We start from the raw sequence: 56,704 nt of genomic DNA, 5'->3' as shown, positions 1-56,704 counted from the left end.
CCCAGCCATAAAAAGCAAATCGCCGAACGCGGTGGTCAACGCGGCGAGGCGCTTGCCGCGCTGTTCCTGCAATTGAAACTCTACCGCATCCGCCATCGCCGCTACAAAACGCCGATGGGTGAGATCGACCTCATCGCTGAACGCAGCGGGACGATCGTCTTCGTCGAAGTCAAAACCCGTGCTCACCATGCGATCGAGGCTGAAGCGCTTGAAGCGGTAAACACATGGCGTATCGTCCGCGCCGCCGAGCATTGGCTTTCGCGCTACCCGGCAGAAGCCGAAAAGTCCTGCAGGTTCGATGTGATTTTCCTTGCACCCAGCCGCTGGCCGCGCCATCTCATCAACGCGTTCGATGCGGGGAGCCGACCTTAGGCTCGGCCGGAACCGCTAAGCAAAGGGACAAAAATGCTTAAAGTCGCCGTCCAGATGGACCACGTCTCCACCATCAATCCACGCGGCGATTCCACCTTCGCCATGATGCTCGAGGCTCAGGCCCGCGGCCACCAGATCCTGCATTATACGGCCGATACGCTATCCCTTCGCGGCCATACGGTGAGCGCTCTCGCCCAGCCGATCACCGTGACGGACGCCGAAAAAGGCCAGCATTTCAGCCTTGGCGAAGCAAAACGCATCGATCTCTCGACCCAGGATGTCTTGTTGATGCGGCAGGATCCGCCGTTCAACATGAACTACATCACCATCACCCATATCCTCGAGCGCCTCCACCCCAAGACGCTGGTGGTGAACCCACCTGCGGCCGTGCGCAACGCGCCGGAAAAAATCCTGGTGACGGATTTCCCCGAGCTGATGCCGCCGACGCTCGTCACGCGTGACCGCGCCGAAATCCACGCCTTCCGCAGAGAGCACGGCAATATCATCGTCAAGCCGCTTTACGGCAATGGCGGCGCCGGCGTCTTCTTCCTCCAGGAAGGCGACCATAACCTCGCGTCACTCATCGAACTGTTCGAGATCAACTATCCCGAACCTTTCATGATCCAGAAATATCTTCCCGATGTGCGCAAGGGCGACAAGCGCATCATCATCGTCGATGGCGAACCGGTGGCCGGCCTCAACCGCATCCCTGCCGATGGTGAAGCGCGCTCCAACATGCATGTCGGCGGCCGCCCGGAACTGTCTCCGCTCACCGAGCGCGAAAAGGAAATCTGCGCCGCCATCGCTCCCGCGCTCAGGGAGCGCGACTTGATTTTTGTCGGCATCGACGTCATCGGCGACTACCTCACCGAAATAAACGTCACCTCCCCTACTGGCATCCGCGAGATCAAGCGCTTTGGCGGCCCCGATATCGCGGTGATGATCTGGGATGCGATAGAGAAGCGTCGGGCTTAGCCGCCGCTTGGCGTCTCCCCGCAAATCCCGTAAGTGTCAGCTTTAGGGTTTGCGGGGCGATCAATGGATATTTCGGCTTTTCTCGTCGCCTTCGCGACGCTGTTCGCAACGGTCGGCGTTGCCGATATCGCCTTCATCTTTGCCGCACTGACGAAAGACAATACCCCGGCGCAGCGCCGGACTTTTGCGACACGTGGTGTCGTCGTCGCGCTGCTGATCCTTTTGTTCTTCGCCTTCCTCGGTAATCTGATCCTGGATGTCTTTGGCATCACCATCCCGGCCCTGCGTACGGCTGGCGGAGTGCTGCTACTTTTGATCGCGATCGACATGGTTTTTGCACGCCATTCAGGCGGCACCGGAACAACAGACGAGGAAGAAAGCGAAGCTCGCCAAGCCCACGATATTTCGGTGTTTCCACTCGCCATGCCATTATTGGCCGGCCCCGGTGCCATCAGTGCCGTTATTCTATTGACGACGGGAGCCGAATCCCAGACCGAGTTCTGGCTGGTGATCGCTGCCATTATTGTCATTCTCGCGCTTGCCTGGCTCACTCTACTTGTGGCTATTCCAATTCAGCGCCTTTTGGGGCTGACAGGTCTTTCCGTTGTTTCGCGCGTCGTTGGTATTCTACTGGCCGCCTTGGCGGTCCAGTTTGTCTTCGACGGCATCAAGGCTTCCGGGCTTCTGGGCGCCGCCGCTACTTGACGAACTGACAACGTCCTGTCGGCGCCAAGGCCGCAATCGCCCTAGGGTCGCAGCCGGTCGAGAGGAACATCAGCCAGTCATTTGTCGACCCATAGAAGACATTGCGATCAACCTCACCCTTGACCCCCGGCACGACGCCAGTCTGCGTATATTGCCAGAATGTCCAAGGACGATTGTCATAACGCTCGTGCGGTTCGGCGGCGGTGGAGCGGAGCCAGAAGGCGTTGGGGAAATACTCGCCGGCGAGAATATCGCGGTGGAAGTTCATGTCGGTATAGATGATCGGCAACTTGCCGGTGTGACGTTCCATTACGTCGAGCATCAGCTTGATCTTTTCCAGCGCGTCGGCCTTGCTCGGTTTTACTTTGCAGCTCGAGTGATTATTCCATTCAAGGTCGAGCACCGGCGGCAACGCTGAGGGATCGGCTGGAACGTTCTGCACGAACCATGACGCCTGCTCGGCTGCGGTCGAGCACCAGGTCATGAAATGGTAAGCGCCGCGCGGCATGCCGGCATTGCGGGCACGCTCCCAATTGGCCCGGAAATTGGGGTCGACGTAGTCCTTGCCTTCGGTCGCCTTCATGAAGACGAAGTGCGTGCCACCGGCGCGGGCACGGTCGAAATCGACATTCTCCTGGTAACGCGCGACGTCGATGCCCTGAACAGGCATGCCGCGCGCCCGATCAACGCCCGCATGCGGACGATTGTCGCCTGGAATGGCGCCGTAAAGCCCGCCGCCGCTGGCGCAAGCGGCCAATGCCGACACCGCCAAGCCCATGATGGCATTGCGCAGGAGCGCGCTCAGGGGGGCAGGCAGACGGAAGGCGCGGGCCATCAACACACTCGACATGCAAAGACTAATTGAGCCTTTGATTCAACATGGCGCGGTTAATGGAAGTTTAGGGTAAGTAATGTGGCAGTCCGCATGGTTAACAGACCATCTTTCGTTCCTTGTCCGTTCTTGACTTAAGGTAACCTTCTGTTAGCGTTGAGAGCAGTTTAAGGGGTTTTGGGCATGGGCATGCATGTCGGAACGGTCGCCTTCCAGGGAATCGAGGCTGTGCCCGTCGATGTGCAGGTTCACATCTCTCCCGGCCTTGCCCGCTTCATCGTGGTCGGCCTGCCCGACAAGGCCGTCAAGGAAGCCAGCGAACGCGTTCGCGCGGCGCTGCATGCATCGGGGCTCGGCCTGCCGCCCAAGCGCATCACCGTCAATCTCGCGCCCGCCGATCTTCCCAAGGAGGGAAGCCACTACGACCTGCCGATCGCGCTGGCGCTGATGGCGGCGATCGGCGCAATCCCGCAGGACGCGCTCGATCGCTATCTGGTGCTCGGCGAGCTGGGGCTCGATGGGCGGATCACACGGGTCGATGGCGTTCTGCCCGCGGCAATGGCGGCCAGCGCGCGCGACCTCGGCATCATCTGCCCGGCCGCCTCGGGCCCGGAAGCGGCCTGGGCCAGCGAGGACGTCGAGATCGTCGCGGCCGACAGTCTCCTCGCGCTCGTCAATCATTTGGTCGGGCGCCAGCTACAAGCGCGGCCCCGGCCTGACAAGAGCCTGAGCCATGGAGGAATGCTGCCTGACCTTGCGGACATTCGCGGGCAGGCGGTGGCGCGGCGGGCGCTGGAAGTTGCGGCAGCTGGCGGGCACAATCTTCTTATGGTGGGTCCGCCGGGCGCTGGAAAATCCATGCTGGCTCAGCGCCTGCCGTCCATCCTGCCGCCGCTAAGCCCACGGGAACTGCTCGATATCTCGATGATCCAATCGATTGCCGGCGAGCTGGCAGGCGGCGCCTTGTCGGACAGGCGCCCTTTCCGGGCGCCTCACCACTCGGCCTCGATGGCGGCGCTGGTTGGGGGCGGGCTCAAGGTACGGCCCGGGGAAGCGAGCCTTGCGCATAATGGCGTGCTGTTTCTCGACGAATTGCCTGAATTTGCGCCGGGTGCGCTCGACAGCCTGCGCCAGCCGCTTGAAAGCGGAGAAACGGTGATCGCCCGGGCCAATGCCCGCGTGACCTATCCGAGCCGCTTTCAGCTGATCGCTGCGATGAACCCCTGCAAGTGCGGCCTTGCGGGGACACCGGGACACACCTGCAAGCGCGGCGAAGCCTGCGCCAGCGATTATCAATCGCGCGTCTCGGGCCCGTTTCTCGATCGAATTGACATTCGCATCGATGTGCCTGCCGTTTCGGCGACGGACATGATCGGCACGACCAAGGCCGGAGAGGCCTCGGCCGATGTCGCCCAGCGCGTCGCTGCCGCCCGGCAACGGCAGCAGCGGCGCTATGAGGAGGCGGGTGCAGACGGTGTGCTGACCAATGCCGCGGCAAGTTCGACCCTGATCGAAAGGCTGGTCGAGCCGGACAGGGAAAGCCAGATGCTGCTGCTTCAGGCTGCCGAGCGCTATAATCTTTCGGCGCGCGCTTATCACCGTGTCCTCAAGGTCGCGCGGACCCTGGCCGACCTGGCAGGGGTCGAAAAGGTGGCGCGGCCCCATATTGCCGAAGCGCTGAGCTATCGCCTGAATTTTTCTGCAGCTTGAGGAGAAGGGTCTCGATGCGGCACCGCATATCGGCTGGCGTCTTGGCGCTCCGCGACGACCGGATCCTGCTTGTCCGCCACCTTCGTCCGGGGGTCCACGACTTCTGGGCCGGTCCTGGAGGCGGCGTCGAAGGATTCGAACAATTGCACGAAGCAGCAGAGCGCGAGGCGTTTGAAGAAACCGGGCTCCGCGTCAAGGCGCGATCCATGGCCTATATCGATGAACTCGTTGACCGGACCGGCCGGGCCGTCAAATTCTGGTTTCTGGCCGATTATGTGTCGGGGGAGATCGACATCACCCGCAATCCGGCCTTGGGCGAGAGCATCAAGGATGCAGGGTGGTTTTCAGAGGACTCGCTACCGGAAGGCTACGTCTTTCCCGAAATTCTGCGCGATGGATTTTGGCAAGAGCGGCAGAAGGGGTTTGTGGCTCCGATCAAGCTGCCGTTGCGGCATTCGATCTTTTAGCGCCGTGTTTCACGTGAATCCGGCTAGCCTTCCTCCTGCTGAAAGCGCCTGTCGCGGGTCCAACTGTCCCGCCATTCGCGCTCGAGCACCGATCGGCGCTTGCCATAACGTTGGTCGGTGATGACGAGATTGACGATGCGGTCGGTCCTGAAGGTGCGAAAATCTTCGCGCAGCAGACACCACGCAGCGATCGTCTGCTTGCCTTCATAAAAGACGAGGCCAACCGGCCAAAGAGTGCGCGAGGTGGAGCGGCCCTGCTCGTCCTGATAGTCGATTGTGACAGCCTTTTCCTGGCGCATGGCGAGGCGGATATCGCCCAAAACGGGAATGGGCTTGTGCGCGCCCCAGAAGACGGTGGGCCAGAGCGCGGTGTCGCTGATGCGGTCACGTAGATCCTCAGGCGAGGCAGTGGCGATTTTTGCCAGGGCATTGCGTGCGGCCGCACCGAGCCCATCGTCGGGCTGTGTCTCTACCCAGCGAGCCCCCAAAACCAAAGCCTCAAGCTCTTCAGGCGAAAACATCAACGGAGGCAGGAAGAAGCCGGGCTTGAGCATATAACCGATGCCGGCTTCGCCATCGATAGGGGCGCCCAGGCCGATCAGGGTCTGAATATCGCGATAAAGGGTGCGAACGGACACGCCCTGCTCTTCGGCCAGAGCGGCCGCCGTGATCGGCCTCCGATGGCGCCGCAAGGCGTCCATGATGGCGAAAAGGCGCTCGGTCTTGTCCACGGTGTCCCTCCCGAAACAAACGCGGAACGAGATGGCAGATTTTGGCGTGAAAATCCACTCGTCCGAGATAGGCAAGCTGTCGATAAAGTGAAAGGGCCGGCCCTCGGGCGGCCCCGTAGAATGTTCTGGCCAACCTGAATCGCTAGCGCGTCATGACTTGGATGCCATCTCCAAATCTCAGTATGGACCCCGGCCTGGGCCGGGGCGACAACGGATGATTGTGGGTAGGGCGCTGGAGTAAAGCCCCGAAACTTAAGCGATTTCGATGTCGCACCAATGGCTGTAGGGACGCTCGGGGGAATGGATGATGTTGGGAAAGTGCGGGTTGTGCAGGGCGTCGGCAAAACTCTGGTCTTCAAGGCAGAAGCCGGCGTGCTTTTTGTAGGTCTTGCCGGCTAAGCCGGGCACGGGAATATCGGTCCAGACGCCATTATAGACCTGAACGCCCGGACGATCGCTCCAGAGTTTCAGGGTCAGGTCCTTTGCCGGCGCAACGACAGTGGCGATCGGATCGGAGAATTTTCGGCCGGTATCGAGCGCCATGCCGATGTCGTAGTCGACGGGCGCGCCATTGGCATCGCGCATGGTGCGCGGCTGGCGCAGATCATAGATCGTCCCGCGCGATGGCAGGATAGCACCGGTGGGGGCGAGGTCGTCGCCCAGTTCGGTATATGCGCTCGAATTGACCTGGATTGTGTGGTCGAGCACGTCGTCGGTGGTGCCGAGATTGAAATATTGATGTTGCACCAGACTGATCGGCGTCAGGCGGTCGGTCGTGGCGCTGAGTTCGAGCCGCAATTTGTTGCCGCTCAGCGTGTAGGTCGCCGCGAAATTGACATTGCCGGGATAGCCCATGGCGCCGTCGGGCGAGAAGTGGGTGAAGCGCACCGCATTGTTGGCATTATCGACCTGGCCGGTCCAAACTTGGCGGCCAAGGCCCTCGGCGCCGCCATGGAGCTGCAGGTCGCCAGCATTAGCCGGCAACTTGTAGGTCGTTCCATTGAGCTCGAACGACGCTCCCTTGATGCGGTTGGCCACGCGGCCCGCGAGGGAGCCGAAATGCGGGCTGTGTTCGGGATAGGGCTCGAAAGTCTCAAAGCCGAGGACGACGCTGCGCTCGCCGCCGGCAACCGGCACGCGCCAATCGCGCACAGCGACGCCATAGCCAATGATGTCGACGGTAACGCCGGTATCGCTGACAAGACGGAACTGATCAACGCGCTTGCCCTGGTACTCGCCAAAGGTCGAAACTTCGATACCCATCAATAATCCCCGAGAACGTTATTGGCGCGGAGCTGTAGCCTTTTCGTCACCGGGCGGCAACGCCGCTCTTGACCTTTGCGCCTCTGCCGCAAAGGGTGGGCCAAGGCAAGGACAGGATTGTGGGGTTAGTGTGAACGAGCAGACGAGCCGGCGCCGCGCCACAGTTCATGATGTTGCCCGCGCCGCCGGCGTCTCGCTGGCAACCGTCGATCGGGTGCTGAACGGACGCCCCGGCGTCCGGGCGGCTACCGCCGAAAAGGTCGAGCAAGCCATTCAGTCTCTAGGCTTTTCGCGCGATCTCAATGCTTCGCTGATGGCGCGTTCGCGTGACCTCAAAGTGGTTTTCTTTATCCCCGACGGGTCGAACGAATTCATGGATAGCCTCGCCGAGGCGGTGGCGCGACGCCAGAGCCAGGCGCTCGCCGACCGCATGCATCTGGCAACACGCCGGATACGGGCACTCGATGCCGGAACTCTGGCGGCAGGCCTTGATGGGTTGGACCCCAAGGCGTGCGATTGTGCGGTGATCGTGACGAGCGAGGAGCCCGAAATCCTAGAGGCTGTCGATAATGCGACCCGGCGCGGCATCGCCGTCATGACGCTTGTGAGCGATCTTCCAGGATCGGCCCGCAAGCATTTCATCGGCATCGACAACGGGGCGGCCGGACGCACGGCGGCATCGCTTCTTGGCCGTTTCCTGCCGCAAGGCGGCAAGATCGCCGTTATTGCCGGTTCCCTGCATCTGCGGGACCACCTCGATCGCCTCGCCGGTTTTCGCGACGTGCTCGCGCAGGATTTTCCTGATCTCGACATCATCGGTCCCTTTGAGGGACATGACGCGCCCGCCGAGACACAAGCTTTGGTGGCTAAGCTTCTCGCTGAACATCGGGATCTTGGTGGTATCTATAACCTTGGTGCCGGTAATGCGGGGCTCGTGGCTGCGCTTGAGGAGGCACAGAGATGCCAGCCGCTGCGGGTGATCGCGCATGAATTGACTGCGCCCACTCGTGCAGGGCTCATGGCCGGCTCCATCGATGTGGTGCTCGACCAGAATCCGGATGGCGAAATTCGCGAGGCCATCGCTGCGGCGCGCGCCTTTGCCTTGGGGACGGGACGGTCTCTCGCGGCCGACCCCATTGAAATTGGCATTTTCCTGCGCGACAATCTCAGGTAAGAAGACCGCCATTCAAAAGAGGGCGGGCCCGAAAACGGGCGGGAGGACGATCCGGTGATTTGCAATCTCAAGTTTGAGGTACGTGCCTCATGACCTATCTCGGCATTGATATCGGCACGTCCGGGGTCAAGGCGCTGCTGATCGACGAGCATGGGCGCGCGCTCGGCGAAGCCTCGGCGCCAGCAGTCGAGCCCGTGCGTCCGCAGACCGGCTGGTCCGAACAGAACCCGACCGACTGGTGGACGGCAACGCTCGCTGCGATCGACAAGCTCAAGGCCTTGCATCCAAGCGAACTGGCTGCCGTACGCGGCATTGGGCTTTCGGGCCATATGCATGGCGCGACGCTGCTCGGCAAGAACGACGAAGTCCTCCGCCCCTGCATTTTGTGGAACGACGGCCGCTCGGCCGCCGAATGCCTTGAAATGGAAGCCGCGCTTCCGAACCTCCGTCAGCTTGCCGGCAATATCGCCATGCCGGGCTTTACCGCGCCGAAGATCGCATGGGTGCGCAAGCATGAGCCGGCCATCTACGACAAAATTGAAAAGGTCCTGCTGCCCAAGGCCTATGTCCGGCTGCTGCTGACGGGCGAACATGTCGAAGACATGTCTGATGCCGCCGGCACGCTCTGGCTCGATGTCGCCAAGCGCGATTGGTCCGACGAGCTTCTCGGGGTCACGGGTCTCACCCGCGATCACATGCCGCGCCTCGTGGAAGGGTCTGCCCCTTCGGCGCAATTGAAGCGCGAACTCGCGCATCGCTGGGGCATGGATGGCGCGGTGATCGTTGCTGGTGGCGCGGGCGACAATGCCGCGGCCGCCTGCGGCATCGGCGCCATTCGCCCCGGCGAGGGCTTTGTCTCGCTCGGCACCTCGGGCGTGCTTTTCGTCTCGAACGAAAAGTTCAGCCCCAATACCGAGGGCGCCGTTCACGCCTTCTGCCATGCCATCCCCGAGACCTGGCACCAGATGGGCGTCATCCTTTCGGCGACCGATTCGCTCAACTGGCTCTCGCGCATCACCGGCAAGAAACAGGCCGAGCTTTCGGGTGAAGCCGAAGCCCAGTTCAAAGGGCCGGGGGAAGCCATCTTCCTGCCCTATCTGTCGGGCGAACGCACGCCGCACAACAATGCCGGCACCCGCGGTTCCTTCACCGGGCTCAGCCAATCGACCGACACCGCCCAGATGGCCCAGGCCGTCATGGAAGGCGTCACCTTCGCCATGCGCGATTGCCAGCGCGTGCTGGCCGATGCCGGCACCTCGATCAATCGCCTCCTGGCCGTCGGCGGTGGCTCCAGGTCAGCGCTGTGGCTCAAAATGCTGGCGACCAATCTCGACATGGAAATCGCCCTCCCCGAGGACGGCGATTTCGGCGGTGCGCTGGGCGCGGCCCGGCTCGGCCTTTGCGCTGCCGAAGGCGCCAAGCCCGCCGACGTTATGGCTATGCCGCCGATCAAGACCACCATTGCGCCCGACAAGAATCTGTCGGCCGCCTATTCCGATCAATATGCGCGCTACCGCGCACTCTACCCCGCCATCGAGGAGGCACGTTCGTGAGTGATTTTTTCAAGGGCCTGAGCCAGGTCAAGTATGAAGGCCCGCAGAGCAAGAACGCTCTCGCCTATCGCCACTACAACAAGGACGAAATGATCGCCGGCAAGCGGATGGAAGACCATATCCGCCCGGCCATCGCCTACTGGCACACCTTTGCCCAGGAGGGCGGCGACCCGTTTGGCGGCCGGACCTTTGATCGTCCCTGGTTCGACAAGGGTCTTGAAGGCGCCAAGCTCAAGGCCGAAGTCGCCTTCGAATTTTTTAATCTCATCGACGTGCCTTTCTTTGCCTTCCACGATGTGGACGTCGCCCCTGAAGGCGCAACGCTCGAGGAATCCAACAAGAACCTCCGCGTCATCGGCGATATCATCGCTCAGAAGATGCAGGAATCAGGCAAAAAACTCCTCTGGGGCACGGCCAACCTCTTCTCGAACCGCCGCTATATGGCGGGTGCCGCGACCAATCCCGATCCTACGGTCTTTGCCTATGCAGCCGGCCAGGTGAAAACCGTGCTCGAGCTGACCCATGAACTGGGTGGCGAGAACTATGTGCTCTGGGGCGGCCGCGAGGGCTATGAAACCCTGCTCAACACCAAGATCGGGCAGGAACAGGACCAGATGGCCCGCTTTCTGACGCTGGTCATCGAGCACGCCGAAAAGATCGGCTTCAAGGGCCAGATCCTGATCGAACCAAAGCCTCAGGAACCATCGAAGCACCAGTACGACTACGACGTCGCGACGGTTTACGGCTTCCTGCAGAAGTATGGTCTTGAAAAGAAGGTGAAGTGCAATATCGAGGTCGGCCATGCCTTCCTCGCCGGTCACTCCTTCGAGCACGAGCTGGCTGTCGCCTCTTCGCTCGGCATGCTCGGCTCGGTCGACGCCAACCGCAACGACCTGCAGTCGGGCTGGGATACCGACCATTTCCCCAACGTTCCCGGCGAAATGGCGCTGGCCTTTTATTACATCTTGAAGCAAGGCGGCCTCGGAAAGGGCGGCTTCAATTTTGACGCCAAGGTGCGCCGCCAGTCGCTCGATCCGGCCGATCTGCTGCATGGTCACATCCTCGGCCTCGATACCCTCGCCCGCGGCCTCAAGGGCGCTGCCGCGCTCATCGAAGACGGTGAGTTCGACAAGATGCTCGACGATCGCTACGCCGGCTGGAAGTCCGGCCTCGGCGCGGACATCCTCGGCGGCAAGCTGAGCCTGGCTGATATCGCGGCCAAGGTAGAGGCCGAAAGCATCAACCCGCAGCCCAAGTCTGGCCGCCAGGAATATCTCGAAAACCTGGTCAATCGGTTCGTCTGACGCACCTGCTGAAGCCCTCCCCTCTCCCCTTGTGGGAGAGGGTGGATCGGCCGCTGGCCGAGACTGGTGAGGGTCCGCGATCTTGCCGATCGCGCAGCATGCGCGGAAAGAACCCTGCGCGCTTTGGTTCCGTTGATCGTCATTGCCGGGCTTGTCCCGGCAATCCACCTTACCGCGTACGCTGAAGCATGGATCACCGGGACAAGCCCGGTGATGACGGTGTGGAAGGTGCGGAGGTCGTCATAGACTCAAGAGGCTCACCCATGCCGCAAATCACCAATCCCATCCTCCCCGGATTCAACCCGGACCCCTCCATTCTCCGCGTCGGCGACGACTATTATATCGCGACCTCAACCTTCGAATGGTTCCCGGGCGTGCAGATCCATCACTCCAGGGATCTCGCAAATTGGGAGCTGGTTACCCGCCCGCTGAACCGGAAAACCCAGCTCGACATGCGCGGCGATCCAGATTCATGCGGCGTATGGGCGCCATGCCTGACGCATGACGGCGAAAAGTTCTGGCTGGTTTATACCGACGTCAAGCGCAAGGACGGTTCGTTCAAGGACGCGCACAATTACATCGTCTGGGCCGACACGATCGAAGGCCCCTGGTCCGACCCGATCTATACCAATTCTTCCGGCTTCGACCCGAGCCTCTTCCATGATGACGACGGGAAGAAGTGGTTCGTCAACATGACCTGGGACCACCGGGTCCGGCCGCTGCTGTTCTCGGGCATCGTCATCCAGGAATTCGATCCGGTCGCCGAAAAGCTCGTGGGCCCGATCACCAACATCTACAAGGGCACCGACCTCAAGCTCGTCGAAGGTCCGCATATCTATAAGCGCAACGGTTGGTATTATCTCCTCACCGCCGAAGGCGGCACGGCCTATGACCATGCCTGCACCTTTGCCCGCTCGCGCACGCTGATGGGCCAATACGAGACCCATCCCGATAAGCACATCCTGACCAGCAAAGATGCGCCACTCGCCGCCATCCAGCGCGCCGGTCATGGCGATATTGTCGATACGCCCGACGGCAAGACCTATCTCGTCCATCTCGGCGGCCGCCCGACCACCCAGGAACGCCGCTGCGTGCTTGGCCGCGAAACCTCGATCCAGGAAGCCTATTGGGGCGACGACGACTGGCTCTATGTGAAAAACGGCCCAGTGCCGTCCCTCCATGTCGAGGTCCCCGGCACGCGCGACGAGCAAAAATATTGGGCCGAGCAGCGCTACACCTTTGGAAACGGCCTCCACAAGGATTTCCAGTGGCTCCGCACGCCCGAAACCGAGCGAATCTTCTCGACGGAAAACGGCAAGCTGCGTCTCTTTGGCCGCGAATCCATCGGCTCCTGGTTCGAACAGGCGCTCGTTGCGCGCCGCCAGACGCATTTTTCCTATGATGCCGAGACCGTGGTCGATTTTCGCGCCACCGACGAGCGCACCATGGCGGGCCTCACGGCCTACTATTCGCGTTACAATTTCTTCTATCTCGCCGTCACCGCCCATGCCGATGGTCAGCGCGAACTGCTGCTCATGTCCTCGGAAATGAGCTGGCCCGATGGAAAGCTGCGCTTCCCCGCCGATCCGGTCCAAATCCCCAATGAAGGCAAGATCAAGCTTGCCCTAACGATCCGCGGCCGCGCCTTGCAGTTCTTCTACGCTGTTGAAGGCCAGGACCTGCAGCCCATCGGCCCGGTGCTCGACGCTTCGATCCTTTCAGACGAATGCGGTGGGCATCAGGCCCATGGCAGCTTTACCGGCGCCTTCGTCGGCGTCGCCGCTCACGATCTTAACGGCACCGCCAGCCCCGCCGACTTCGATTATTTCACCTATCGGCCCCAACACGATCCCTCCGACCGCTATGAGGTCGATAGCCTAATGGGCAAGGCCAACTAGCTCCTATGCTGGCATAAGATCCCCGTCTGATCACGATTTCCTGTGCGGGGGCGACAAGCTCCCGCCTGGGGCGTAGGCTCCCACAGGTTAGCGGTCGCAGGTTCTGCGTCTCGCGCCGGATATGCGCAACACGCCGTGTCTGCGGCCTCCCTGTCGAGGAGGATTTGCCATGGCCCATATACATCTGATTGCCGGCGCCGGCGACAAGCTGGATTTCCCGGTTATCAAAACCATCCACCTGAACGATCTTGCAACCGCACTCCGGCGCGGCGCCGAGGATTTCTGGGCCAAGCCCAGCCACTATCTCTTGCTGATGGTGATCTATCCGATCGTCGGCATCGTGCTGACCGTCTGGATGAACGGCTTCCACACCTGGCCCCTGCTCTATCCGCTGATCGGCGGCTTTGCCCTCATCGGCCCGATTGCCGCCTTGCCGCTCTACGAAATCTCGCGTCGCCGCGAACGGGGTGAGGAGCCATCCTGGCGGGATGCCCTGAGTGTCCTCCATTCCCCGGCAATAGGCAGCATCGTTGTCGTAGGTGTGATGCTTTTTGTGTTGTTCACCCTATGGCTGACCAGTGCCCAGGCGCTTTACGAGGGCCTTTTCGGCTCGTCTCCGCCGCAAACATTCGGCGCGATGTTCAGCCAGGTCTTTGCCGAGCCGGGCGGCATGACCCTTGCCATTGTCGGCACTGCCATCGGGGCCGGGTTTGCCTTGATCGTGCTCGCAACAACTGTGGTTGCGTTCCCGCTCTTGCTCGATCGGGATGTCGGCGCCTATGTCGCCGTCGAAACCTCCTTCCGCGCCGTCATGCATAATTTCGTGCCGATGCTCGCCTGGGGCCTGATCGTGGGGATTTCGGTGTTTTTAGGGGCGCTGACATTGTTTGTCGGTCTGGCCGTCATCCTGCCCATTCTTGGCCACGCCACCTGGCACCTTTATCGGCTGACGATCGCCGATGCCTCCATGATCCGCGACATGGCTCATGGCAAGGCTGCATGAAACATCGGGGCAAAGCCGGAGCGGAGGAGTTGGCTTCTTAACCACAAGGCCCTAATCTCCCGGCTTCGTTTGCCCCGACTTGCCCGAGCCCATGGACCAAATCCCTATCGAGGCCCAGACCAGCGCCGTCAGCGCCGCGCTGACGCCGATGATGGCGCAGTATTTCGAGATCAAGGCAGTCAATCCGGGCTATCTGCTGTTTTACCGCATGGGCGATTTCTATGAGCTCTTCTTCGAGGACGCCGAGATCGCCAGCGCTGCCCTAGGTATTGTTCTGACCAAGCGCGGCAAGCATCTGGGTGAAGATATCCAGATGTGCGGTGTGCCGATCCATGCGGCCAATGACTATCTCAACAAGCTCATAAAATTGGGCCACCGCGTCGCCATCTGCGAGCAAGTGGAAGACCCGGCCGAAGCCAAGAAACGTGGTTCGAAATCGGTGGTGAAGCGCGACGTCGTGCGCCTCGTCACCCCGGGGACGCTGACCGAGGACGATCACCTCGATGCCCGCTCGGCCAATTATCTTGCCGCGCTCGCCATGGTGCGCCATGGCGAAACCGATTTCGCCCTTGCTTGGGCCGATATTTCGACCGGCGAGACCTTTGTCGCCGATCTTCCGGCCGAGCGATTGGCCGACGAGCTGGCTCGTATTGCGCCAGCTGAATTGCTGCTGACCGACGTCACGCGGCAGGCTCTGGTCGATCTTCACCTTTTCGCGCCGGCCTGGGCCACGATCGCATCGACGATTGCGCCCGAAGCCGCCGACAGCGAAGTGGCCTTGCAGGTTCTCCGGCGGGCTTTTCCTGCCGCGATTTTCGATCCGACCGCCCTTTCTCGAGCGGGCCGGTCGGCGATGGGCGCCCTTGTCGGCTATGTCGACCAGAGCCAGAAGGGCCGCACCGCGCCACTGCGCGCGCCGATGCTGCAGGCGAGCGACGCAGTCATGGCGATCGACGCAGCCACACGCGCGAGCTTGGAAATCCTCCAGACCCAACGCGGCATGGCGCGCGGCTCCTTGCGCCAGTCTATCGACCTGACGGTTACTGCGCCGGGTGCGCGCCTTCTCGCCAACCGTCTCGCGGCCCCGCTGCGCCAGGCTGGCGAGATCAATGCCCGGCTCGACGCGGTTGAGCGTCTTGTGGCGGATTCCCTGCTCCGCATGCGGTTACGCAGCGATCTCAAGGCTGCGCCCGACCTTGCGCGGGCTCTTTCTCGCCTGGCGCTCGAACGCGGTGGGCCGCGCGATCTTGCCGCTATCGGCAAGGCCGTGGCGGCTGCGCTCGAATTGGCTGAAGATCTTTCCAGCCAGCCTTCCCTGCCGCCTGCCCTGACGCGCCTCGCAAAAATCCTCGGCGCCGCGCCCCGATCGCTCGCCTCCGAACTGAGCATCGCGCTCGACGACGATCTGCCGCTTTTCTCGCGCGACGGCGGCTTCGTGCGGGCGGCCTATGACGCAAGACTTGACGAAGAGCGGGCGCTCGGCTCGGAAACGCGCGCCGTGGTGGCAGCGCTCCAGGCCCGGCTGATGGACGAGACCGACGTCCGCTCGCTCAAGATCAAGCACAACGGCGTTCTCGGCTATTTCGTCGAAGTGCCGGCCAGCCACGGCCAGAAACTCCTCGAAGCTCCTCATCGGGATGTCTTCATTCACCGCCAGACGCTGGCCAATGCGATGCGGTTTACGACAACCGAACTGGCCGAACTCGAAGGTCGGATCGCCAAGGCGCATGAGGCGGCGCTTGAAATCGAACTGGGCATTTTTTCCCGTCTTCGGGCCGATGTTTTGGCGCAGACCGGCGAACTTCAGGCCTTGGCCGACGCGCTTGCCGAACTCGACGTTGCCGCCGCTCTCGCGGAAGTGTCCGCCACGCGCTTTTATTGCCGGCCACAGGTCGATGACAGCCTTGCTTTCGCCATCGTCGGCGGGCGCCATCCGGTCGTGGAGCAAATGGTGCGGGCAGAAGGCCAGAGCTTTGTGGCCAATGATGCCGACCTCTCGGGCAGCGACGAGATCGGCGGGGGCAAGCTATGGTTGGTGACCGGCCCCAATATGGGCGGTAAGTCCACTTTTTTGCGACAGAATGCACTGATCGCCATCCTTGCGCAGATGGGCTGCTTCGTGCCGGCTGAAAGTGCGCATATCGGGGTGGTCGATCGGCTCTTTTCCCGCGTCGGCGCTTCGGACGATATTGCCCATGGCCGCTCGACCTTCATGGTCGAAATGGTCGAAACCGCAGCCATTCTCAATCGCGCGACGCGCCGCTCGCTGGTCGTCCTCGACGAGATCGGGCGCGGTACGGCAACCTTTGACGGGTTATCCATCGCCTGGGCTTCGGTCGAGGCGCTGCATGAAACGACCGGGTGCCGCGCGCTCTTTGCCACCCACTTCCATGAATTGACCAGCCTTGCAAAGACGCTCACCCGCGTCGCCAATGTCACGATGAAGGTGCGCGAATGGGAAGGCGATGTGGTCTTTCTCCACGAAGTCGGCCCCGGCGCGGCTGACCGGTCCTATGGCATCCAGGTGGCGCGCCTCGCTGGCCTCCCCGACCCGGTGATTGCCCGCGCCAGGCAGGTGCTCGATATCCTCGAGCAGCGCTCGGTTGGTACGGCGTCTTCCAAGGATAAGGCCAGCGTGCTAGACGATCTGCCACTTTTTGCGCATCAGCCTGCCCCGGCGCCAAAAAGCAAGGACCCCATTCACGAAGTGCTCGACGCCGTCCGCCCCGACGACATGACTCCCAAGCAAGCCATCGAGACACTCTACGAATTGAAGAAATTACGCGATGACGCTCGCCGACGCTGAAGCCAAGCCGCGAAAAGCGCAATTTGCGCTCAAGACTTCGCCGGTCATTCTGGCCGAACTCGATGCTATCGTCGGCGACCAGCCGGCCAAGACCCCTGCCATCCGCATGGCGGTGCTCGCCCATATGCGCCAGACCCTGGCCGAGGCGCGCAAGAGCGCGGAAGCCGAACTCCTCGCCACCAACAAGGGCACGCGCTGCGCTGAAAATCTCTCTGCGGCGCAGGACGAGATCATCGCCGCGGTCTATCTCTTTGCAACGACGCGCGTCTATCCGGTCGATAATCCCTCGGGCGCCGAAGCCATCGCGCTTTCTGCCGTTGGCGGCTATGGCCGGGGGACGCTGGCGCCGGGCTCGGATATCGATCTCCTCTTCATTCTGCCCTACAAGCAGACCCCCTGGGGCGAACAGGTCACCGAATATATCCTTTATATGCTTTGGGACCTTGGCCAGAAGGTCGGCCACGCGGTCCGTTCGGTCGATGAATGCATCCGCATGGCGCGCGCCGATATGACGGTGCGCACCGCAACGCTCGAGGCGCGGTTCCTGATCGGGGATCGCACGCTTTTCAACAATCTCGTCAAGCGCTTCGAAACCGAGATCATGCCCAAGACGGGCCCCGAATTCATCGCCGCCAAGATGGCCGAGCGCGACGAGCGCCATCGCCTGATGGGCAATACCCGCTATGTCGTCGAGCCCAATATCAAGGACGGCAAGGGAGGTCTGCGCGATCTCAACACGCTCTTCTGGATCGGCAAGTACTTTTATCAGGTCAAGACCAGCCATGAGCTGGTGGCCAAGAAAGTCCTGACCGACGCGGAATATCGCCTCTTCCAGCGGGCCGAGGATTTCCTCTGGGCGGTGCGCTGTCACCTGCACTATGTCACCGGCCGCGCCGAGGAAAAGCTGACCTTCGACGTGCAGCCCGATCTCGCGCGCCGCATGGGCTATGCCGAGCGTATCGGCATGCTCGGCGTAGAGCGCTTCATGAAGCGTTATTTCCTCGTCGCCAAGGACGTGGGCGACCTGACGCGCATCATCTGCGCCAGCCTCGAATTCCACCACGCCAAGGACATGGACCTTGTCGGGCGCGTGCTGGCCCCATTCCGGGCGGGCAAATCCAAGATAAAGGGCGAAACCGATTTCATCGTCGATACCGGCCGGCTCAACATCACGGCGCCCGATGTCTTCGAAAAAGATCCGGTCAACCTGATCCGCATGTTCATGGTCGCGGGGCGCGAGGAGCTGCTCTTCCATCCCGACGCCATCAAGCACATCCGCGATAGCCTCAGGCTCATCGACAACAAGCTACGACACGACGCCAAGGCCAATGCCCATTTCCTGACCATCCTGACGAGTCCGCTTTATGTCGAGCGTATCCTCCGTCAGATGAACGAGAGTGGCGTCCTCGGAAAATTCGTGCCCGATTTCGGCAAGATCGTCGCCCTGATGCAGTTCAATATGTATCACCATTATACGGTGGACGAGCATCTGATCCGCTCCGTTGGCGTCATGGCTGATATCGCCAATGGCGGCCTCCGCCAGGAACTGCCGCTGACCCATGAATTGCTGCCGCAGCTCAACGATACGCGCCTGCTTTATGTCGCGCTTTTCCTCCACGACATCGCCAAGGGGCGGCCCGAAGATCATTCGATCGCAGGAATGCGCATTGCGCGCAAACTCTGCCCGCGTTTCGGTTTGACGCCGGCCGAGACCGATACGGTCTCCTGGCTCATCGAATATCACCTCTTGATGAGCGAGATCGCCCAGGCGCGCGACATCCAGGATCCCGAGACGGCCAAGGCTTTTGCCGATGTCGTCCAATCCCCGCAGCGGCTCGCGCTGCTGATGATTTTGACCGCCTGCGATATCCGCGCGGTAGGCCCCGGTACCTGGACCGGCTGGAAGGGTTCTCTGCTTCGCGCGCTCTATTATGCGACCGAACCGCTGCTCTCGGGCGGCCATTCGCAGGTCAGCCATTCCGATCGCGTGCAGGTGGCCAAGGACGCGCTGTCCCGGGCGCTCACCAAGTGGACGCCGGAAGAGATCGAAACCTATACCGCCCGGCACTACGACCATTACTGGCTGCGCGCCGAGCCCGAGCTGCAGATCGAGCATGCCCGGATGATCCGTCAGGCCGACGAGGCAAACCTCCCCTTTGCCGGCTCGATCCGGGTCAAGGCCTTCGAGGGCATTACCGAAGTCAGCTTCTATGTGCCCGACCACCCGCGCCTTCTTTCCCTGATTGCCGGCGCCTGCACCATGCAGGATGCCTCCATCATCGGCGCGCAGATATTTTCGACCCGCGATGGCCGCGCCATCGACACGTTCAGGCTCCGCCGCTCCTTCACCTCCGACGAAGACGAAAAGGTGCGGGCCACCCGTATCATCGATACGGTCAAGCAGCTGCTCCAGGGCAAGCGCACGGTGCTGATCGATCTCGGCAAGGAATCGCGCCACAACCGAAGGCTGAAACCCTTTGCGCTGCCGGCGCAGGTTTCGGTGTCCAACGCCATCTCGGAAAAATTCACCGTCATCGAGGTCTCTGGCCTTGATCGCATCGGCCTTCTTTATGCCCTGACCCGGCAAATCTCCGATCTCAGCCTGACCATCGGCTCGGCCCATATCGGCACGTATGGCGAAAAGGCCGTCGACGTTTTCTACGTCACCGATCTCACTGGACAGAAGATTCACGTGAAACAGCGGCAGCGCAAGATTCACGATGCCCTGATGGATGTGTTCGAACGACCCGAGGAGAAGAAGGCGGCGAATGCCTGACCTTCGGCCGTGAGCCTTTTTCGCAATTTCTTCTCTGTCGGCGCCTGGACGCTGCTCAGCCGCGTCTTCGGTCTCGTCCGCGACGCGCTGATGGCGGCCGTGCTCGGCGTGGGCCCGGCGGCAGACGCCTTCAACGCTGCCTTCCGCTTTCCCAACCTCTTCCGCCGGCTGTTTGCCGAAGGCGCCTTCAATACCGCCTTCGTGCCGATGTTTTCGGGCGCACTCGAACAGCAGGGCGAAGACGGGGCAAAGCTCTTAGCAGCGCGGGTCATGAGCTGGCTTGTCGCCATGCTCGTCGTCGTGACCATTCTCGTCGAAATCTTCATGCCGCAGATCATGGTCGCCTTCGTCCCCGGCTTCGTGGACGACAAGGAAAAGTTCGACCTGACGGTCATGCTGACGCGGATCATGTTCCCCTATCTCGCCTGCATGTCGCTGATGGCGGCCTATGGAGCAATTCTTAATTCGCTCGGCCGCTTCTTTGCCGCTGCTTTTGCGCCCGTTCTGCTCAACATCGTCAATATCGCCGCCCTCGTGCCGCTCGCGAGCTTTTGGGTGCAGGAGCCGGAAAGCGCCACCTTCTGGGTCGCTATCGCCACCATGCTCGGCGGCATCGCCCAGCTCTGGCTCGTCTGGGTGGCCATCGAGCGCAGCGGCTTCCGGCCGTCCTTCCGCCTGCCGCGGTTCGATCCAGAAGTGCGCCGCTTCTGGGTGCTGGCCATCCCCGCGATCCTGACGGGCGGCATCACCCAGATCAATATTTTCGTCGGCACCATCATCGCCTCGGGTGCCGATAGCACGATCTCGATCCTTTCCTATGCCGATCGCCTCTATCAATTGCCGCTCGGCATTATCGGCATCGCCATCGGCACGGTGCTCCTGCCCGAACTCAGCCGGCACCTCAAAGGCGGCCGGGAGGCCGAGGCGCTGGCAAGCCAGGAGCAATCGCTGTTTTTGGCCATGCTGCTGACCATGCCGGCTGCTGCCGCTCTGATCGGCATGGCAGAGCCGATCGTGCGTCTCCTCTTCGAGCGGGGCCAGTTCGATGCCCTGGCGACCCAACAGACGGCCCAGGCGCTGATCGCCTTTGCCGTGGGCCTCCCCGCCTATGTGTTGATCCGGGTTCTGCAGCCGGGCTTTTTCGCCCGCGAAGATACGGTAACGCCCACCCTATTTGCCGGCATCAGCGTTGCCGCCAATATCGGAATATCCTTCTGGCTGTTTCCCAGCCTGCTTCATGTCGGCATTGCCATTGCGACGGCCGCTTCCTCCTGGATCAACGTCGCGCTTCTGGCAGCAACGCTCGCCATCCGCGGGCACTTTTCCCTCCGCCGCAGCCAATGGTGGGGCCACATCATGATCGTCCTCATCAGTGCCATGATGGGGCTGACATTAGCCGTTCTTGCCGGCCAGGGCGCTCACCACATCGCCTCGGGCGCGCCCCTCTGGCGGCAGGCATTGGTCGTCGGCGTCTTGATCGCCTATGGTGTCGTCTTCTACTTTACCCTCCTTCACGTCACCGGCACGCAGCGTCTCGGACTTCTGCTCCGCCGCCTGCGCCGCAGCCGGTGATGGTTTTCAATCGCGGTGCGCCCGTATAAAACGAGCGCCACTGTATTCCTTCCAGGCGTTGTTCCATGTCCTTCACTCCCCGCGTCTTTTCGGGCATCAAGCCATCGGGCGATCTGCATCTCGGCAATTATCTCGGCGCGATTCGCCGCTTCGTGCCGCTTCAGGACACGCATGAGACCATTTATTGCGTCGTCGACATGCATGCGATCACCGTCTGGCAGGACCCTGAAGACCTCAAGCGCTGGACCTATGAGATCGCCGCCGCCTATATCGCGGCGGGCGTCGACCCGAAAAAATCGATCATCTTCAACCAGAGCCAGGTCGTCGAGCACGCCGAACTGAGCTGGGTGTTAAACTGCGTCGCGCGCATGGGCTGGATGGCCCGCATGACCCAGTTCAAGGACAAGGCCGGAGAAAACAGCGAACAGGTCTCGCTTGGGCTTTTCGCCTATCCCTCGCTGATGGCGGCCGATATCCTGCTTTACAAGGCGACGGCCGTGCCGGTAGGCGAAGACCAGCGCCAGCACCTTGAGCTGACGCGCGATATCGCCAAAAAATTCAACCACGATTTTGCCAAGCAGATTGCTGCAGCAGGCTTCGAGGATGGCTTCTTCCCGATCACCGAAACACTGGCGACCGGTCCGGCCATGCGCGTCAAGTCGCTCAAGGATGGATCAAAAAAGATGAGCAAGTCCGAATCCTCGGACCTTGCCACCATCTATATGATGGACGACGCCGACCTCATCGCCAAGAAGATCAAGCGGGCCACCTCCGACGCCGAGCCTCTGCCAAGCGAAGCGGCAGGTCTTGAAAGCCGGCCTGAAGCGGAAAACCTCGTCGGCATCTATGCTGCGCTCGCCAATCAAAGCGTTGACCAGGTGCTCGCCGAATTTGGCGGCAAGGGCTGGGGCATCTTCAAGCCGGCGCTGGCCGACCTCTCGGTCTCGGTCCTGGCGCCTATCGCCGAGGAGATGAAGCGTCTCGTTTCCGACAGGGGCGAGATGGACCGCATCCTGCGCGACGGCGCCGATCGGGCGCGGGCGATCGCCCAGCCGATCATGGCCGATGTGCGCAGCATCGTCGGTTTTGTCCGCTAACGTTTCGGAGGCGCCTTTGTACGATACCGAATACAAGCGCAAGTTCCTCGTCGTCATCGATGAAACCGAGGAATGCGACCGGGCCCTGACCTTTGCCGCATTCCGCACCAAGCGCACCGGCGGCACCGTCGTTCTCGTGACCGTCGTCCCCAAGCCCGAATTCATCGGCATGGGCGTCGAGGAGGTGCTGCGTGCCGAAGCTGTAGAAGAGGCCGAGCGCAATCTCGACATGCGCCTTGCCCGGATCAAGGAAATCGGCGATGTCCGCGCCGAATCCGTCATCCGCGAAGGCAGCGCTCCTGAAGAAATCGAGCAGTTGATCGACCAGGACCACGACATCGCCATCCTGGTTCTCGCCGCCTCGAAGTCGGCCGAAGGCCCCGGCCCGCTTGTCAGCCACTTTGCCGGACGCGCCCATGCCCTGCCGATTCCGCTCACCATCGTGCCCGGCCGAATGAGCGACGAGGAGATCATCGCGGTCTGCTGATCGCCCGGCGCAAGATTCTTGCTGCTTCAGACTTGCATCTTGAGTGTAATTGTCTATTTTTAGAAGCGTTCTAAGTGAAGGCGATATCCATGTTCATCCAGACCGAAGCCACGCCCAATCCGGCTACGCTCAAATTCCTGCCGGGTCGCGATGTGCTCGTGGGTGAGCCGCGCGATTTCCGCTCGATCGACGCTGCCGCTGCCTCCCCGCTGGCGGCAAGCCTCTTCGGCATTTCCGGCGTGACCGGCGTATTTCTGGGCTCCGATTTCATCTCGGTGACCAAGGACGACACCAACTGGGCCCATATCAAGCCGGCGATCCTCGGCGTGATCATGGACCACTTCCTTGCCGGCAAGCCGGTTCTCCTCGACGCGAACGAGCCCCATGTCGATGAATTCGCAGGCGAAGAATTCTTCGAAGAAGAAGACAAGGAAATGGTCGAAGTCATCAAGGAATTGCTGGCAACGCGCGTGCGTCCGGCCGTTGCCATGGATGGCGGCGACATCATCTTCCGCGGCTTCAAGGAAGGCACCGTGTTCCTGCACATGCAGGGCGCCTGCTCCGGTTGCCCCTCTTCGACCGCCACTCTCAAAAGCGGCATCGAAAACCTGCTCCGCCACTTCGTGCCGGGCGTTGAACAGGTTCAACAGGTTTAACCGCGGCCGCCGGCAAAATCGCTCCTGGGGAGCGATTTTAGCGGGCAAAGCCATGAGAGCTATGCTCGAATGGGCGGACATTAAAAGTTAAGCAGCAAGCCAGGGGCCTCGATGAGCGATCATCGGGGCCTTTGACTTTCGGGCAGCCATTTCTTTTCGATGCGGCAGACCATGGTATAGGCCGGGTCGAACACGTTGCCGACCTCATAGCGCACCACCTGCCCCATGAGATGGCTCGCAGCCACGGCCGAAAGCCCATAGTCGCCGGTCAGCCAATCGAACATTTCGGTCGTTGCGTGTTGGAGGGCCTGATCGAGCGGCCGGGCATTGCCCACGGTATAGATCGTTTTGCCGGTTTCGCCGCGCGGCCAGACCTGCTTGCGGCCCTTGAGAAGGCTCAAGCGGACTTCCACTTCCATGGCGGTCTCGACACCGGTGCCGACGATTTCGCCATCGCCCTGGATGGCGTGGCAATCCCCGAGGAAGAACAGCGCCCCGGGCTCGAAGACGGGAAACCAGACACGGGCTCCCGGCCCGAAGCCGCGATAATCCATGTTGCCGCCGTTTTCGGCGCTGGTGGCGGTGGAAATGGCATGGCCGCCGGCTGGCGCGACACCGAAGCAACCGATCATCGGTTCGAGCGGCAGGATCAGCTGTTCCAGCCCGGGAACAGTGTCTTTCAACTGGACGGTGCCGGCTTTGGCGTCGATGATCCAGTCGGCCCTGTCGCGCGGCGGCAAGTCGCGGACGCGCTCCGGATCAACGACATTGCCGGCGAGCGCCGCCCGCGTCCAGCCGGTCGCGCGGATGGGTGTCATGCGGACAATATCGACCTGCAGCACATCGCCGGGCTCGGCGCCCTCGACATGGACCGGGCCGTTCATCGGATTGGGGCCCGACGCACGGGCGACGCCGTCCTTGTCATAGCCCGCAGCGTCGATCGTTTCGGTGATCACCGTATCGCCGTCCGCGACCCGCAGGGCTGCCGGCAGCTTGGCCAGAACGCTATGCCAGGCTGCCGGTGCAAAGCGATGCGTTGCCATTATTCGGCCGCCGCCTTCTGGTCTTCGGGCCGCTGGTCGGTGATGGCAAGTATTTCCGGCTCGTCCGAATCGGGACGCTTGCGGCGAATGCGCAATCGCTTGATGCGGCGGCCATCGGCGGCCAGAATCTCGAATTCGAAGCCTTCGAGCCCGGTCACCTTCTCGCCCCGGCGCGGCACATGGCCGGCAAGGTCGAAAACGAGACCACCGATGGTTTCGACATCCTCGGCATGCTCACCCGGGTCGAAATCGTCGCCCACCACAGCCCGAACCTCATCGAGCTCGGCGCGCGCATTGGCAATATAAGTGTCGGCGCCCACCTTGCGCACCATGGCGCGGACGGCTTCGTCGTGCTCGTCCTCGATCTTGCCGACGATGGCTTCGAGCAGGTCTTCGATGGTCACGAGACCATCGGTGCCGCCATATTCGTCAACGACGATCGCCATGTGGACGCGCGAGGCGCGCATCGATTGGAGGAGATCGCCGGCCGGCATGAAGGTCGGCACGAACATCGCCGTGCGCGTGATGCCGAGCTTGTTGATCTTTTGCTTGAGCGCTGCCGAAAGCAGGCGAACCGGCACATCCTTTTCAGGATCGGTCACCGCCTCGGTGATCTTGGCCATGGCATCCTTGATGTGGATGAAGCCGATGATCTTGTCGAGTTCGTCTTCATAGACGGGAAGGCGCGAATGGCCGACCTGGCGGAATTTGGCGATCAGGGTGCCTAGATTGATATCGGCCTCGACAGCCTGGATATCGGAGCGCTCGACCATGATGTCGTCGATCGAGACGCCGGAAAGTTTCAACACGTTCTGGATGATCGTGCGTTCGCTTTCGGTAAAATCGGTGCCATCGGCGCTGACACTCTCATCGAGCGCCACCTGCAGATCGTCGCGCAGCGACATGGTCCGCAGGGCCAGAATGGACTTGAGCCGGTTGATCAGGCTCGGCCCCCGCGCTTTCTCGGCGGGGGCGGGACTAGAAGGAGGCTCGGGATTATCGGGGACCCGGGGACCCTTACGATCGGTGTCGTTCATCAGTGTCAGGCCGTTCGGGACGGCGCGCTGTCCTTATAAAAGAATGCAGTCGGGAGGCCGGATATCAGACGGCCTCATCGGCATAGGGATCGGCAATGCCGAGCCCGGCCAATATCTGGGTTTCGAGCCCTTCCATCTGAAGGGCTTCCGCCTCTACCAGATGATCATAGCCCAAAACGTGCAAAAAGCCATGCACGACGAGATGAGTAAAATGATCTTCGAGGGAAACGCCCTGCTCTTGCGCCTCGCGGATCAGCGTTTCCCGGGCGAGCGTGATATCGCCCAGGATGCCGACGACCGGCCCGAAGGGCTCGATCTGGGGGAAACTGAGGACGTTGGTCGAAGAATCCTTGCCCCGGTATTGGGCATTGAGTTCGCGCTGCTCGGCGTCTTCGGTCAACAAGATAGAGATCTCGGCCGCGCCCTTGATCTTGGGCTTTGCGCCTTCGATCGCGGCGAGAACCGCGCGCTCGGCGAGCGCGTCGAAATGATCGGGCCAGCCATCCGCATTGCGGATGACGGCGATTTCAATTGGAGGCACGGGCGGCACGATGGGCTACTCGTTGCGTGGCATGGTGCCGAGAGTGCGCGCAAGACCAGTGGTATCGCCCTCTTTCTGCGCCAGCCGCCGCGCCGTGTCGGCCTCGTAAGCGCGAACGATACGGCCGACCAGCGCGTGGCGCACGACGTCCTTGTCGCCGAAGCGGGAGATGTGCACACCCTCGACGCCATCAAGGAGGTTGACCGCCTCGACAAGCCCGGACTTCTCGCCCCGCGGCAAGTCGACCTGGGTCGGATCGCCGGTAACGATCATCTTCGAATTTTCACCGAGACGGGTCAAAAACATCTTCATCTGCATCGATGTGGTGTTTTGCGCCTCATCGAGGATGACGACGGAATTGGCGAGCGTGCGGCCGCGCATGAAGGCGAGCGGCGCGACCTCGATGATGCCCGAGGTGATGCAGCGCTCGACGTTTTCCGGCTTCATCATGTCGTAAAGCGCGTCATAGAGCGGGCGGAGATAGGGATCGACCTTGTCCTTCATATCGCCCGGCAAGAAACCCAGGCGCTCGCCGGCTTCGACGGCCGGACGCGAAAGAATGATGCGGTTGATGTCGCCGCGCTCCAAGAGCGAAGCGGCATGCGCGACGGCGAGATAGGTCTTGCCGGTACCGGCGGGGCCGACGCCGAATACGAGCTCGGATCGGTCCATGGCCCGCATATAGGCGTCCTGCGCCGGGGTGCGGGCGGCGATCGTTGCTTTTCGCGTCGCGATCTGGGCCATGCGGACCTTGCCCTTACGCTCGAGCGTCGGCAGGGTGAGCTGGCTATCCTCGGTTTCAACCATGCGGATGACCGCGTCGACATCGGCGATGTCGGCCGTGCGGCCTTCCTCAAGGCTGGCATAAAGCGATTCAAGCACGCGACGCGCCTGGTCGACCCTGGAGGCCGAGCCCTTAAGCAGCACATGATTGCCGCGTGGCGTAGCTGACACGGCAAGGCGCTGTTCGATGAGGGCAAGGTTTTGGTCGAAATCGCCGTAGAGCTGGGCTGCCAGGCGATTATCTTCAAAGGCGAGTTCGAGTTGCGATGCGAGGGCGTTATCTGCGGTGGGTGGCAAGTGCCTGCTCAAACTTTCTCGGCTCCCGAAGGGAGGGCGCAATATGCGCGCTCCAACACAAAACGAGGCTAGGACGATTTGGTGTCCGTGTCTGTAGATTTTTTATGACGCCGGGCCCATGTCCAACATATAGGGACGAAGCCCGAGATTACCAAACTTCGGCTGGCGCATCAGGCCTGTCGCAATATTTAGTGCGGGACGAAATTTTTAGGGAGATGCGCCATGGTCTCGGTGGTTCTCGACCCCCTGCCCTCCGATGACGAAATGCGTGCGCTCTGGCTCGCGTCCTGGGGCGATGGCGGGCCAGCGAGCTGGCAGCCGGTTCTCAAGCAAAGCCTGGTCCATGTCGGGGCGTATGACGGCCCTCGACTGGTTGGCTATGTCAACGTCGCCTGTGACGGCGGCAGCCACGCCTTCCTCCTTGACACCTGTGTCCACCGTGACTTTCAGCGACAGGGTATCGCGACGCTTTTGGTCAAGACGGCTGAAGCTGCCGCGCGGCAACGCGGCGCCAAGTGGCTTCATGTCGACTTCGAGCCGCATCTGACAGCGTTTTATCGCGCTTGTGGCTTCAGACCCACCGAGGCTGGGCTCATTGCCCTTTAAGCTGCGATCGCGCGCTTGAGCCGGCCAACCAAAGAATTGGTCGAGGTGCCGATGATGTCCACCTCGTGGATCGCCCCGATCAGGTCCGTCGAGCCTTCAAGGTGAACGGCCTGCAGATAAGGCGAGCGCCCGCCGACCTGGCCGGGCATGCGGCCCACCCGCTCGATAAGCACGGGCAAGGTCCTGCCGACGCAGGAGGCATGGAACGCGGTCGTCTGCTGATTGACCAGCGCCTGGAGCCGCGCCAGGCGCTCGGTCTTGACCGCCTCTTCGACCTGATCGGGCAGGTTGGCGCCGGGCGTGCCGGGGCGGGTCGAATATTTGAAGGAATAGGCCGAGGCGTAGCCGGTCTCGCGGATAATCTTGAGCGTATCCTCGAAGTCGGCATCGGTTTCGCCCGGAAAACCGACAATGAAATCACCCGACATTGCCATATCGGGCCGCGCGGTCTTGATGCGTTCGATAAGAGTCAGATATTCGGCCGCCGTGTGCTTTCGGTTCATCGCCTTCAGGATGCGATCTGAACCGGATTGCACCGGCAGATGCAGGTAAGGCATCAGGAAAGGCAGGTCGCGGTGCGCTGCGATCAACGCATCGTCCATGTCGCGTGGATGGCTGGTCGTATAGCGCAGGCGCTCCAGGCCCGGAATTTCGGCAAGCAGATAGGCCAGCTCGCCGAGGCCGACCGAACGGCCCGACGCATCCTCGCCGTGATAGGCGTTGACGTTCTGGCCAAGGAGCGTGATTTCCTTGACCCCGGCGTCTGCAAGCCGCCGCGCTTCGTCAAGGACCTGCGCGACGGGACGGCTGACCTCGGCGCCGCGCGTATAAGGAACGACGCAGAACGAGCAGAACTTGTCGCAGCCTTCCTGGACGGTGAGGAAAGCGGTGAGGCCGCGCCCGATGGTGACGTCTTTTTTGGCTGCCGGCAGGTGGGCGAATTTGTCTTCTTCGGGAAAATCGGTGTCGACCACCGCCCGCTTGAGCGCGGGGTGCATGTGGCGATTGGCTTCGGCTTTGGCGAGCATGTCCGGCAGGCGGTGATAGGCTTGCGGGCCGAAAACCATATCGACCATGGGCGCGCGGCGAGCGATTTCCTCGCCCTCGGCCTGCGCCACGCAGCCGGCAACCCCGATCATCATGTCGCCGCCTGTGGCGCGCTTTTCTGTTTGCAATTCTTTGAGCCGCCCGAGCTCGGAGAACACCTTTTCGCTGGCCTTCTCGCGAATGTGGCAGGTGTTGAGCAACACAAGGTCGGCCTCGCCGATCTCCTGCGTCGGAATATAGCCGTGCGGCGCGAGGGCGTCGGCCATGCGATCGCTGTCATAGACGTTCATCTGACAGCCGTAGGTTTTGATGAAAAGTTTCTTGGGCAGCGCTTCGTTCATGCGGGCCTCTTTACCAGACCCGAAGCCGTGATGCCATGGCTTGCAACTCATGCGTGGCCCGCGTGTTCTGCTCTCTACTCAGTAAAGGAATTTGCCATGACTACTCCCGAAAAGGACCAAGCCGCGGCCATGAAGGACGGCAAGAAGCCGGGACCCAAGGATTCGCCCGTTCAGGTGCGCAATGCCGGTGTCGACGAACAGGCGCAAAAGCCCAAGAAATGGGACGAAGTCGACGAAGCGGTCGACGAGAGCTTTCCCGCAAGCGACCCTGTTGCTAAATATTGACCAACCCGCCGGGGCAACGCCGGTCGCTAAATAAGGATCGAGGTGCCATGGCGGCGCAAGCGCAAGACCGGCTCACCGAGCCAGCCAAACCGCTGAAAAACCGCCATGCGCAACCGGTCGCGGGCTATCTGTTTGCATTGGTGCTGGCTATCCTCGTGCCGGCGCTGATCGTTGCGATCGTCCTCCTCAATCGTACCAACGATGCTCAGGAAGGCGTCGTACAGGCGCTGACCAATGCGACCGTGCAGGCCATGGGCCAATCGGTTGATCGGGAAATTTCGGGCATGATCACCACCTTGCGGGTGATTTCGTCCGACCCGTCCTTGCAGAATGGGAATCTCGAAGAGTTCTATCGCCGCGCCGTCATGGCGCTGGCTGGCACCGGCGCCTATCTGCTCGCCGTCGATAGCCAATATAATCAATATTTTAACACCCGCGCCGCGTTCGGCGAGGGTCTCGAAAAGACCTCGGACACCGTAACCGCGGCTAGAGCTGTCGAGCGCAGTCGGCCGACCGTTTCGGGCCTTTTCTTTGGCCAGGTGGCCGGCACCTGGGTCTATAATGTCTGGCTGCCGCTGCCTTCGGAAAATCCTGTCCGCCTTCTCGCACTGACGCAGAATGCGCGCGATCTCACCCCCGTCCTGCATTCACGCGAATTGCCCAAGGGCTGGAATGCGGTGCTCGTTGACGCCAGTAATGCTGTCATTTCGGTAGCGACGGGCAATGATATCGCCATTGGCGATACGCTTCCCATCCGCCGCAATATCGACAATCCCACGACCGGCTGGATCGAGGAAACCCTTCACGGCGAACGCGTCGTTACGGTTGAATGGCGCTCGGGTCTGACCGGCTGGCGGATCGTTGCCTGGGCTTCGGCAGCGCAGGTCAAAAGCCCGCTCGGTGAATCCCTTTTGCAGCTGGCGGCCTGGATGCTGGTCATCGCCATCGCTGCCTCCATCGTTGCCTTCTTCATCGGCAAGCGCCTCAGCCAGTCGGTGCGCGGCCTGCGGCTCGATGCGCAGCGGCTGGGGCGCGGTGAAGCAGTGTTCGAGCGTTATTATCCGGTCGCCGAAATCGGCGAAGTTTCGCGCGCCCTGGTTCTGGCCTCGCGCGAGCGCCAGGCCGCAGAGCGCGACGTGCGCTTTCTGATGCGCGAACTGGCACACCGCTCGAAAAACCAGATGGCGGTGATCTCCGCCATGGCTAAGCAAACCGCCCGCGGCGCCACCGACGTGCCGAGCTATGTGCAGGCGCTCGAGCGACGGATCATGGGCCTTGCCCGCTCGACCGATCTGCTCCTCGCCCATGGCCGGGCAGGCGTCTCGATCCGCGAATTGATCGATCTCCAGCTCAACCCCTTCAAGCCCGCCGAAGAGGATCGTGTCACCATTGAAGGATCCGATATCCGCATCAATCCGCAGGGCGCGCAGATCTTGGGCATGGCCTTTCATGAGCTGGCGGTCAACGCTACCCAATATGGCGCCTTTGCCGATGAACTGGGCCGGCTCTTGCTCACTTGGAGCGAGGAAGACGAGAAGGTGAGCCTGCGCTGGCGGGAAACGCTGTCGCGTCCCCTGCAAGCGATCGAGCGCAAAGGCTTTGGCACGACCGTCTTGCGCACCATGGTGGGGGGCGCGCTTGGGGCGCTTGTGGAACGCGTCGAGCATGCCGATGGGGTCGAATGGGTGTTTGACATTCCCATGACTGCGCTCGATCCCGCCTTTGCCGCCGTGCGCCCGGACGAGCAGATGGAAAAGCGCGAATCCGAATAGGACTGGCTTTTCTCGTGTCTTTCCACTAAGAAGCCGCCAGCAGGCGCCAAGCGCCGGCAAGACCGGCCCTACCTGGACGACATCCCGGCTGGGGCTTTTTCATCCTCTCTATTTGCAAAGGATTGATCGATGTCGATTACCGCTGAGCGCAAGACCGAACTCATCCAGGAATACGCCACCAAGGCCAATGATACCGGTTCGCCGGAAGTCCAGGTCGCGATCCTGTCCGAGCGTATTGCCAACCTGACCGAGCACTTCAAGGACCACTCCAAGGACAACCATTCCCGTCGTGGTCTCCTGAAGCTGGTTTCGACGCGTCGCCGCCTTCTCGACTACCTCAAGAAGGTCGACGAGAACCGCTACAAGACGCTGATCGAAAAGCTCGGCCTGCGTCGCTAAGCTCTTTCCGGCACGGAGGCCTGCTTCCGTGCCGGTTGCCCTTTTGGGGCTACGATTGGAGCCTATGGCTCCCCTGGACCCGATCCGGTGGCTTTCGAAGCATCAGACGTTCCAGGTCTTTACGTTATCGCGTTTTCAAAGCGGAAGTGGATGCCACTTTCGAGAAAACGCTCTAGGCCGGCAGCGCCGGAGCATGGCAGGATTATTAGCGCCTTCCGCTGTGGAGACGCTTGTTGTCTTGTCCATGTTCTGTCTGCTGCCAAGACAGAAACAGTGCCTGATTTTGAGCCGGTGCGCACATGGGGTGCGGCGCCGGTGCGGGCACACCGAGGCGTTCGTGGGCCATTGGCCTAGCCCGCGTTCCCGCGCTTCGGACAGAATGGAAAGACAGAATATGTCCATTAATTTCGATCACCATAAGGTCGAGCTCAACTGGGGCGGCCAGCCGCTGACCCTCGAGACCGGCAAGATCGCGCGCCAGGCCGATGGCGCCGTGCTCGCAACGCTCGGCGAAACCGTGCTGCTCGCGACCGTCGTTTCGGCCAAGTCGGCCAAGCCCGGCCAGGACTTTTTCCCCCTGACCGTCAACTACCAGGAAAAGTATTTTGCCGCCGGCAAGATCCCGGGTGGCTACTTCAAGCGTGAAGGCCGTCCGACCGAGAACGAGACGCTGACGAGCCGCCTCATCGACCGTCCGATCCGTCCGCTTTTCCCCGATGGCTACAAGAACGAGACCCAGGTGGTCGTCACCGTTCTGCAGCATGATATGGAAAACAATCCCGACGTGCTTGCCATGGTCGCGGCTTCCGCTGCGTTGACCATCTCCGGCGTGCCGTTCATGGGCCCGATCGGCGCGGCACGCGTTGCCTATATCGATGGCGCCTATGTGCTGAACCCGTCGATCGATCGCCGCTCGGATTCCAAGCTCGATCTCGTCATGGCCGGCACGCAGGACGCCGTGCTCATGGTTGAATCGGAAGCCCAGGAGCTTTCCGAAGAAGTCATGCTCGGCGCCGTGATGTTCGGCCATGCCGAAAGCGCCAAGGTCATCCAGGCGATCATCAAGCTCGCTGAGCTTGCCGCCAAGGAACCGCGCGATTTCCAGGCTCCGGATTTCTCGGCGCTTGAAGCCGAAGTTCTGGCCATTGCGGAAGCCGATCTCCGCGCTGCCTATCAGATCACCAACAAGGCCGATCGCTATGCTGCGGTCGATGCTGCCAATGCCAAGGTCAAGGAAGCTTTCGCTGCCAAGATCGAAGCGGGCGAAATCTCCAAGGAAGATCTCGGCGAAGTCGTCCACAATCTCCAGGCCAAGATCGTGCGCTGGAACATTCTGGATACCGGCGCCCGCATCGACGGCCGTGATCTGAAAACCGTTCGCCCGATCCTTGCCGAAGTCGGCGTTTTGCCGCGTACCCATGGCTCGGCCATCTTCACGCGTGGCGAAACCCAGGCGCTGGTGGTTGCAACTCTTGGTACAGCCGAAGACGAGCAGTTCATCGATAGTCTTGAAGGCACCAAGAAGGAAAACTTCCTGCTGCACTACAACTTCCCGCCATACTCGGTTGGTGAAGCTGGCCGCATGGGTTCGCCGGGCCGTCGCGAAATCGGCCATGGCAAGCTCGCCTGGCGCGCGATCAACCCGATCCGTCCCTCGATCGAAGAATTCCCCTACACGATCCGCGTCGTGTCCGAGATCACCGAATCGAACGGCTCGTCCTCGATGGCGACCGTCTGCGGCACTTCGCTGGCGCTGATGGATGCTGGCGTGCCGATGAAGCGTCCGGTGGCCGGTATCGCTATGGGCCTCATTCTCGAAGGCGAGAAGTTTGCTGTTTTGAGCGACATTCTCGGCGACGAGGATCACCTCGGCGACATGGACTTCAAGGTGGCCGGTACCGACCAGGGCGTCACATCGTTGCAGATGGACATCAAGATCGCCGGTATCACCGAAGAGATCATGAAGATCGCCCTGGCCCAGGCCAAGGAAGGCCGCATCCACATCCTGGGTGAAATGGCCAAGGCGCTGACCGAATCGCGTGGCGAAGTCGGCGAATTCGCGCCGCGGATCGAAACGCTGAAAATCCCGACCGACAAGATCCGTGAAGTGATCGGCACCGGCGGCAAGGTGATCCGCGAGATCGTCGAAAAAACCGGCGCCAAGATCAACATCGAAGACGACGGCACGGTCAAGGTTTCGTCCTCGGACGGTACCCAGATCGAAGCCGCGATCAAGTGGATCCGCTCGATCACCGACGAAGCCGAAGTCGGCGCCATTTACCAGGGTACCGTGGTCAAGACCGCCGATTTCGGCGCGTTCGTGAACTTCTTCGGCGCCAAGGACGGCCTCGTCCACATCTCCCAGCTGGCCGACCAGCGCGTTGCCAAGACCACCGACGTGGTCAAGGAAGGCGACAAGGTCTGGGTCAAGCTGCTCGGCTTTGACGAACGCGGCAAGGTCCGTCTCTCCATGAAGGTCGTCGACCAGGCAACCGGCAAGGAAATCGTCAAGGAAGCCAAGGAAGCCGACGCCGAATAAGCGGCGTCGACCGCGAATCTATGAGAGGGCCTGGAGCGATCCGGGCCCTTTTTCATGTGCCCAAATGTGGCAATGACCGCCGTCGAGCTCGGTAAGGATTTTGTAAGAATCGAGATCGGCAAAGGCTGGATTGTGCAACTGTTCCAAGCCACTAGCACACGAAGCCGTGATATCGGGCAGATTCCGTTGCTCTTCTGCAACAGTACTTTTTCCATCACATTGTGGCGAGGAACGGCCACATTCGTGCCACGTTAAGGGGCAGAAGCATTACTGCAGGAACGAGGCGATGTCCGCCTTCCGATTTCCCTGCCCGCCCGAGGTTGTGTTTTGATTTCTCGTCGCCTGTTCCTCCTTGGCTTGTCCGCGACTGCCCTGTCCGCCTGCTCCACCACCCGCCAGCCCGTTATGCAGGAGCCGGTGATCGATCCGTATTACCTGCGCATGTACGGTCCCGTGACCAATGAACCGTACCTTGTCGAAGGCATGGACCTGCGCCGCGTCGACCCAAAATGGTGGCGTCAGGAAGTTGAATATTTCACCACCGAAAAGCCGGGCACGCTGGTCGTCGATACGCCCGCGCACTACCTCTACCTCGTCATGGAAGGCGGCCGTGCGCTGCGCTATGGCGTCGGCGTCGGCAAGGACGAAGCGCTGGTCTTCCGTGGCAACGCCACGATCGGCCGCAAGGCTGCATGGCCGCGCTGGACCCCGACGCAGTCGATGATCAAGCGCGAGCCCGATCGCTATGGCCCCTATGCCGGCGGCATGGATCCCGGCCCGACCAATCCGCTCGGCCCGCGCGCGCTCTACCTCTACAAGAACGGCGCCGATACGCTCTTCCGTATCCATGGCACGACCGAGCCCTATACCATCGGGACCAACGTGTCTTCTGGCTGTATCCGCCTGATGAACCAGGACATCATCGACCTTTATGCCCGCGTTCCCGTCGGCGCACGTGTGACCGTTATCAACTGATCGCTCGATGAGATGCGGGGGCGTAATGTCCCTGCAATCAAACACGGCGACAGATGACAAAATTGCCGGCTGCGGATCAAACCGTAGTCACCCGCAACCGGCATTTCAGAGCCCGCTCCCAAAAGGGGCGGGCTTTTTGTTGGCCAAGAGTCGCGCAGCGCGCCGGAGGCTGCTAGGCTTGCGCAATGTTCGTCCTCATTAACGGATCGTTTGGCATCGGCAAGTCTACGTTGGCCGATAACCTGGCCCAGGCGATCGCCGGGTCGGTGATCTCCGATCCCGAGCGCATCGGCTTCGTAGTGCGCCGCCTGCCACCCTATCTGCTTGGCATGCTTTGCCAACCCCAAGACTATCAGGACCTGTCGCTCTGGCGCCGTCTCATTGCTGTGTAGGCCAAGGCGCACCATTCTCGGGCTCACATGGTGCTGATACCGATGGCCTTTACGAACCGGTCCTATCTCGGCGAATTCGAAACCCGCCTGAAGAGGACTGCGCCTGTGCTCAAGCTCTGCCTTGTTGCGCCGCTCGACACGATCCGTGCCCGGCTGGGGGAGCGGGCAAAGCTTGAAGGGCGGACGGGGCTCACGGCTTTCGAAGAGTGGCGGTCATCAGAATGCGTTGCGGCGCATGGGGACGCATTTTTGGACAGCCCATCGATGCAGCAGCGTCGCCTCATGCCGTTCTTGAACATGCACGGTCAGTCATCGCAGCGGCGAGTGCGGAGTTGGTTGGCTGAAGTTCTCGCGGCATGCCGTCAGCTGACAGCTGCATCTCCACCGCGACAGTGACCGGGCCGCCTTGGCAAGTGCCGCCACGCGTTGCTGACTAGGCGCGGTGTTCTTGCGCGAGCATGTCGGGGATCTGCCGAGCGGCCTCGGGGTCGAGACCCGTGGCCACCAGCACTTCATAGGCAAAGCTCGCCGGGGACGGCGCAGGCGCGGTAATGATATTGACATCGCGCAAGGCAGGGCTCTGGTCGACATAGCAGCTCCTGCCGGCGTAGCCGGGGGCATGCTGTTCGAGATAGCCGGGGCCGTTGGAAGTGTGGGCGACGTCATCGAGTAGGCCCGCCCGTGCAAGCGCGATGGTGCCCCCGCAGATCCCGGCCACCACGGCGCCGTTGGCAAGGCTTTGCCGCAGGGCTTCGCCGATATCGGGCGCGCTGCCGCCTTCCAAGGCTGGCCCGCCGGTAACAACCACGACGCCGCCCTGCTGAAGCTGAAACCGTGCCGTGTCCACGATGGGCAGGCCCGCTGCCGAGCGCAGGGCACCACCAGTGGGCGAACAAAAAGTTATGTCGGCGTTGAAGAAAGCCCGGCCGGCGCCGGTCAAGGCGGCGATCTCCCAGTCGGAATAGCTTTCGGTCAGAATAACCATGATTGGGTGCATCGGTGCCTCCTCGTAGCGGTATCGGCAAGAGCCCAAACGAAAAGGGCGCAGCTTGCGCTGCGCCCTTGGCATGAATTTTTCGTCGCGCTTAAAGCGTGCGCTGGACCGTTTCGACGCGGAAGCATTCGATCTGGTCGCCGGCGCGGATGTCTTCGTAGTTTTCGAAGGCCATGCCGCATTCTTGGCCGACCTGGACTTCCTTGACTTCGTCCTTGAAGCGCTTGAGCGTCTTGAGCTTGCCTTCGTGGATGACGACGTTGTCGCGGAGGAGGCGCACACCGGCACCGCGCTCGACGATGCCTTCCGTGACTTGGCAACCTGCAACCTTACCGACCTTGGTGATCTGGAAGACTTCCTTGATCGTGGCATAGCCGATGAAGGTTTCGCGACGTTCCGGCGAAAGCAGACCCGACATCGCGCTCTTCACGTCATCCACGAGGTCGTAGATGATGTTGTAGTAGCGGATTTCGATGCCTTCGCGGGTCGCCAGATCCGAGGCCTGCTTGTTGGCGCGGACGTTGAAGCCGATGATGATGGCCTTCGACGCTGTTGCCAGGGTCACGTCGGATTCGGTGATGCCGCCGACGCCCTGATGGAGGATCTGGGCCGAGACTTCATCGGTGCCGAGCTTATCAAGGCTGGCGACGATGGCTTCGACCGAACCCTGCACGTCACCCTTGATGATGAGCGGGAACTTGGCGATGCCCGAAGCCTTGAGCTGATTCATCATCTGCTCGAGGCTAGTGGCGCCACCGCCGGCCGTCTTTTCACGGATGGCGCGCTGACGGTATTCGGTGACTTCGCGGGCACGGGCTTCGGTTTCGACGACCGAGCAACGATCGCCGGCCGATGGCACGCCGGTGAAGCCGAGAACTTCCACCGGAACCGAGGGACCGGCTTCCTTGACCTGCTCGCCCTTGTCGTTGATCAGCGCGCGAACCCTTGCGAATTCGGTGCCGGCTACGAGAATGTCGCCGACGCGGAGCGTGCCGCGCTGAACGAGAACCGTCGCCACGGCGCCACGGCCGCGATCGAGCTTGGCTTCGACCACGATACCTTCGGCGCGACCATCACGGGCGACCTTGAGCTCGAGGACTTCTGCCTGGAGAAGGATGGTTTCGAGGAGCTTGTCGAGACCAGCGCGCGTCTTCGCCGAAACTTCGACGTCGAGCACTTCGCCGCCCATCGATTCGACGAACACTTCATGCTGAAGCAGTTCGGTGCGAACGCGCTGGGGGTTGGCTTCCGGCTTGTCCATCTTGTTGATGGCCACGATGATCGGAACACCAGCAGCCTTGGCATGCTTGATGGATTCGATGGTCTGCGGCATGACGCCGTCATCGGCCGCCACGACCAGCACCGCGATATCCGTCGCCTGGGCGCCGCGGGCACGCATGGCGGTGAACGCCTCGTGGCCCGGGGTGTCGAGGAAGGTGATCTTGGTGCCGTTCTTTTCGACCTGATAGGCGCCGATATGCTGGGTGATGCCGCCGGCTTCACCCGAAACCACATTGGCTTCGCGGATCGCGTCGAGCAGCGAAGTCTTGCCGTGGTCGACGTGGCCCATGATGGTCACGACCGGCGCACGATCGGTCAAATCCTCGGCCTTGTCGTCGGATGGGATGTCGAAGAGACCTTCTTCGACGTCGGCTTCCGAGACGCGCTTGACGGTATGACCCAGTTCGCTGGCGATCAGTTCAGCTGTGTCGGCATCGATCACGTCGGTGATCTTGGCCATCTGGCCCTGCTGCATCAGCATCTTGATGACGGTGACGGAGCGTTCGGCCATGCGGTTGGCGAGTTCGCCCACCGTGATGACTTCCGGGATGACGACTTCGCGGCTGAGCTTTGGCGCATCCTGCTGGTTGCGGCCCATCTTCTTGTCGCGACGACGCTTCATGGCAGCCAGCGACGGACCGCGATCGCGATCGCTTTCGGTCGTGGCGCTGGACACCGTCAGGCGGCCACGGCCGCTGTCTTCACCAGCCCGGCGGGTCGGACGCTCGGGCTGAGCGCGCGAGGCACGGCGGGCATTTTCGAGTTCCGCTTCGCTTGTCGGACGCACCTGGGGGGCGCCGCTGCGGACGCGACGGCCATCTGCTTCGCTCGGCGGCGCCGGAGGCACGTTGCCGATCGGGGCCATGCCGGCACCGGCTGGACGACGATCAAAACCCGGACGGGCACCGGCCGAGCCGGCGGGACGGGTCCCGGTCGAGCCTGCGGGGCGCGTATTGGCCGGGCGCTCGCCGCTCGGGCGGGCACTATCTGGGCGGGTATTGGACGGACGTTCGCCCGGACGGGCACCATCGGGACGTTCGCTGCGCTGCGGACGCGCCGACTGGCCCGGACGGCCCGAAACGGTACGAACGCTCGAAGGACCTGGATTGCGCTGGCTGGCGGGGACGAACGGTTCGCGTGCCGGTTCCGGCTCGCGAGCAGCGGCCTGGGGCGCGGAGGCAACGCTCGAAGCAGCTTCCTCTTCGGCGCGACGGGCTTCCTCGGCCTTGCGGCGCTCTTCTTCCTGGCGAGCGGCTTCCTCGCGGACCTGGCGACGACGATTGTCATCCTCGATCCGGCGGGCTTCTTCAGCCGCAAAGCGCTCCTTGTCCTCGGCGGCACGTGCGCCGGCTAGTGCCAGAGCGCGCTGGCGGGCTTCGGCTTCCGCAGCCGAAAGACCGAGCGGAGCGCGCTGGTTCTGCATCGGCCGGCCCTGGCCGGGACGGCCGGAAGCGCCTGGACGGCCACCGCCCGATGGCGTGCCAGTGGGAACACCGGCCGGTTTGGGCACCACGCGCGTGCGCTTCTCCACGACCACCGTCGAGCGCGAGGGACCGCGCGACGTGCCGGCGCGATTGCCCAGCGACGGCCCGCCCTTGAGGGTCAGTGTCTTCTTGGCGCCAGTGTCGTCAGAACGCTTGTCGTCGTTATCAGCCATACTTCCTATCGTCTTTCGTCATGTTCCACGGACAAAAGCACACCGGGCGCCGCACGGCGGTCGGTGTCGTCATCCGTCGGAATGGCAGTGTAGCGGGCCAGTCTTTTGGCCTTTTCCAGTGCCGATTGGGCTGCCGCCCCTGTCATGAGGGCAGCATGTATCACATTTTCTAGTCCAAGTGCCAAACCCAATTGCACGCTTGAGAGCAATTCGAAATGCGGCACCTGGGAGCCGGCTGCGCTGCCCTCGCGTCGGGCGTGATTGAGGGCGCGCAGGGCCCCCAGCATCTTGTTCCTGCCATCCTCGGCAGCATCGGTCGCCGTGAGGAGGGCAATCAACTGCCCCGCCTCGATGGCGCTCTTGACCTTCATGCCGCCCGAAGTGAACTGACCGGCCTTGCGCGCCATGGCGAGCGAGGCGGCAAAGCGTTGTTCGAGCCGCAGTTTCGTCAGGTCCGCCAGATCGGGCGGCACCGTGACATTTTCCTTGAGGCTTCTGGCAAAAGCCTTCTTGCGCACCGCTTCTTCGACGGCTGCATGCGACAGCGTAATCCAGACGCCACGACCTTCGGCCTTCGCCTCGGTATCGGGGACGATGGTGCCATCGGGGCCGAGCACGAAGCGGATGAGCTCTCCCACCGGCCGTTCAAGCCGGGTAAGAGCACACATCCTTATTGTTTCTTCGCGCCGGGCCAAGACATCACCTAAAGAAGACGGTCCTCAGACCGCCTCCTCCTCGGTTTCGCCTTCACCAGCTTCGCTCGCGGCTTCCTCGGCAGTGACCCAGCCGGCGCGGATGCGCGCCTGCATGATCATGTCCTCGGCTTCCTCGCGGCTCACCGGGAAGTCCTTGAAGGTGCCGTCAAAGCGCTTGGTTTCGCCATCCTTGCGCTCGGTCCAGCCGACAAGGTCGTCAGCCGCGCAACCGGCAAAGTCTTCCACGGTCCTGATGTCTTCCTTGCCCAGAGCCACGAGCATTGCTGCGTTGAGGCCCGGGATTTCGTAAAGTTCCTCGTCAACGCCGAGCGCGATGCGCTCTTCGTCGAACTTGCGGTCGATCTCGGCGAGATACTCGGCCGCGCGGTTCTGGATTTCGCCGGCGGTTTCCTCGTCAAAGCCTTCGATGGAGGCAATTTCGTTGGGCTCGATATAGGCGAGCTCTTCGACCGAGGAGAAACCTTCCGAAGCCAAGAGTTGGGCAACCATCTCGTCAACGTCAAGGGCTTGCATGAACAAAGTCGAGCGCTCGGTGAATTCCTTGTGCCGGCGTTCGCTTTCTTCCTGCTCGGTCAGGATGTCGATATCCCAGCCGATGAGCTGCGAAGCAAGGCGCACATTCTGGCCGCGACGGCCAATGGCAAGCGAGAGCTGTTCATCGGGCACGACGACTTCGATGCGTTCGGCCTGTTCGTCGAGAACCACCTTGGCGACATCGGCCGGCTGAAGTGCGGACACGACGAGATCGGCAATGGTGTCGGTCCAGGGAATGATGTCGATCTTTTCGCCCTGCAGTTCGGCGACCACCGCCTGGACGCGCGAACCACGCATACCAACGCAAGCGCCGACGGGATCGATCGAAGAGTCGTTGGAGGTCACGGCGATCTTGGCGCGCGAACCCGGATCGCGGGCGATCGAGCGGATGGTGATCACGCCATCGTAGATTTCCGGCACTTCCTGCATGAACAGTTTGGCCATGAACTGCGGATGGGTGCGCGAGAGGAAGATCTGCGGCCCGCGCTGTTCGCGGCGGACGTCATAGATATAGGCGCGGACGCGGTCGCCATAGCGGAACATTTCGCGCGGGATCAGTTCGTCGCGGCGGATGATCGCTTCGCCGCGGCCGAGATCGACGATCACATTGCCATATTCGACGCGCTTGACGGTGCCGTTGACGATCTCGCCGACGCGGCCGGTATATTCCTCGAACATGCGGTCGCGCTCGGCGTCGCGCACCTTCTGCACGATCACCTGCTTGGCCGACTGGGCGGCAATGCGGCCGAATTCCATTGGCGGCAGCGGTTCGGTGAGGAAATCGCCGATCTTGGCTTCAGGCGACTTGGTCTTGGCGAACTTGAGATTGACCTGGCGGCTCGGCTCCTCGACTTCGTCGACGATCTCGAGCAGGCGCCACATGCGGGTTTCGCCCGAGCGCGGGTTGATCTCGACCTTGATCTCGGTCTCGGCGCCATAGCGGCCCTTGGCGGCCTTTTCCATGGCGTCCTGCATCGCCTCGATCACGACCATGCGGTCGATCGACTTTTCGCGCGCAACGGCATCCGCGATCTGCAAAAGCTCAAGGCGATTCGCGCTAACGGCCATTTACTTAGTCTCCTCGGGGAGGTTGTCGTCGTCATTGTCGGCATCGGCATATTCGACCGTTTCGGTCTCATCGTCATCGATCGGATGAAGCTCCTGATCGGCGCGCGCCATATCCATCAATTTGTCGGTCATCACGAGCTTGGCTTCGGCAATGGTCGAAAAACCGAGCTTGTGGTCGGGGTTGGTACCGCCCGGAGCATCGGGCAGGTGAATGGTCACGCCTTCATCGTCGACGGCGATGATGTCGCCGCGGAAACGCTTGCGGCCATTGATCATGTCGAGCAGTTCGACCTTGGCCTCATGGCCGAGGAAACGCTCGAAATCGCGCTTGCGCACGAGCGGACGGTCGATGCCGGCCGAAGACACTTCGAGGTGATATTCGCGGTCGATCGGATCTTCCACATCGAGAACCGGCGACAGGTCCTTGGAAAGCGCTTCGCAATCATTGATGGTGAAGCGGCCATTTTCGTCTTCGGCCATGATCTGCAGCGTGCAGCCATTTTCCGGAGTGATCTTGATGCGCACAAGGGAATAGCCAAGCCCATTGGCCACCGGCTCGACGATGCGAGCGATGCGGGCTTCGAGCCCGGTTTCCTTGATGTAGCGCTTTTCGGTGAGATCGAAAGCCAATTCACGTCCCAGATAAGCAAAAAGAGCGGGGCCGGTCAGGGCACCACTCTCTGAATGAGAGCAACGATGTGAGGCTCATATAGCTCTGCTCGCGGCAAAAGGCAAGTTCGGCGCATCAGCCCGGCGCGGCGCTGGCATCAGGAAAGGCTAAAATTGCATCATTGCGTTAGGCTTCGTTAAAGCGACAAGGCCTTAGACTTCGCTTCAGACGCCATAATCGGGAGCCCGCCATGTCAGCCGCGCTCAATATGACAGCGACAGCAAGCCGGGCCGAAGAAGAACGCCTCGACGCTCTGTTGCGCTACGATGTGCTCGATACGCCGCCCGAGCCGGCCTTTACCCGTATCGCCGAGTTGGTGCGCCTGATCTTCGGCGTCGAAACCTCGATCGTGTCGCTGATGGATGCGCACCGCCAATGGTACAAGGCTGCGCAAGGCACGCCGCGCAACGAGAATGCGCGCGACATCGCCTTTTGCAACACTGTGGTGATGACCGGTCAATCTTTGGTGGTTCCCGACGCGAGCCGGGACGATCGCTTTTGCGACAATCCCCTGGTCACGGTCGATAGCGGCGTCCGTTTTTATGCCGGCGTGCCGCTGACGACAGATGACGGTCACAATATCGGCACCATCTGTGCTGTCGACAGCCAGCCGCGCCAGTTTAGCGACCGCGAGCTCAAGATTCTCCATGAGCTTGCCCGTTTCGTCATGAGCGAACTCGAATTGCGGCGTCTGGCGACGACCGATGGTCTGACAGGCCTCAGCACCCGGCGCGCCTTCAAGGAAGACGCGCAGAAATTCATCGCCCTGGCGCGCCGCCACCGCAGCCAGCTCAGCGCCGTGGCGTTCGATGTCGACAAGTTCAAGGCCGTCAACGACACCTATGGGCATGCCGCTGGGGACGTGGTGCTCAAGGCTGTGAGCGAAGCGGCCCAGGTAGCCTTGCGCGAAAGCGACCTCCTGGGGCGCATCGGAGGCGAGGAATTCGCCATCGTCCTGCCCGATGCCGATTCCGCTTCCGCCATGGCGGTGGCCGAAAAGCTGCGCCATGCCATCGCGCAATTGCGCTTTCCCCATAGCCGGCCGCCGATGACGGTGACGGCAAGTTTTGGGGTAGCCAGTTTCGATCCGGGCCAGGACGACTATGACAGCCTGATGCTCAAGGCCGACGAAGCGCTTTATGAGGCGAAGCGCTCCGGGCGGAATATTTCCATTCCCTGGCGCGGCACGACCGCGGCTACCACACGCCAGATCGAGAGACGCCGCGTGCTCAAGGCCGGCAAGCTCGTGTTCAACGACCGTCACTCGGTGATCGATTGCACTGTCCGCGCCCTTTGGGACAAGGGCGCGGAAGTTCAACTCTCCAACTCGGCGGACGTGCCAGACGTGTTGGCGCTCGAAATTCCATCCTCGAATTTCAAATGGGACGCGAGGGTAGAGATCCGCCGGCCGACGAGCCTCGAATTGTCCTTCGCCTGAGCCGGGCTATTTTTCCCAAGTAACATTGCCGACATCGGCACCCGCTTCATCGAGTAGTTCACGGATGTCCTTGACCATGGCGTCGGGGCCGCACAGGTAGAACTTGCCCGAAAAGTCGCCGACATGGCGCTTGAGGAAATCGGCGTCGATCCGCTCCTGCAAGAGCTTCGATTTTGCGTCTCCCGTCACGGTCCAGATGATATCGAGCCCTTTCATGGCTTCGAACTCGTCGCGAAGGATGATGTCCTTCTCGGTCTGGTTGGAAACGATCAGCCGGTTGCCGGCTATCTTGCCTGTGGCGTTGAGCTGCCGCAGGATGGCTATGAACGGGGTGACACCAGCGCCGCCGGCAATGAAAGTGCCCGGGCCGCGATATTGGATCGTGCCCCACACATCGCGAAGGATCAGCTTGTCGCCCGCACCCAGGGACCAGAGCTGATTGGTCACGCCAGGATGGTCGAAGTAGCTCTTGATGGTGAATTCGAGCGTGTCGTCGTCCGGCAGGCTGGTGAAAGTAAAGGGGCGTTTTTCGTCCTGCCAGCCATCGCGGTCGATGCTGACTTCCGTCGCCTGTCCCGGGGAAAAACCATAGCCTTTGGGTTTTTCGACGCGATAGTGGCGAACGTTGTGGGTGAGGGGGATCGTATCGAGGATCTTGACGCTGATCGACATGTAAAACTCCTGTTTCCGTCACAACCGGAAAGCCTTTGGGCCGGTTCCTGAAGGGCGGGCACAGACACGAAACCCGGTATCAGCAAGGCAACTGAGTTTCGCTATAACCACCTGATTTCATTTGGAAAACCAGCGTGACGAGTTCCGCCTGTTTCAAGAGCGTAAAAGACGAATTTGCCGTCTTGCGGGGAGCATGGCGGGGGATCATCTCCAGGGTGTTCAAAACGAAAGGAACACCAAAATGATCAAGAACACCGTTATCGCCCTTGTTGCCACTGCAACTCTCGCCGGCTTTGCCGCACCAAGCATTGCCGCCACCTCGATCGGTTCCAATGACGACCAGAGCTATGATTTCGACACCGCGCTTTCCGAGCTGCAGGCCCGTGGCATCAGCGCCGTTTCAGTCGAACTGTGGGGTGACGACGTGGTCCGCGCTTTTGTCACCAATGAAGACGGCACGCAGACCATGGCCTTCTTCACTCGCGACACGCTGACCCCCCTGGCCAGCTGAGACGCAAAGCCCCGCAAGCCGCGGACCGCGGAGCGGCTTTCGGCAAAAGGCCCCAATTGGGGCCTTTTCTTTTGCCGGTCAATCGTCGCCTTCGTCGATAACGATAAGGGGCTGGCTGGCATCGAACCGATCGCGCGCCTCGTTGACCGCATCACGATTGCGAAGGGCAAAAGCGCGCCATTGATCGGCCAGATGCAGCAGTTCGACGCCGATTTCGGTCAGTGCATAATCGACGCGCGGCGGAATGGTGGCAAAGGCGGTGCGCGTCACGAAGCCATCGCGCTCAAGTTCGCGCAGGGTCATGGTCAGGGATTTTTGCGACACGCCGCCCATGGCGCGGCGGAGCTGATTGAAGCGGCGGGTGCCCTGGCGCAGTTCGCTGATAACGACGAGTGTCCATTTGCCGGGTCGCACGACGAGCAGTTCATGATCGGATGGAGTGCTCTGAAAAGCATGACCTGGCATGGGAAACCCCCGGACGCGACCAGCAAGAAGAGGCCGTTCGCGTCTTCGCGAGCCGGCTTGTCTTCCCGATATGGGGCGCGATCGGCCGAGGTCCAGTCACTGAACCCCATTTAATTCGCCGCTTTTGGTGAACGCTCTGTGCAGTTCAGCGGCGCGGGAAGGTGAAATAAAAGCTTACGAGCCGCCCTTCGCGACGGGCTTTTTGCTCATAGCGCGTCGCCTCCCAGCCCGGATAAGGCTGGTGCCATTCTCCCGGCGTCTTGGGAGCGAAGGTGAATGCCGGCTCGCGCAGAATATGCGCCAGCGTCCAATCGGCATAGTCTTCGATGTCGGTGGCAAAGTGGAACGTTCCGCCGGGCCGGATGACGCGCGCCAGTTCCTTGAGCGTCGTCGGCGACACGAAGCGCCGCTTGTGATGGCGCGTCTTGGGCCACGGATCGGGATAGAGCAGATAGACGGCGTCGACGCTCGCATCGGGCAGAGTGACGAGCAGCTTCAGCGCGTCATCGGTGAAAAGCCGGATATTGCCGATGTCCCTGGCGATGATGGCCTGCACCATCTTGCCGATGCCGCCGGTAAAGACTTCGCAGCCGATAAAGCCGGTTTCCGGCTCCTCGCTCGCCTTGCGCGCCAGATGTTCGCCGCCGCCATAGCCGATCTCGATGACGATGCGATTGGCGTTGGGAAACAGCGACTTTGGGTCGAGGCGATCGGTCAGCGCGATCTCGAGTTCGGGCAGGGCCTCGTCGACCATGGCCTTCTGCCCGTCATGCAGCTTCTTGCCGGAGCGGCGGCCGAAAAAGGCGCGCGGCTCGCCCGAAAGGGTTTTGGGGTGTTCGTGGCTGTCGGACATGGTCTCAAAGTGGAAAAGAAGAAGGCCTCTCTCCCGCAATCGCGGAAAAGAGGCCTTGGGTCAATGGCAGCGGGAAGTCAGACGACGGCCTGCTTGAGGGCCCGTACGAGATCGGTCTTCTCCCAGGAGAAGCTGCCGTCGCGGCCTGGCTTGCGGCCGAAATGGCCATAGGCCGAGGTCTTGGCGTAGATGGGCTTGTTGAGGTCGAGATGGGTGCGGATGCCGCGCGGGGTCAGGTCCATCACCTCGGCCAGAGCTTTTTCGAGTTTGGCTTCGTCGACCTTGCCGGTGCCGTGAAGGTCGACATAGATCGAAAGCGGCTTGGCAACGCCGATGGCGTAGCTGAGCTGGATGGTCGCGCGGTCGGCAAGGCCGGCGGCGACGACGTTTTTCGCAAGGTAGCGCGCCGCATAGGCCGCAGAACGGTCGACCTTGGTCGGGTCCTTGCCCGAAAAGGCGCCACCACCATGCGGGGCCGCGCCACCATAGGTATCCACGATGATCTTGCGGCCGGTGAGGCCCGCATCGCCATCGGGGCCGCCGACCACGAACTTGCCGGTCGGATTGACGTGCCAGACGGTCTCGTCGCTGATCCAGCCCTCGGGCAAAGCGGCGCGGACGATCGGCTCGACGATGGTGCGGACATCGGCCGAGGTCAGCGATTCGTCGAGGTGCTGGGTCGAGAGCACGATCTGGGTGACGCCGACGGGCTTGCCATCTTCATAGCGCACCGTCACCTGGCTCTTGGCATCGGGGCCGAGCTTGCCGGCCGGACCATGATTGGCCTTGCGGGCAATGGTCAGGTCTTCGAGGATCTTGTGGGCGTAGTAGATCGGAGCGGGCAGGAGTTCCGGGGTTTCGCGGCTGGCATAGCCGAACATGATGCCCTGGTCGCCGGCGCCGACATCCTTGTTGCCCTTCTCGTCGACACCCTGGGCGATATCGGCCGACTGGCCATGAAGCAGCACGTCGATCTTGCAGGTCTTCCAGTGAAAGCCCGATTGCTCGTAGCCGATGGCGCGAATGGCCTTGCGGGCGGCCGACTTGAACTTTGACGGATTGACGATCGGAGCGCCGGCCTGGTCGTGGAGGACCTTGCCGTCCTTGTCTTTCTTGAGAAGGGTTTCAGGCACGCGGACCTCGCCGGCGATGACGACGCGATTGGTTGTCGCCAGGGTTTCGCAGGCGATGCGCACCTGCGCCATGTCCATCCCGACTTTCTTGGCTTCGCGGAAGACGAGATCGACGATCTCGTCCGAAATACGGTCGCAGACCTTATCGGGATGCCCTTCGGAGACCGACTCGGAGGTAAACTGGTAGGACGAGCGCGCCACGCGAAAACTCCTGAAGATGCAGAAAAGGCCCGAAAAAGGGTCAAACTGGCGGGTTTTTGACATTCCCGGCTCGCTGGGTCAAGCCGGATATAAAGAAAGCTTGATATCATCTCACCTAAGCGTTGAGCAAATCTTGCCTATGGCTGCTGCCTTTCCATTGCCTTGCTGCTGTGCCAAGGAAGAGCAAAAGCAAGAACGGGACGAACCATGGCCATCAGAGTGCACCGCGGCGACCTGCCGAACCTGTCCAATTATGGCCGTGAGGTAGCGATCGATACCGAGACCATGGGTCTTAATCCGCACCGCGATCGGCTCTGCGTCGTGCAGCTGTCGCCTGGCGATGGCAGCGCCGACGTGATCCAGATCCCGCAGGACCTGAGCGAGGCGCCGAACCTTGTCAAACTGCTGACCGATCCGGCCGTCACCAAGATTTTCCACTATGCCCGCTTCGACGTTGCCGTCCTGCAGCAAAGGTTTGGCGTCGTGACCGGCCCGATCTATTGCACCAAGATCGCCTCGCGCCTCGTGCGTACCTATACCGACCGCCACGGGCTCAAGGAGCTGGTGCGCGAGCTGCTCAATGTCGATCTTTCCAAGCAGCAGCAGAGTTCGGACTGGGGCAGCGACAAGCTCAGCGATGCCCAGCTCGATTATGCCGCTTCGGACGTTCTCTATCTGCACGACCTCAAGCGCCACCTCGATCGCATGCTGAAACGTGAAAATCGCATGGAGCTGGCCCAATCCTGCTTCGATTTCGTCAAGACCCGCTGCGCCCTAGATCTCCTGGGCTGGCAGGAAACCGACATTTTCGCCCATAGCTGAGGACCGCTCTTGGCTCTCGCTGCGCAGCACGGTCGCACCACCCGCTACAAGAAACTGCTTCGCCGCAACCGCGTCGTCAGCGTGCTGCGGCTGGCCGTGCCGGTTTTCGGCGCGGTGACGCTGGCAGCGCTCCTGGCACAGATCGCGCTGTCGAGCCTTGGCGCGCGCTACAGCATCGGCAGCATTGAAGTAAGCCCCGAGCGGATCAAGGTCGAAGCGCCCGAATATGCCGGCACCATGGCCGACGGTTCGACCTATCGCGTATGGGCCGAAGAGGCCGCAGCAACGGTTGAAAACACCGATCTGATTGCGCTCAACAATGCGCGCGTGGTGCTGCAGCGGCTCGACGGCTTGCGGCGCGAAGCCTCGGCGGCCATCGGCATGCTCGACACGTCTACCCAAGAGGTCCGGGTCGAAGGGGCCACCGATATCAGCGATTCGAGCGGAACTTCGGGGCGGCTCTATGATTCTGTCTTCGATTGGGCGACCCAGACGCTGACCGCGCGCGGACGTGTTTCCATCGACTATGCCGATGGCGCCACTGTGCGGGCGCAAGGCATGGTGCACGAGGCGGAACTGAGCCGCTGGACTTTCACCAAGGCGACCGTCACCTTGCCGTCAACTCCCGGGGAAAACGAGGAATGACTTTTATTCGCTTTGCGCCGATCGTGCTTGCCCTGGCGTTTACTACAGTGCCGGCCCTGGCGCAGACGCCGGTCCAGATCACGGCCGATACCTTTGTTGTTGAAGAAACGAGCAACCAGGCGGTCTTTACCGGCAATGTGGTGGTGAAACACCCGACGGTGAATGTGTGGGCCGATAAGGTCGTCGCGACCTATGGCGAAGGCGGCACCAGCGACATCGAGACGTTCGAGGCGACGGGCAATGTGAAGCTCGAAACGGACGAACAGACCGCAACGGGCGAGAAGGCCGTTTTCACCCCCGCCGATCAGCTGCTGCGGCTGACGGGCAATGTTCAGGTCACCAATTCGGGCGGCACCGTCAACGCGGCCGAGCTGGTCGTCAATCTCGAGACCAATGTCTCGACCTTTACCGCCGGGCAGGGCGGTCGCGTTACCGGGGTCTTTACCTCGCAATGACCGAGAAGGACGTCCGCCCGCGGCTCGATCAATCTGGCTGGCTCGTCGCACAGGGTCTTGCCAAGAGTTTTGGCAAGCGCGCCGTGGTGCGCGACGTTTCCCTGGCCGTCAAGAAGGGCGAGGCGGTTGGCCTGCTCGGCCCCAATGGCGCGGGCAAGACCACCGTTTTCACCATGATCATGGGTCTGGTCGCGCCGGACAAGGGCCAGATCAGGCTCGATGGCAATGACATCACCCATCTGCCGCTCTTCCAGCGTGGCCAGCTCGGCGTCGGCTACCTGCCGCAGGAGCCGTCGATTTTCCGCGGCATGACGGTTTCGGGAAACATTCTCGCCATCCTTGAAAACACGGTCAAAAACCGCACCGAGCGCCGGCAGCGGCTTGACCAGTTGCTCGAGGAATTTTCCATCACGCATCTGGCCAAGGCCAATGCGCTATCGCTTTCGGGTGGTGAACGCCGGCGCGTCGAAATCGCGCGCGCCTTGGCGGCTGATCCCGAATTCATGCTGCTCGACGAGCCCTTTGCCGGCGTCGATCCGATCGCGGTGGCTGAAGTGAAGGGTCTTGTGCGTCAATTGACCCAGCGGGGGATCGGCGTCCTCATCACCGACCATGCCGTGCGCGAGACGCTCGGCCTCGTGGACCGCGCCTATGTCATCCATGGCGGCACCGTGATGATCCAGGGCCGGCCAGAAACTATCTCGGCCGATCCCGATGCCCGCCGCGTCTATCTCGGCGAGAATTTCGAGTTCTGACGAAACGACTTGGCACGGAACTTGCCCAAGTGGATTAATTGAGGCATGTTGCCGGCGGGAAGCCGCCCTTCGGGGCATGGGGTGACACGCCAAGGGGTTGAATATATGGCACTTTCGCCGCGGCTGGAGTTTCGCCAGGCGCAGAGCCTGACGCTGACGCCGCAGCTCATGCAGTCGATAAAGCTGCTGCAATTGAGCCATCTCGAACTCAACGAATTCATCGATGCCGAACTCCTGCGCAATCCTCTGCTCGAACGCGAGGATGCCGGAGCCGACTCGCCTGAACCTGAGCCGGGCGAAGCCCAGGAACGCGTCGTCGAACTCAATGCCTATGAAGATACCGTCGCCCAGGGCGACAGGATCAAGGACGCCGACCAGATCGCCGAAGGCTATGATACCGCGGTCGAAAACGTCTTTCCCGATGCCGCGCCAAGTGAAATCGGGGTAGCATCCGGTCCCGACCGCAATGGCAGTTTCGAAGGCGGGGAGGGGCCAGACCTCGACCAGTTCGTTGCAAGCCGGCCGCGCCTCTCCGACCATCTCGAAGCCCAGGCGCAGATGATCTTGCGCACCCCTGCCGATCGGCTGATCGGCCAGCATCTTATCGATGGTCTCAATGAGGCTGGCTATCTCGCCGTCGAACTCGAGGCGGTGGCGGAATTGCTCGGCGCCGAACTCGGCGATGTCGAAGCGGTGCTCGGTGCGCTCCAGGGCTGCGATCCGGTGGGCGTCTTCGCCCGGACGGTTGCCGAATGCCTCAGCCTGCAATTGCGCGAGCGCGATCGGCTCGATCCGATGATGCAGCGCCTCCTCGCGCATCTCGATCTTCTGGCCGACCACAACATGCCGGCACTGCTCAAGGCTGTCGGCTGCGATCGTGAAGACCTTGCCGATATGCTGGCTGAATTGCGGCAGCTCGACCCCCGGCCGGGCCTGGCATTTGACACAGGTCTGGTGGAAGCCGTCGTGCCGGACGTATTCGTGCGCTCAGGGCCGGACGGGTCGTGGCAGATCGAACTCAATACCGAAACCCTGCCCAAAGTGCTGGTCAACCGCGTCTATTACGCGACGGTGACCAAGAAGGCGCGGGATGCGGCCGAAAAGAGCTTTCTGTCCGATTGCCTCGCGACGGCCAACTGGCTGACGAAGAGCCTCGACCAGCGGGCGCAGACCATTACCAAAGTCGCCGCCGAAATCGTCAAGCAGCAGGATGGATTTCTGGCCCACGGCGTCGCCCATTTACGGCCGATGACGCTCAAGATGGTCGCCGAAGAAATCGAAATGCATGAATCAACGGTCAGCCGCGTCACCGCCAACAAATATATGGCCACCCCGCGCGGGCTATATGAGATGAAGTATTTCTTCACCACCGCCATTGCCTCGAGCACCGGAGGCGGCGACCATTCGGCCGAAGCAGTGCGCCACCGCATCCGGCAGCTGATCGATGCGGAGGCGGCCGAGGATATTCTTTCCGACGATACGATCGCCGATATCCTGCGCAAGGAGCAGGGGATCGACGTGGCGCGCCGGACTGTCGCCAAGTACCGCGAGGGCATGAACATCCCCTCTTCGGTGATCCGGCGGCGGCAGAAAAAGGCGCTGCAAAAGATCGCCTGAACCGGTTTGCCGGACAGTTCGGCCTTGTGACGCAAGGATGATGGAATCGGCGGAACCGCCTGCCCGTCGCGCAGCGTTGTATCTATCTCTGGTGGCGAGAAGGCAACGGCGGGAAGGCTAAACCAGGCGCCTTCCGATGTCATCTCCACAATTGCCCGGCACGTGCGCGAAGCGGATTGTCCGCAGCCCGGCGCGGGTCTAGCATCCCAGAGACTGGCTCCCCACATCAAGGGAGACAGCAGGCAGGAAACCCGGAATGTCGGGAATCGGCTTCCGGGTCCTCTTGCGTCGAACACACGACCGAAAGGAAGAAGAAGCCATGGCCTTACGCGTTTCGGGAAAGAACATGGATGTTGGCGATGCCCTTCGGGGCAAAGCGGCGGATCATTTTGCCAATGTCGTCGGAAAGTATTTCGACGGCGGCTATGACGGCCATCTCACCCTGTCACCGGACGGAATCGGCTATCGTGCCGACTGTGTGGTTCACCTTGATTCCGGCACTGTGCTGCAGGCCAGTGCCCAGGGAGGCGACGCCACCTCGGCCTATGAAGTCATGGCGCTCAACATCGAAAAGCGCCTCCGCCGGTACAATCGCAAGCTCAAGCAGCATAGACGCGGACCGGGAACCGGCGCCGACGACGTCACCGCGCAATATACCGTTTTTGGGTCATCGGATGAATTCGACGAGCTCGACGAGGACTATGCGCCGCCCGTCGTGGCAGAGACCACCAAGAGCCTTCGGCAGATGAGCGTCGAGGAAGCCGTCATGGAGCTCGACTATTCCGGTCAGCAGGTTGTGATGTTCCGGCACGCTGGACATGGCGGCCTGAATGTGGTCTACCGCCGCGCGGACGGCAATATTGGCTGGATCGATCCGGCCTTGGGGGCAAATTAACTGGCCTCTCTGCCGCTGAAAAGCTGAAGTAGAGCCTAGGGCAAACTCATGGAATTGGTCGATATTCTGGCGGAGAACGCCGTGCTTAATTGCACGGGCGGAATCTCCAAGCGCCAGCTCTTCGAGGTATTGTCAGAGAAGGCTTCAGAACTCACCGGCATGAATGCATCCGACATTCTCGCGGCCATCAGCGGCCGCGAGGATTTGGGCTCGACCGGCGTCGGCAACGGCATCGCCATCCCCCACGGCAAGATCGCCGGGCTCAAGGGCGTGACGGCAGTGTTCGCCCGGCTCGAGACGCCCATGGATTTTGACGCGGTGGACGATCAGCCGGTCGACGTGGTCATGATGCTGCTCGCCCCTGTCGGCGCGGGCGCCGACCATTTGAAGGCCCTATCGGTTGTGGCCCGCCTTCTGCGCACCGAAGATATCGTCGAACGACTACGCCGGGAGACTGATACCGCGAAACTCTATTCGATCCTCGCCACCTCCATTCGCGACGCCGCCTGATCGATCCTGAGAACAAAAAGAAAGCCCCGTGGACGTCGCTGTCCGCGGGGCTTTTTCATGTTCTGTCGCGCCTTAGTGAAGCGTTGCAAGGCCCAGATTCTGGTCGCCGAGCCATTCGTTGACCGCATCTTCGGTGTCCGCCACCATCAGCGGCGTGCCATCGGCGGACATGACGAGCTGGTACTGCTCGGCATCGTTGAACTCGGCTTCGGTGATCATGCTCGAGAGCAACTTGCCGGAAACCGGTTTGATATAGGCCACCGCGCTGCCGCCGAGGGCGGCGAACTGGGCCTGGGTCAGGTGCCGCAGCGGATTAGCATCCAGCGAAACGGCGTCGTCATTGCGTCTATCCATCATTTTTGGGCCCTTCCTTTACAGCGAGCGGATGTCGATACGGCGGGCAAGCTTGGGCGTCCGGGGACGCTCAAGAGCAATAACGAGCATTCCATGGCTCAAAGTTGCATCTTTCACGATCATGCCATCGGCGAGGAGAAACGTTCGCTGGAATTGCCGTGCCGCAATGCCGCGATGAAGGAACTCCCGGCCGGGTTCATCCTTCTGCTTGCCGCGAACGCTGAGCTGGTTGTCTTCGGTCATGACCTCGAGCTCGCCTTCGGCAAATCCGGCGACAGCGATCGAGATGACGAAGCGTTCGGCACCGTCTTCGGTGGCCGTGCGTTCGATATTGTAAGGAGGGTATCCATCCGCCGACCGGGCAAGCCGATCGATCCTCTCCTCGAAACTGTCAAAGCCGAGGAGGAAGGGCGCGGAAAAGACCGATATACGCGACATCAACGCCGTCCTTGTTCAAGCAAGCAACGATACGTTTCCGACCCAATTGAGTGGCATCGATAACGTGGTCCAGATATGGGTTCGTTGCGCCATGCGTTCAAGTCCGCAGCCTGGCGCGGATGGTCTATTGGGGAAGTCATCGTGTCGCAGCCGCAAACCGTCGCCGTCATCACTCCCGCTTTCCGCGCCCAGGATACCCTGGCAACGACCGTGAGGAGCGTCCTCGACCAAACCCACGCGGATTGGCAGCACTGGATCATCGCCGACGATGGTTTTGATTATGCCGGTTTTCTCCAGGAACGCGGCCTGCGGGACGGGCGGCAGGTCTTTGTCTCGAGCGGCGGCATCGGCAGCGGCGCCTCGCGCACGCGCAATGTTGCGCTCGATCAGCTCCAGACGCCCTACGCCGCCATTCTGGACGCCGATGATCGTTTGAAGCCGGAAAAGCTGGCGCGTGCCGTCGAAGCGCTTGCGCACCACGCCATCGTCACGACCGCCCTCGACGTCATGACCATGGATTTTGTCCATCTTCGCTATGTCGGAAATGGACCCGACCGGGTGATGACGCCGGGCGAGCACAAGTGGATCAGCCTTTCGATGGATTCCATGGTGGTCTGGGATCGCCGCCGGACGGATGCCCGGTATGACCCGACGCTAAGCAACATGACCGACCTTGAATTGCTGCTGCAGCTTTATCGCAAGACGCCGCAATCCATGCATCTTGGCACCCCGCTTCACGATTACATCAAGCGCGATGGATCGATGAGCAATGGCAAGGATGTCGCGGCCGGTATGATCGCCTCGAAAACAGAGATCCTGCGTCGGGTCGAGAGCGGGTTTTACAGCCTGTCCTCGGTCGATCTGGCGGGCATCGCGCGCTTCCTGCGGGTTTCGCTTGTGGCCGAGGCCGCTTTTGGAAAGGCCTTGGCGGAGCATCCGGGGCTCTTGTTCGAAAACCATCTCGAGCCCATGCTTGCCGCGGCCAAGGCATGAAAAAAGGCGGCCCATGAGCCGCCTTGTTGCCGATAGAGGCTCGCTTTTAGAGCGCGTAAAGCGTCACGTCCGTGCTGTTGCGCGCATCGAGACCAACGATCTGGTCGATCTGGAAACCCTGGTCCTGCACGGTACGGGCAAGCGCGGGGTTGTTCTTGATCTTCTGCTGCAGCGAAGCGGTATCGACGTCAATGGCGAGCGAACGGGCTTCGGCCGGGTTGACGGTCAGGACAGTGGCATAGCGCGCATTATCAAGTGCCTGGATCGATGCATTGGCATCGAAGGGGCTTGCCATGACGGCGCCGGCCGAAGTGGCAAGGAGAGCGGCAAGGGCAAAAGTCTTGATGGTACGCATAGGTATACTCCTTTATTTATTGCGCTCCGACGCTTGGAGCGTGTTGAATAGACGCTGAGCGCGCGCATAAAGTTTCATGAATGTTCGGTAAGGTTGAACACCAAAATGTGGGTGATCCAATCCCTGCGGTCTTCGTAGGCACGCTCGCCGCGAGACGGCCTTGCCTTTCTCCCGCATTGCTCCTATAGAGCCCCATCTCCGGATCGCCCGGCCAAAAGGCATGCCGTGGCGGTTTTTGAAAGCGATGGGTGCGCAAGCGCCTGTTAAGACCAATAAGGACCCGCAAAATGCCCAAGATGAAGACCAAGTCCGGCGCCAAGAAGCGTTTCAGCTTCACCGCCTCGGGTAAGGTGAAGGCCGGCGTCGCCGGCAAGCGCCACCGCCTGATCAGCCACAACGCCAAGTACATCCGCACCAACCGCGGCACCAAGATCCTGTCCAAGGGCGACGAGGGTCTGGTGAAGTGGTACATGCCGTACAACCGCTAAGCTGGAAGGACACTAAAATATGGCACGCGTAAAAAGAGGCGTAACCGCCCACGCCCGTCACAAGAAGGTCTTGAAGGCCGCCGAGGGCTATTATGGCCGTCGTAAGTCTACGATCCGTATCGCCAAGCAGGCGGTCGAAAAGGCCGGCCAGTACGCCTATCGCGATCGTCGCGTCAAGAAGCGCAACTTCCGCGCGCTCTGGATCCAGCGTATCAACGCTGCCGTCCGCGAATATGGCCTGACCTATAACCGATTTATCGACGGCCTCAGCAAGGCTGAGGTTGCTGTCGACCGCAAGGTGCTGTCCGATCTCGCGATCACCCAGCCCGAAGCGTTCGGTGCCCTGGTCCAGAAGGCCAAGGCAGCGCTGGCTTATCTCGAGGGCGTCGACAAGACGACCCACGCCCGCGTCACCGCCTAACCTCCAGTTTCTGCTGAGGTCGAAATTGCGCCTTGCGCCACCCTGAAAAGGGCTGGCGCGGGGCGTTTTGTTTTGGTCTAACCGCAATCAAATTTTCCTGCCGAGAGTCTCCCATGTCTTTGGAAACCGACATCAATATGCTGCGCGCCGACCTCTCGGCTGCCATCGCGGCTGCCGACACCGAAGCCACCCTGGATGCGGTGCGTGTCTCGGCTTTGGGCAAGAAGGGTTCGGTCTCGGCGCTTTTGGCAACGCTGGGCGCCATGCCCCATGAAGAGCGCAAGAGCGCCGGCCCCGCCATCAACGGGCTGAAGAACGAAATTGC

General features: G+C 61.5%; 57 protein-coding genes (3 of these 57 cut by a window edge). 37 read left to right on the top strand and 20 right to left on the bottom strand.

Annotated elements, in window-relative coordinates; genetic code table 11:
* Positions 1–11 carry the final stretch of a 16S rRNA (cytidine(1402)-2'-O)-methyltransferase gene (gene rsmI, locus VW35_RS09815; RefSeq protein WP_046142865.1) on the top strand. 874 nt of this gene lie to the left of the window's left edge, so 11 of the gene's 885 nt are visible here — the last part of the coding sequence; the start codon falls outside the window, past its left edge; its stop codon occupies positions 9–11.
* Positions 1–372, top strand: the 3' portion of a protein-coding gene (locus VW35_RS09810) for a YraN family protein (RefSeq protein ID WP_046142864.1). It extends 21 nt beyond the left edge of the window; only the last 372 of its 393 coding nucleotides appear in the window; the start codon falls outside the window, past its left edge; the stop codon is at positions 370–372. The genes rsmI and VW35_RS09810 overlap by 32 nt, the downstream gene beginning before the upstream one ends.
* A gap of 33 nt (positions 373–405) precedes the next feature.
* Positions 406–1,347 carry a glutathione synthase gene (gshB, locus tag VW35_RS09805; RefSeq protein ID WP_046142863.1) on the top strand — a complete coding sequence of 314 codons (942 nt, stop codon included), beginning with the start codon at positions 406–408 and terminating at the stop codon, positions 1,345–1,347.
* A 63-nt stretch (positions 1,348–1,410) separates the two neighbouring features.
* On the top strand, positions 1,411–2,052 hold the full coding sequence (locus VW35_RS09800) for a MarC family protein (RefSeq protein ID WP_046142862.1): 642 nt from the start codon (positions 1,411–1,413) through the stop codon (positions 2,050–2,052).
* Here VW35_RS09800 and VW35_RS09795 read toward each other — a convergent pair.
* Complete coding sequence (locus VW35_RS09795) at positions 2,045–2,887, bottom strand: glycoside hydrolase family 25 protein (protein ID WP_152662547.1); 843 nt, start codon at positions 2,885–2,887, stop codon at positions 2,045–2,047. The two genes, VW35_RS09800 and VW35_RS09795, sit on opposite strands and share 8 nt — an antisense overlap.
* 180 nt (positions 2,888–3,067) lie before the next feature.
* Here VW35_RS09795 and VW35_RS09790 point away from each other — a divergent pair, with 180 nt between their 5' ends.
* Positions 3,068–4,594, top strand: coding sequence for a YifB family Mg chelatase-like AAA ATPase (locus VW35_RS09790; protein ID WP_046142860.1), 1,527 nt, complete (start codon positions 3,068–3,070; stop codon positions 4,592–4,594).
* Positions 4,595–4,608: 14 nt separating this feature from the next.
* Positions 4,609–5,061, top strand: coding sequence for an NUDIX domain-containing protein (locus tag VW35_RS09785; RefSeq protein WP_046142859.1), 453 nt, complete (start codon positions 4,609–4,611; stop codon positions 5,059–5,061).
* Positions 5,062–5,084: 23 nt separating this feature from the next.
* Here VW35_RS09785 and VW35_RS09780 read toward each other — a convergent pair whose 3' ends face one another.
* Positions 5,085–5,792 (bottom strand): helix-turn-helix transcriptional regulator, encoded by a 708-nt coding sequence (locus tag VW35_RS09780; protein ID WP_046142858.1) that lies wholly within the window; start codon positions 5,790–5,792, stop codon positions 5,085–5,087.
* Positions 5,793–6,044: 252 nt separating this feature from the next.
* A complete protein-coding gene (locus VW35_RS09775) occupies positions 6,045–7,055 on the bottom strand; it encodes an aldose epimerase family protein (protein ID WP_046142857.1) in 1,011 nt (336 codons plus the stop codon).
* Between the two features lie 130 nt (positions 7,056–7,185).
* On the opposite strand from VW35_RS09775, the gene VW35_RS09770 reads away from it, so the two are divergent.
* The 11 genes from VW35_RS09770 to VW35_RS09720 all read left to right on the top strand — a co-directional run bounded on the left by VW35_RS09770 (position 7,186) and on the right by VW35_RS09720 (position 23,381).
* Positions 7,186–8,229, top strand: a complete 1,044-nt coding sequence (locus tag VW35_RS09770) for a LacI family DNA-binding transcriptional regulator (RefSeq protein ID WP_046142856.1) — start codon at positions 7,186–7,188, stop codon at positions 8,227–8,229.
* Between the two features lie 89 nt (positions 8,230–8,318).
* Positions 8,319–9,782, top strand: a complete 1,464-nt coding sequence (gene xylB, locus VW35_RS09765; protein ID WP_046142855.1) for a xylulokinase — start codon at positions 8,319–8,321, stop codon at positions 9,780–9,782.
* Positions 9,779–11,086: a xylose isomerase gene (gene xylA, locus VW35_RS09760; RefSeq protein ID WP_046142854.1), complete on the top strand. Its 1,308-nt coding sequence runs from the start codon at positions 9,779–9,781 to the stop codon at positions 11,084–11,086. The genes xylB and xylA overlap by 4 nt, the downstream gene beginning before the upstream one ends.
* A 263-nt stretch (positions 11,087–11,349) precedes the next feature.
* Positions 11,350–12,984, top strand: a complete 1,635-nt coding sequence (locus tag VW35_RS09755; RefSeq protein ID WP_046142853.1) for a glycoside hydrolase family 43 protein — start codon at positions 11,350–11,352, stop codon at positions 12,982–12,984.
* A gap of 169 nt (positions 12,985–13,153) precedes the next feature.
* Positions 13,154–13,987 carry a DUF2189 domain-containing protein gene (locus VW35_RS09750; protein ID WP_046142852.1) on the top strand — a complete coding sequence of 278 codons (834 nt, stop codon included), beginning with the start codon at positions 13,154–13,156 and terminating at the stop codon, positions 13,985–13,987.
* Positions 13,988–14,078: 91 nt separating this feature from the next.
* A complete protein-coding gene (mutS, locus tag VW35_RS09745; protein WP_046142851.1) occupies positions 14,079–16,793 on the top strand; it encodes a DNA mismatch repair protein MutS in 2,715 nt (904 codons plus the stop codon).
* A complete protein-coding gene (locus tag VW35_RS09740) occupies positions 16,774–19,569 on the top strand; it encodes a [protein-PII] uridylyltransferase (RefSeq protein ID WP_052951631.1) in 2,796 nt (931 codons plus the stop codon). Before mutS ends, VW35_RS09740 begins: the two co-directional genes overlap by 20 nt.
* Positions 19,570–19,578: 9 nt before the next feature.
* On the top strand, positions 19,579–21,141 hold the full coding sequence (gene murJ, locus VW35_RS09735) for a murein biosynthesis integral membrane protein MurJ (RefSeq protein ID WP_046142850.1): 1,563 nt from the start codon (positions 19,579–19,581) through the stop codon (positions 21,139–21,141).
* Between the two features lie 65 nt (positions 21,142–21,206).
* Positions 21,207–22,238 (top strand): tryptophan--tRNA ligase, encoded by a 1,032-nt coding sequence (gene trpS / locus VW35_RS09730; RefSeq protein WP_046142849.1) that lies wholly within the window; start codon positions 21,207–21,209, stop codon positions 22,236–22,238.
* Positions 22,239–22,254: 16 nt separating this feature from the next.
* Positions 22,255–22,725, top strand: a complete 471-nt coding sequence (locus VW35_RS09725; RefSeq protein ID WP_046142848.1) for a universal stress protein — start codon at positions 22,255–22,257, stop codon at positions 22,723–22,725.
* Between the two features lie 89 nt (positions 22,726–22,814).
* Positions 22,815–23,381, top strand: a complete 567-nt coding sequence (locus tag VW35_RS09720; RefSeq protein WP_046142847.1) for a NifU family protein — start codon at positions 22,815–22,817, stop codon at positions 23,379–23,381.
* Between the two features lie 119 nt (positions 23,382–23,500).
* Here VW35_RS09720 and VW35_RS09715 read toward each other — a convergent pair whose 3' ends face one another.
* The 4 genes from VW35_RS09715 to VW35_RS09700 form a co-directional block, all read right to left on the bottom strand.
* On the bottom strand, positions 23,501–24,424 hold the full coding sequence (locus VW35_RS09715) for an acetamidase/formamidase family protein (RefSeq protein ID WP_046142846.1): 924 nt from the start codon (positions 24,422–24,424) through the stop codon (positions 23,501–23,503).
* Complete coding sequence (locus VW35_RS09710; RefSeq protein ID WP_046142845.1) at positions 24,424–25,461, bottom strand: hemolysin family protein; 1,038 nt, start codon at positions 25,459–25,461, stop codon at positions 24,424–24,426. The genes VW35_RS09715 and VW35_RS09710 overlap by 1 nt, the downstream gene beginning before the upstream one ends.
* Before the next feature lie 64 nt (positions 25,462–25,525).
* Positions 25,526–26,002 (bottom strand): rRNA maturation RNase YbeY, encoded by a 477-nt coding sequence (ybeY, locus tag VW35_RS09705; protein ID WP_152662546.1) that lies wholly within the window; start codon positions 26,000–26,002, stop codon positions 25,526–25,528.
* Between the two features lie 15 nt (positions 26,003–26,017).
* Positions 26,018–27,082 (bottom strand): PhoH family protein, encoded by a 1,065-nt coding sequence (locus VW35_RS09700; RefSeq protein WP_244465870.1) that lies wholly within the window; start codon positions 27,080–27,082, stop codon positions 26,018–26,020.
* Between the two features lie 222 nt (positions 27,083–27,304).
* Here VW35_RS09700 and VW35_RS09695 point away from each other — a divergent pair, with 222 nt between their 5' ends.
* Positions 27,305–27,688, top strand: a complete 384-nt coding sequence (locus VW35_RS09695; RefSeq protein WP_046142843.1) for a GNAT family N-acetyltransferase — start codon at positions 27,305–27,307, stop codon at positions 27,686–27,688.
* Here the strand turns inward: VW35_RS09695 and miaB are convergent.
* Positions 27,685–29,076 carry a tRNA (N6-isopentenyl adenosine(37)-C2)-methylthiotransferase MiaB gene (miaB, locus tag VW35_RS09690; protein WP_046142842.1) on the bottom strand — a complete coding sequence of 464 codons (1,392 nt, stop codon included), beginning with the start codon at positions 29,074–29,076 and terminating at the stop codon, positions 27,685–27,687. The two genes, VW35_RS09695 and miaB, sit on opposite strands and share 4 nt — an antisense overlap.
* 96 nt (positions 29,077–29,172) lie before the next feature.
* Here miaB and VW35_RS09685 point away from each other — a divergent pair, with 96 nt between their 5' ends.
* The 6 genes from VW35_RS09685 (at position 29,173) to VW35_RS09655 (ending at position 35,438) form a co-directional block, all read left to right on the top strand.
* Complete coding sequence (locus VW35_RS09685; protein WP_046142841.1) at positions 29,173–29,361, top strand: hypothetical protein; 189 nt, start codon at positions 29,173–29,175, stop codon at positions 29,359–29,361.
* Between the two features lie 47 nt (positions 29,362–29,408).
* Positions 29,409–31,133, top strand: a complete 1,725-nt coding sequence (locus VW35_RS09680) for a sensor histidine kinase (RefSeq protein WP_052951629.1) — start codon at positions 29,409–29,411, stop codon at positions 31,131–31,133.
* A gap of 129 nt (positions 31,134–31,262) precedes the next feature.
* Positions 31,263–31,532 (top strand): 30S ribosomal protein S15, encoded by a 270-nt coding sequence (gene rpsO, locus VW35_RS09675; RefSeq protein ID WP_046142840.1) that lies wholly within the window; start codon positions 31,263–31,265, stop codon positions 31,530–31,532.
* Between the two features lie 394 nt (positions 31,533–31,926).
* A complete protein-coding gene (gene pnp, locus VW35_RS09670; RefSeq protein WP_046143047.1) occupies positions 31,927–34,071 on the top strand; it encodes a polyribonucleotide nucleotidyltransferase in 2,145 nt (714 codons plus the stop codon).
* Positions 34,072–34,398: 327 nt separating this feature from the next.
* A complete protein-coding gene (locus VW35_RS09660) occupies positions 34,399–35,046 on the top strand; it encodes a L,D-transpeptidase (RefSeq protein WP_046142838.1) in 648 nt (215 codons plus the stop codon).
* 185 nt (positions 35,047–35,231) lie between these two features.
* Entirely contained in the window at positions 35,232–35,438 is a 207-nt protein-coding gene (locus VW35_RS09655; protein ID WP_083982618.1) for a hypothetical protein, read from the top strand.
* A gap of 433 nt (positions 35,439–35,871) precedes the next feature.
* Here VW35_RS09655 and VW35_RS09645 read toward each other — a convergent pair whose 3' ends face one another.
* The 5 genes from VW35_RS09645 to rimP form a co-directional block, all read right to left on the bottom strand.
* Entirely contained in the window at positions 35,872–36,435 is a 564-nt protein-coding gene (locus VW35_RS09645; protein WP_046142836.1) for a DJ-1/PfpI family protein, read from the bottom strand.
* 88 nt (positions 36,436–36,523) lie between these two features.
* A complete protein-coding gene (infB, locus tag VW35_RS09640) occupies positions 36,524–39,370 on the bottom strand; it encodes a translation initiation factor IF-2 (protein WP_046142835.1) in 2,847 nt (948 codons plus the stop codon).
* Between the two features lie 5 nt (positions 39,371–39,375).
* The gene (locus VW35_RS09635; RefSeq protein WP_046142834.1) at positions 39,376–40,065 is read right to left on the bottom strand and encodes an RNA-binding protein; all 690 of its coding nucleotides are present in this window, start codon (positions 40,063–40,065) and stop codon (positions 39,376–39,378) included.
* 24 nt (positions 40,066–40,089) lie between these two features.
* On the bottom strand, positions 40,090–41,688 hold the full coding sequence (gene nusA, locus VW35_RS09630; RefSeq protein WP_046142833.1) for a transcription termination factor NusA: 1,599 nt from the start codon (positions 41,686–41,688) through the stop codon (positions 40,090–40,092).
* Complete coding sequence (gene rimP, locus VW35_RS09625) at positions 41,689–42,318, bottom strand: ribosome maturation factor RimP (RefSeq protein WP_052951626.1); 630 nt, start codon at positions 42,316–42,318, stop codon at positions 41,689–41,691.
* A 230-nt stretch (positions 42,319–42,548) separates the two neighbouring features.
* Between rimP and VW35_RS09620 the strand changes: the two genes are divergently transcribed.
* Positions 42,549–43,796, top strand: coding sequence for a sensor domain-containing diguanylate cyclase (locus tag VW35_RS09620; RefSeq protein ID WP_046142831.1), 1,248 nt, complete (start codon positions 42,549–42,551; stop codon positions 43,794–43,796).
* A 6-nt stretch (positions 43,797–43,802) separates the two neighbouring features.
* On the opposite strand, the gene VW35_RS09615 is transcribed toward VW35_RS09620, so the two are convergent.
* Positions 43,803–44,468 (bottom strand): ferredoxin reductase domain-containing protein, encoded by a 666-nt coding sequence (locus VW35_RS09615; RefSeq protein ID WP_046142830.1) that lies wholly within the window; start codon positions 44,466–44,468, stop codon positions 43,803–43,805.
* A 241-nt stretch (positions 44,469–44,709) separates the two neighbouring features.
* On the opposite strand from VW35_RS09615, the gene VW35_RS09610 reads away from it, so the two are divergent.
* The gene (locus VW35_RS09610; RefSeq protein ID WP_152662545.1) at positions 44,710–44,979 is read left to right on the top strand and encodes a hypothetical protein; all 270 of its coding nucleotides are present in this window, start codon (positions 44,710–44,712) and stop codon (positions 44,977–44,979) included.
* Positions 44,980–45,057: 78 nt separating this feature from the next.
* On the opposite strand, the gene VW35_RS09605 is transcribed toward VW35_RS09610, so the two are convergent.
* From VW35_RS09605 to metK, 3 genes are all read right to left on the bottom strand, one after another.
* Complete coding sequence (locus VW35_RS09605) at positions 45,058–45,444, bottom strand: winged helix-turn-helix transcriptional regulator (protein ID WP_052951625.1); 387 nt, start codon at positions 45,442–45,444, stop codon at positions 45,058–45,060.
* 145 nt (positions 45,445–45,589) lie between these two features.
* Positions 45,590–46,297, bottom strand: a complete 708-nt coding sequence (trmB, locus tag VW35_RS09600; protein ID WP_046142828.1) for a tRNA (guanosine(46)-N7)-methyltransferase TrmB — start codon at positions 46,295–46,297, stop codon at positions 45,590–45,592.
* Positions 46,298–46,374: 77 nt separating this feature from the next.
* Positions 46,375–47,631 carry a methionine adenosyltransferase gene (gene metK, locus VW35_RS09595; RefSeq protein ID WP_046143044.1) on the bottom strand — a complete coding sequence of 419 codons (1,257 nt, stop codon included), beginning with the start codon at positions 47,629–47,631 and terminating at the stop codon, positions 46,375–46,377.
* A 207-nt stretch (positions 47,632–47,838) separates the two neighbouring features.
* Here metK and VW35_RS09590 point away from each other — a divergent pair, with 207 nt between their 5' ends.
* The 7 genes from VW35_RS09590 (at position 47,839) to VW35_RS09560 (ending at position 53,330) form a co-directional block, all read left to right on the top strand.
* Positions 47,839–48,453 carry a ribonuclease D gene (locus tag VW35_RS09590; protein ID WP_046142827.1) on the top strand — a complete coding sequence of 205 codons (615 nt, stop codon included), beginning with the start codon at positions 47,839–47,841 and terminating at the stop codon, positions 48,451–48,453.
* A 9-nt stretch (positions 48,454–48,462) separates the two neighbouring features.
* The gene (locus VW35_RS09585) at positions 48,463–49,098 is read left to right on the top strand and encodes a hypothetical protein (RefSeq protein ID WP_046142826.1); all 636 of its coding nucleotides are present in this window, start codon (positions 48,463–48,465) and stop codon (positions 49,096–49,098) included.
* Positions 49,095–49,553 carry a lipopolysaccharide transport periplasmic protein LptA gene (gene lptA, locus VW35_RS09580; RefSeq protein WP_052951624.1) on the top strand — a complete coding sequence of 153 codons (459 nt, stop codon included), beginning with the start codon at positions 49,095–49,097 and terminating at the stop codon, positions 49,551–49,553. Before VW35_RS09585 ends, lptA begins: the two co-directional genes overlap by 4 nt.
* The gene (lptB, locus tag VW35_RS09575) at positions 49,550–50,308 is read left to right on the top strand and encodes an LPS export ABC transporter ATP-binding protein (RefSeq protein WP_046142825.1); all 759 of its coding nucleotides are present in this window, start codon (positions 49,550–49,552) and stop codon (positions 50,306–50,308) included. The genes lptA and lptB overlap by 4 nt, the downstream gene beginning before the upstream one ends.
* Positions 50,309–50,413: 105 nt before the next feature.
* Entirely contained in the window at positions 50,414–51,925 is a 1,512-nt protein-coding gene (rpoN, locus tag VW35_RS09570; RefSeq protein ID WP_046142824.1) for an RNA polymerase factor sigma-54, read from the top strand.
* A 319-nt stretch (positions 51,926–52,244) separates the two neighbouring features.
* Positions 52,245–52,820, top strand: coding sequence for a ribosome hibernation-promoting factor, HPF/YfiA family (hpf, locus tag VW35_RS09565; RefSeq protein WP_046143042.1), 576 nt, complete (start codon positions 52,245–52,247; stop codon positions 52,818–52,820).
* A gap of 48 nt (positions 52,821–52,868) precedes the next feature.
* Positions 52,869–53,330, top strand: coding sequence for a PTS sugar transporter subunit IIA (locus tag VW35_RS09560; RefSeq protein WP_046142823.1), 462 nt, complete (start codon positions 52,869–52,871; stop codon positions 53,328–53,330).
* A gap of 72 nt (positions 53,331–53,402) precedes the next feature.
* Here VW35_RS09560 and VW35_RS09555 read toward each other — a convergent pair whose 3' ends face one another.
* Together VW35_RS09555 and VW35_RS09550 are read right to left on the bottom strand one after the other, a co-directional pair.
* Positions 53,403–53,687: a DUF1150 family protein gene (locus VW35_RS09555; RefSeq protein WP_046142822.1), complete on the bottom strand. Its 285-nt coding sequence runs from the start codon at positions 53,685–53,687 to the stop codon at positions 53,403–53,405.
* Between the two features lie 15 nt (positions 53,688–53,702).
* Positions 53,703–54,122: an Hsp20 family protein gene (locus tag VW35_RS09550; RefSeq protein ID WP_046142821.1), complete on the bottom strand. Its 420-nt coding sequence runs from the start codon at positions 54,120–54,122 to the stop codon at positions 53,703–53,705.
* A 141-nt stretch (positions 54,123–54,263) separates the two neighbouring features.
* Between VW35_RS09550 and VW35_RS20575 the strand changes: the two genes are divergently transcribed.
* Positions 54,264–55,115: a glycosyltransferase family 2 protein gene (locus VW35_RS20575; protein WP_161796890.1), complete on the top strand. Its 852-nt coding sequence runs from the start codon at positions 54,264–54,266 to the stop codon at positions 55,113–55,115.
* A 46-nt stretch (positions 55,116–55,161) separates the two neighbouring features.
* On the opposite strand, the gene VW35_RS09540 is transcribed toward VW35_RS20575, so the two are convergent.
* Positions 55,162–55,470: a hypothetical protein gene (locus tag VW35_RS09540; protein WP_046142820.1), complete on the bottom strand. Its 309-nt coding sequence runs from the start codon at positions 55,468–55,470 to the stop codon at positions 55,162–55,164.
* A gap of 287 nt (positions 55,471–55,757) precedes the next feature.
* Between VW35_RS09540 and rpmI the strand changes: the two genes are divergently transcribed.
* The 3 genes from rpmI to pheS all read left to right on the top strand — a co-directional run.
* Positions 55,758–55,958, top strand: coding sequence for a 50S ribosomal protein L35 (rpmI, locus tag VW35_RS09535; protein WP_035084480.1), 201 nt, complete (start codon positions 55,758–55,760; stop codon positions 55,956–55,958).
* 19 nt (positions 55,959–55,977) lie between these two features.
* Positions 55,978–56,379 carry a 50S ribosomal protein L20 gene (rplT, locus tag VW35_RS09530; protein WP_046142819.1) on the top strand — a complete coding sequence of 134 codons (402 nt, stop codon included), beginning with the start codon at positions 55,978–55,980 and terminating at the stop codon, positions 56,377–56,379.
* Between the two features lie 113 nt (positions 56,380–56,492).
* Positions 56,493–56,704, top strand: the 5' end (the start) of a protein-coding gene (pheS, locus tag VW35_RS09525) for a phenylalanine--tRNA ligase subunit alpha (RefSeq protein WP_046142818.1). It continues 919 nt past the right edge of the window; 212 of the gene's 1,131 nt are visible here — the first part of the coding sequence; the start codon lies at positions 56,493–56,495; its stop codon lies off the right edge, out of view.

The sequence above is a fragment of the Devosia soli genome, from assembly GCF_000970455.1.
GTDB classification, from domain to species: Bacteria; Pseudomonadota; Alphaproteobacteria; order Rhizobiales; family Devosiaceae; genus Devosia; species Devosia soli.
The sequence above is the reverse complement of the archived record's forward strand: the minus strand, read 5'-3'. Positions and strand labels throughout refer to the sequence as shown.

Bases quoted from the DNA above. Each gene is read 5' to 3' on its own strand.
- gshB (WP_046142863.1), top strand. From the start codon at position 406: ATGCTTAAAGTCGCCGTCCAGATGGACCACGTCTCCACCATCAATCCA.
- VW35_RS09800 (WP_046142862.1), top strand. From the start codon at position 1,411: ATGGATATTTCGGCTTTTCTCGTCGCCTTCGCGACGCTGTTCGCAACG.
- VW35_RS09795 (WP_152662547.1), bottom strand. From the start codon at position 2,887: ATGGCCCGCGCCTTCCGTCTGCCTGCCCCCCTGAGCGCGCTCCTGCGC.
- VW35_RS09790 (WP_046142860.1), top strand. From the start codon at position 3,068: ATGGGCATGCATGTCGGAACGGTCGCCTTCCAGGGAATCGAGGCTGTG.
- VW35_RS09785 (WP_046142859.1), top strand. From the start codon at position 4,609: ATGCGGCACCGCATATCGGCTGGCGTCTTGGCGCTCCGCGACGACCGG.
- VW35_RS09775 (WP_046142857.1), bottom strand. From the start codon at position 7,055: ATGGGTATCGAAGTTTCGACCTTTGGCGAGTACCAGGGCAAGCGCGTT.
- xylB (WP_046142855.1), top strand. From the start codon at position 8,319: ATGACCTATCTCGGCATTGATATCGGCACGTCCGGGGTCAAGGCGCTG.
- VW35_RS09755 (WP_046142853.1), top strand. From the start codon at position 11,350: ATGCCGCAAATCACCAATCCCATCCTCCCCGGATTCAACCCGGACCCC.
- VW35_RS09750 (WP_046142852.1), top strand. From the start codon at position 13,154: ATGGCCCATATACATCTGATTGCCGGCGCCGGCGACAAGCTGGATTTC.
- mutS (WP_046142851.1), top strand. From the start codon at position 14,079: ATGGACCAAATCCCTATCGAGGCCCAGACCAGCGCCGTCAGCGCCGCG.
- VW35_RS09740 (WP_052951631.1), top strand. From the start codon at position 16,774: ATGACGCTCGCCGACGCTGAAGCCAAGCCGCGAAAAGCGCAATTTGCG.
- trpS (WP_046142849.1), top strand. From the start codon at position 21,207: ATGTCCTTCACTCCCCGCGTCTTTTCGGGCATCAAGCCATCGGGCGAT.
- VW35_RS09720 (WP_046142847.1), top strand. From the start codon at position 22,815: ATGTTCATCCAGACCGAAGCCACGCCCAATCCGGCTACGCTCAAATTC.
- VW35_RS09715 (WP_046142846.1), bottom strand. From the start codon at position 24,424: ATGGCAACGCATCGCTTTGCACCGGCAGCCTGGCATAGCGTTCTGGCC.
- VW35_RS09710 (WP_046142845.1), bottom strand. From the start codon at position 25,461: ATGAACGACACCGATCGTAAGGGTCCCCGGGTCCCCGATAATCCCGAG.
- VW35_RS09695 (WP_046142843.1), top strand. From the start codon at position 27,305: ATGGTCTCGGTGGTTCTCGACCCCCTGCCCTCCGATGACGAAATGCGT.
- miaB (WP_046142842.1), bottom strand. From the start codon at position 29,076: ATGAACGAAGCGCTGCCCAAGAAACTTTTCATCAAAACCTACGGCTGT.
- VW35_RS09685 (WP_046142841.1), top strand. From the start codon at position 29,173: ATGACTACTCCCGAAAAGGACCAAGCCGCGGCCATGAAGGACGGCAAG.
- VW35_RS09680 (WP_052951629.1), top strand. From the start codon at position 29,409: ATGGCGGCGCAAGCGCAAGACCGGCTCACCGAGCCAGCCAAACCGCTG.
- rpsO (WP_046142840.1), top strand. From the start codon at position 31,263: ATGTCGATTACCGCTGAGCGCAAGACCGAACTCATCCAGGAATACGCC.
- pnp (WP_046143047.1), top strand. From the start codon at position 31,927: ATGTCCATTAATTTCGATCACCATAAGGTCGAGCTCAACTGGGGCGGC.
- VW35_RS09655 (WP_083982618.1), top strand. From the start codon at position 35,232: ATGTTCGTCCTCATTAACGGATCGTTTGGCATCGGCAAGTCTACGTTG.
- VW35_RS09645 (WP_046142836.1), bottom strand. From the start codon at position 36,435: ATGCACCCAATCATGGTTATTCTGACCGAAAGCTATTCCGACTGGGAG.
- infB (WP_046142835.1), bottom strand. From the start codon at position 39,370: ATGGCTGATAACGACGACAAGCGTTCTGACGACACTGGCGCCAAGAAG.
- nusA (WP_046142833.1), bottom strand. From the start codon at position 41,688: ATGGCCGTTAGCGCGAATCGCCTTGAGCTTTTGCAGATCGCGGATGCC.
- VW35_RS09620 (WP_046142831.1), top strand. From the start codon at position 42,549: ATGTCAGCCGCGCTCAATATGACAGCGACAGCAAGCCGGGCCGAAGAA.
- VW35_RS09615 (WP_046142830.1), bottom strand. From the start codon at position 44,468: ATGTCGATCAGCGTCAAGATCCTCGATACGATCCCCCTCACCCACAAC.
- VW35_RS09610 (WP_152662545.1), top strand. From the start codon at position 44,710: ATGATCAAGAACACCGTTATCGCCCTTGTTGCCACTGCAACTCTCGCC.
- VW35_RS09605 (WP_052951625.1), bottom strand. From the start codon at position 45,444: ATGCCAGGTCATGCTTTTCAGAGCACTCCATCCGATCATGAACTGCTC.
- trmB (WP_046142828.1), bottom strand. From the start codon at position 46,297: ATGTCCGACAGCCACGAACACCCCAAAACCCTTTCGGGCGAGCCGCGC.
- VW35_RS09590 (WP_046142827.1), top strand. From the start codon at position 47,839: ATGGCCATCAGAGTGCACCGCGGCGACCTGCCGAACCTGTCCAATTAT.
- lptA (WP_052951624.1), top strand. From the start codon at position 49,095: ATGACTTTTATTCGCTTTGCGCCGATCGTGCTTGCCCTGGCGTTTACT.
- lptB (WP_046142825.1), top strand. From the start codon at position 49,550: ATGACCGAGAAGGACGTCCGCCCGCGGCTCGATCAATCTGGCTGGCTC.
- rpoN (WP_046142824.1), top strand. From the start codon at position 50,414: ATGGCACTTTCGCCGCGGCTGGAGTTTCGCCAGGCGCAGAGCCTGACG.
- hpf (WP_046143042.1), top strand. From the start codon at position 52,245: ATGGCCTTACGCGTTTCGGGAAAGAACATGGATGTTGGCGATGCCCTT.
- VW35_RS09560 (WP_046142823.1), top strand. From the start codon at position 52,869: ATGGAATTGGTCGATATTCTGGCGGAGAACGCCGTGCTTAATTGCACG.
- VW35_RS09555 (WP_046142822.1), bottom strand. From the start codon at position 53,687: ATGATGGATAGACGCAATGACGACGCCGTTTCGCTGGATGCTAATCCG.
- VW35_RS09550 (WP_046142821.1), bottom strand. From the start codon at position 54,122: ATGTCGCGTATATCGGTCTTTTCCGCGCCCTTCCTCCTCGGCTTTGAC.
- VW35_RS09540 (WP_046142820.1), bottom strand. From the start codon at position 55,470: ATGCGTACCATCAAGACTTTTGCCCTTGCCGCTCTCCTTGCCACTTCG.
- rpmI (WP_035084480.1), top strand. From the start codon at position 55,758: ATGCCCAAGATGAAGACCAAGTCCGGCGCCAAGAAGCGTTTCAGCTTC.
- rplT (WP_046142819.1), top strand. From the start codon at position 55,978: ATGGCACGCGTAAAAAGAGGCGTAACCGCCCACGCCCGTCACAAGAAG.